The organism is Prosthecobacter sp., assembly GCF_029946185.1.
Taxonomy (GTDB): Bacteria; Verrucomicrobiota; Verrucomicrobiia; order Verrucomicrobiales; family Verrucomicrobiaceae; genus Prosthecobacter.
Window position 1 is genome coordinate 1 of sequence record NZ_JAQSEA010000046.1, and the last position, 57671, is coordinate 57671.

Sequence of the window (57671 nt, forward strand, 5' to 3'; positions counted from 1 at the left end):
CCTGTTCACGTGCCTTCGTGAGGTAAATCACCGCCTGAGCGTTGTTGCGCAGCTTGAGATGAAGCTGGCCGATGTTCCCATACGCACGCAGCCGTTCGACGCCGAGGGCGGGGGATTGTTCCAGTGCAGGCAGGCCGCGCATGCAGTAGGCCAGCGCATCGCGGAGCTGCTCTTTCTGAAAGCCTGCCTCCATCTCATTGCCCGTAGGGGTCTGCAGCAGTTGCGTGAGAAATTGGTCCACCGCGTTCTGCGAGTTCTGCAGGTTTTGATCCGCCACCGCTTTCGCGCTGTGCTCGTTGTCGCGCTCACCTGTCAGCAGATCGATGCGGCTGCTGAGCACATCATTTTCCATCTTATGCACATCATTGATGGTGGCGATGGTGTTCTGCGCCTTGTTCAGATTTCGCTGTGTTTTAAAGGCGTAAACAAAGCACAGCACGAAAATGGTGAGCAGCGCGATTGCCGTGGTCTGCAGTGAGAGCACCTTCTTCGCCTGCTTCTGCCGCTCGCGGACCGTCTGATCACGTGATTCTTCGAGCAAGTAGTCGCTTTCGAGCACCTCAAACTCACGCACAATCTCGCGCATGTCAGCCCAGCGCGCGGCCGGGTTCAAATCCAAGGCTCGTTCGATGATGTTGCGGCGCCGTTCCTCCCACTTGGATTGAGCCGCCTCTGGCCAGTAGATTTTCGGCTGCGCTTTGACGGCGGCCAGCAGCGCATTGCTGTCCACCTGCACTGCCAGTCCAGACGCTGCCTGCTGCCGGGCGCGTTCGACTTCGCTCTCCCACATTTCCGCACCGCGCGGCAGCACGCCATTGAGCAGGCGATACGCCAGCACACCAAAGCTGTACACATCCCACGACGGACCATAGCCGGCGAACACACCATCCGGGTTTTCCGCCTGCTCCGGGCAGAGATGCACAAAATGATCCGTCAGTTCGAGGTGATGAATCCCCCCCACCCATCCCTGCGCGATGTCGGTAAGACGGATCGAAGATTCCGCGTCGTCCTCCAGCAGGATGTTCGACGGCCGCAGGTTGCCATGCGGGATGCCGTGCTTGTGCAGCCAGGACAGTGCATCGGCCACCTCATAGATATGGCGCCAGGCCTGCTCCGGAGGCAGGCCGTTGCAGGCGGCTTCCAGCGTCGGCGTCTGCCATTGACGACGGCCATGGTGGTCCTTCGTCATCACGCCGACCAGTGGCATTACGCAAAAATAGGGCGTTCTGTCAAAACTGTAGCTCTCCACGGGCAGCACACCGCGATGGTGCGGCATCTGCTGCACTGCGCGGAACGCTGTCGCCAGCGCCTTGCGGTTGATCGCCATCGAACTGAACACCTTCACCGCACAGGCTTTGCCGTTGGTTGACACCGCCCGATACACGGCACCACACCGCCCGCTGCCGACCAGGTCCTGCAATTCATGTCCGGCGATTTCAGGCAGACTCATGCGTGCTTCAGGTTTCTCTAGTGGTGGGTGGTTGACTCGGGATGACGCGGAAACTGGAGTGGGGCGACATCGAGGGGTGTGTACGATGGGGGCGGAATGGGAAATCTCAAATCTCAAAATCACGCTTTGTAAAAATCGCGTGCCACACAAGCCAGCGCAGCCATGCTGAATGCACCCTGCATGAAACCTCCGAAGCCAGACCACCGCCAAGAAATCGAGGCGATCTATGCCGAGCTGGAACGCCGTCCGCTGCCCCGTCAGTGTGAGATGCGCACCGGTTGCTGCCACTTCCGGCTCGCAGGTCACACACCCATGCTCACCCGGGGGGAAGCTTTATATGCAGCCCAAGGGGTGCGTGCCAGCGGACGCAAGGCACTCAAACCCCATCCTGACGGGGCCTGCCCTCTGCTGGGTCGTGATGGCCGCTGCGGCATCTATAAAAACCGCCCTTTTGGCTGCCGTACACACTTCTGTGCCGAAGCCGGTGGCATGTATCCACGGAAGCACGTCGCAGATCTCATCCAGCGTCTTGAAGCTCTCGACGAACGTCTCGGCGGCAGCGGCTCCCGTCCGCTCGAATCCGCAGTCAGTGACGCGCTGTCGGAGATGTGACTCAAGGCGCCGCGCAATCACGCGCCAGCTTCTGGCTGGCCTCGGACAGCCTCGTCAGCGCCACAGTTGCCTCTTTACCGTTGGCTGGCAGCTTCAACACCACGTTCTCGCCTTCCAGGCGCACAAAGCCCGCCTTGATCGTTTTGCCTTCGGTACTGGTCCAGCTCATGATCGGTGGCAGCGACTTTTTGGCAGCAACCGGGGCCAGTTTCGGTGCATCCTTGTCAAAACTAGCTCCTTCGCTGATCCATTCCGTGATCTTTTTGATGTCCGTGTCCGAGAGCTGTTCTTGGGGCGGCATATGGTTCTTGCCGTCATTGACGAGAACTTCGAGGAAATGGCTTTCTGAGGGTTTCCCCGGGCGGATCTGCGCCACATCGTTGTCCTTGATGTCCAGCTTGAAGGTCTCCAAGTCATCGAAGACAAAGCCACCTTTCTTTTTCCCAGTTTTCTCACTGTGGCATTCGTAGCAGTTCCTCTCCAGAATGGGCGCGATGTCCTTCTTGAAATCCGCCGCGAAGACGGATGAGGTAGCAAGGAATGGAACGATCAGGGAAAGGCGAAGCAGGGGCATGGGTGGCGTTTTTTGAGCTCTGATAGAACGTGCCACCCTGCTTTTCCTTAGCCAGCATCTTTTTTCCGTGGCATGAGACCCTATGTCTGATCAACGCACCGTCACCGCCGCCGTCGAACTCCTGCCCTTTCTCTTTGAAAGCTGGCCGGACATGAAGCGCACGCGCCTCAAGCAGTGGCTCAAATTTGGCAGCGTCCGCGTGAATGACCACGCCGTCACCCGCCACGACCACAAGCTCAAGTCCGGCGACAAGATCACCATCAAAGTGGAGCGCGCCCCGCGTGCCGACGTGAAGCCCATACCCGCCGGTCTCAGCATCGTCTATGAAGACGAGGCCATCATCGTGCTGAACAAAGGCTCCGGCTGGCTCACCGTGGCCACGGATTCTGGCAGTGGTCGTACAGCCTACGCCGCACTCACCGACCATGTGCGCGGCACCGATGTCCGCAATCGCGTCTGGATCGTGCATCGTCTGGACCGTGACACCTCCGGCCTCATCGTCTTCGCCAAAACCGAGCCCTTCAAACGCATCCTGCAGCAGAACTGGCATCGCTTCGACAAAACCTACCTCGCCATCACCGAAGGCGTCATCAAGCGGGATTCCGGCACCCTGCGCTGCCATCTCAATGAAGAGTTCTCCCTCCGCGTCCGCAGCGTCCCACCGGATGAAGACACCCGCGAGGCCATCACTCATTTCAAAGTTCTCAAGCGCACCCACCACACCACGCTCGTCGAACTGAAGCTCGAAACCGGCCGCCGCCATCAGATCCGCGTCCACCTCTCCGACATGGGCCACCCCATCATCGGCGACAAACCCTACGGAGCCACCACAGATCCCGCCCGCCGTCTGGGCCTTCACTCCAGCGAGCTCCATTTCTTCCACCCTTCGACCGAAGAGAAAATGGACTTTGTTCTACCTCTGCCGGACGCGCTGGCAAAGCTGGTGTGACCTCCGGCTTCAACTCTTCCTTCGTAGCACGAAGAACGGGCCATTACGTTCCCGGACCATACAACGGGGGATCGGGAAAGCGCAAAAGACGATGAAGAGGGCAACGGTGGGCTTCGTATTTTGAAGATCAAATTCAAGTTCATGCCCCGCTGCTCTCATCATAAAATGGAACACCGTATCGGACCGCCAAGGGGCACTGTGGGCATGCGGTCGCTGCTGGCCTGCCTGATTGGGGCTGGAGTGGCAGCCGGAGCACTATGGGGGCAGGATCACGGCAAGGAACAGAATACGCCGCCTCCTAAAGTTTCCCCCGCCGTCGCAAAGACCTCCGCCCCGGCCACAGTCGCCGCTGCGCGGGCACAGGCAAAGCTGCTGCAGGAGGTTTACACCACGACGCTGGAGGCGATGCACCGGCACTACTTCCGAAGAGATGGCGCGGTGCTTCCCGCCCGTGCATTGGAAGATGTTTTTGCAAGCATGGCCAAGCTCTCCGGCAGCAATGCCAACTGGATTGCCGTCAACACCAAGGCGATGAACATCGACCACGAGCCCACCACTTCCTTTGAGAAAAAAGCCGCCGCCGCACTCGCCGCCGGCAAGGAAGATTACGAAGTGGTCACCGAAAGAATGTACCGGCGGGCCACCGTGATTCCACTCCATTCCAACTGTGTCGGCTGTCATACCAAAATGTTCGACGACCCACCCAAAACTCCACGTTTTGCAGGCCTCGTGATCAGCATCTCACTGTCCATGATGGACAAATCAGCCGCAGCCCTCAAAGTGGCTCCATAAGCCACCATCCGCCGCCGCATGCCTTGCACGGCTTCAGCGTTTTTCCCACTTCTGCTTTTCGACCGTCAGATCAATCTCCCAGCGCCCCGTCGCGGCGTTCTTCCGCATGGAGTGTTCGGTGACATTGGCACCCGTGCCAGTCAGTTGCATGCCTTTGGGATCGTCAGGAAATGACCAGCTATGCGTTTTGTCGTTGAACTTGAGCATTCGGTCAAAGTCACCTTTGGAACCTGCTACATAGGTTGCCTGCCCCATCATTGGGCCGGCTTTGACGAGATCCAGTTCTACCCAATATAGCGCGCGACGTCCGAGCAATTCCATTTCGATGCCCACCTCGACCAATTGGGATGCCGAACGAAAGAAGGCGGAGCCGGTTTGGATCTTCCTCTCTTTAATCGGCGCATTGACTGTGTAAGTCACGCCGCCGTTGCCGTCTGTGGTGAGTGTCCTGCCTGCCTGCGGCGCACGAGAATCCTTCTCACTGCCGATGACCATCCGCACGGCCATTCCCGCGAGGGCGCTGCCGTCTTCGCGCACAAAACGGGCTTTTACCTGAATCGGTTCGGCTGCTGCCTGTTGCGGTGATCCCATAAAACAGAAGAGTAGTCCAGTGAGGAAGGTGAGGCTAAGGCTTCGCATGAACTGGATTGAAGCAGAACTCTGACCGAGAAGATAGAGCAACTTTTCCGGCCTGAACTATGGGCGGCGCCTCATTCCTGCAGCGATCAGATTGCAATGGAGGAAACCCCTTTCGTGGCGCGTATGTCGTCACCCATGAAATGTTCCCTTCTTTGTTTCACGGCACTCCTATCGGTGCCGCTGTTGCCCGCAGCGGAGCTTGTTATCGCAGCAGACAAAACCTGCGATTACCAAATCGTCATACCCGACAAAACGGGGGATCAACTGGCGGACGGCTGGCTGCTGCTGGGAGCACGGCTGACGCAGGCGGCGCTGGCGAAAAATGGCTTTGAAGTGCCGATCTCCAGTGAGAGCACCAAGTCCCAGGACAAGCCGGGTCTGTATCTCGGCGCGACTCAGTTCGCCAAGGCTCAGGGGGTCAGTGTGGATCAGCTCCAGGACTGGACTTACTACCAAAAAGTCGTCGGACGCGACGTGATCATCGCCGGTCATGACCGGCGCGATCCCATGCGCGGTGGCGATGGCCGGGAGATACCCGTGGCATTGTTGGGCACGATCAAAGGCGTCTGCGATTTCCTGCGCGAGCACGCAGGCGTGCGCTTTCTTTTCATCAATCATGAACCAGCCCTCTACCCTTCGGAGAGCACGTCAAAGCGTCCCATCAAGGACGACGGCCCGCTCCAGTTCGACACCCGCAGCATCGCCATTCTGCCAGTGGAAAAGATCACGCTGCCGGCGGATCTCGACCTCAAAAAGACGCCACTGATGGTGGCCAGTTATGACAATCCCCAGGAGTCGCTGTTCAAGATCGCGAACAACTTCTTTCCCCGGCTCGGCTCGCTGCAAGGCGGCGAGGTGCGCTGGTATGATGTGCTGCCGACGGAAAAGTACGGCAAAACGCACCCCGAGTACTTCGCCCTAACCAAAGATGGCAGGCGAGCCTGCGAACTGAAGGTCGGCTTCGATCACTACATGCAGTATTGTCCCACCAACCCAGGCGTGCAGGACCTCATGTTTGCGGAGACGGAAAAGCAGATCGCCGCCGGGCACAAGATCATCCACCTCGCCGGGATGGATGCCTACCGCCTTTGCCAGTGCAACTGCGATGACTGCAACAAGCTCTTTGGCAGGAAGGCCATGTCGTGGGAGGAGACACGCGCCCGCGGTGACAGCGGCAAGCTCTGGCAGGCCTTCTTTCGCATCACGGAGCGTGCGCGTGCACAGCATCCTGACGTGCGCTTTGTTGTGCTCAATTACCAGGACACGCCCGTATCTGCCAAGGTCATCCAGCGCTTCCCGGACAACGTCATCGTCAATGTGCAGTTCGCCTCCCAGCGTGACTTTGACCGGCTGGCAGGCGTGGAGTTTCCCGCTGGCATCTGCGGCTTTGAGGAAACCTTCACCGGCTTCGGTCAGGCCGGGCCCTATATTGCCGAACGCACGCCCGAGCACATGGCGGAGGTGGTAAAGACCATCGCGCGCAACAAGGTCAAATGGTCGCACCGGGACGGCGTGATGGGCTATGTGCGCGGCATCCAGGCTCCCGCCTACTATGTTTATGGCCGCATGATGGATGATCCCACTGCCGACTGGCAAAAGCTGATGGACGAGTTTTGTGTGGCGGCGTTCGGCGAGGTGAAAGTGCCGATGGCGGGTTTCTTCGAAGCCCTGCACGCACAGACCGCAATCTACTCCGACTACTTCGGCGTCTTCATGGCCGCGTGGGATCGCAAGTACTCCCGCTCACGCTACCACGACAGCAAATGGCATGTGATGAGCATCTACACCCCGGAGTTTTGTGCCGATGCGGATACGCTGCTCACCCGCGCGGAAGCTGGCACCCAGGACGCCGACGTCCTTGCGCGGCTGCATCTGATCCGCATCGAATTCGATTACGCGCGCCAGCTCTCGCGCATCTTTTACCTCCAGAACGCATGGACCATGAATCCCACCCAGGTGAACCTTGATCCGCTCATGGATGCGATTGACGCATGGCACGCGAGCCTGGAAAAACTTACCGGTGGCCGCGGACGCACCTCCATAAAAGCGCTCAGCGACTGGCCGCAGATGGTGCCGCTGGGCGGTCATCAATACACTCACGTCGCGCTGGAGCACCAAGGCTACCAGCAGCAGTGGGACAAGACCTGCATCAACTGGGACACAGAGGCCATCCGCGCCGGGGTGTTGTCAGACCCGCATGAACTGAAGGTCGCCAGTGTCGAGGCTGAACCCGTGATCGATGCCAAAGCCTGGGAAACCGCGCCAGAGTCATCCTTCCGCCTGCATGACAGCATGCCCTTCGCCAACCTCGCCACACGGATGAAGCTGCTGCGCGACAAAACCCACCTCTACGTCCGCGTCGAAAGTCTGCACCCGCTCAAGCATCCTGAAGACTTCTACCAGCATGCACCAGACACGGACACCTTCACGCAGGAGTACGTCGAACTCGTCATCGCCCCGCCGGACGCTGGCGGCAAAGTGTATCGGTTTGCGGCCAATCCGGTGGCAGGCTCGCGCTACGATGCCGTGTACACACCTGTCAAAAAGAGCCTCAGCGAAGACAAAGCCTGGAACGGCACCTGGCAGTTTCGCTTCGCCGTCACCGGCAAAAAAGGCCAATACACGCTGCCAGACCGCATGTGGACCGCCTGGTTCAAGATCCCTTTCACCGACCTCGGCACCACCCCGCAGCCCGGCGCAATTTGGGGCTTCAATGCCGGTCGTGGCCGCAATGGCCAGAGCCTCCTCTGGCTCGACGCCCTCTCCGGCGTGGCAACGCGGGAGCTCGGGAAGCTGGAGTTTTAAGTGCTTCCACCCTGTAAACGAGGAGGAAATGGACTTCACTTTGCTTCCTGTCAGATGTTTTAAAGAAGGTTACGTAAGGTTATGGTCTGTCATGGTTTAAAGATTTCACATGGTGATGCTTTGCCCCAGGGGCACCGCATTATTTTGCTGTCGAAAGACGCTGGGTTTGGGTGTATAATTTGAGTCCTTTATCAGGCCGTGTGTCTGTTAAAAAAACATCGTTCATTTGAAAGCTGCCAATCCTCCTGCTGCGCCCCGTTTTACATTTACCTCGTCTCAGGCCGCAGCTTTGCCGCTGCTGGGTCTTTGTCGGTGGATGAGGGCGAATATTACTCGGAGTCTTTGTCTCCTTGCTGTGCTCTGTCTCAATATCAGGGTGCAGGCCGCCAATGATCTTTATTGGGACACCAATGGCACCACTGACGGTTCGGGTGCGGCGACCGGAACATGGGGCAGCAGCCTGTTCTGGAACACCGACCCCGCTGGCGTTAACAACACCTTTCAGAGTGCCACCGACGGCACCAACGACCTGCACTTTTCCGCAGGCACCAATGGCACCACCGGGACCATCACCGTTAGCGGCGCGCAGTCTGCCAACGGCCTCTATTTTGAGGAAGGGGCCGTCACCATCAGCGGCGGCACCTCGATCACACTCAGCGATGGCGCTATCATCAACAATACAGCCCCAACCAGTGGCATACCCACGATTTCCACCGCTCTCATCACCACCGGCACTGTCACTCTTACGGGCACTCGTATTTGGTTGAACAACTCCTCCTTTGCTGGCGGCGGCACCCTAAACATCAACACCACCGGCGCCCCCGCTCTGTTGGAAAACAGTGGTGCCTTGAACGGTCTCGCGACCATCAACCTCTACACCGCCGGCCTCGACATCCGGCAAAACACCGGCGGTAACTCCAATTACAACTACGCCGTCGGAACCACGTTGAATTTTGTCAACTCAAGCGCCCTCACCACCAACTTCGCTGACAAAACGGTCAACTGGCTCGGAAACATCACCATCGCCAGCGCGAAAACCGCCACTTTGGGCGCATTGAACGCCACTAGTACTTTAACCTTCAGCGGGAACATTTCCGGTGATGGTGCCGTGACGATCACTGGTCTTGGCGTCACAGTCTTTTCAGGAACGAACACCTATGCAGGAACCACGACAGTCAATGCGTCAAAGCTCCAGATCACGGGTGGTTCTGCCATCGCTGACACAGGGCTCGTCGCCATGAGCACCGGATCATCCACCAACACACTGGATGTTCAGAGCAGCGAAACCATCGGAGCGCTGAGCGGTGGCACGGCGGCTTTCAGCGTGGTGAATCTTGCCGCCGGGCAGGTGCTCACTTTGTCGAGTGGCACCCAGACCTACAGCGGCACCTTCAGCGGCAGTGGCAAGTTGATCGTGGCTGGAGCACAACAAATCCTGGCCACTGCATTCACGCTTGCCGACGTCAGCGTCAGCAGTGGCACTTTGACCCTTGCCGCAGTCAGCACCATCACCAACGGCCTCACTCTCACTGGTGGCACACTGCAAGGTAGCGTGGCCCGTGGCAGCACGCTCACCCTAACGAATGCGATCATAGTCTCCGCCGGTACGCACTCCTTCCTTTCTGCGCAGAGCAATGGCGGCACTTCCGGTACGGCCACCATCAATTTTGGTGGTTCTCTCACGATCAATGCAGGCGGCATCCTGAAGCTGGGCACGCCCGGTGCCAACGCCGCCTACGGCACTGCCAACGGCGCTCTCAGCTTTGGTGCAGCCGCCACCTCAGGCACCAAATTTCAGCTCAACGGCAACAGCTTCACCCTCACCGGATTGAGCACGGACGCCGCCACGCCCGGCACCGCCACTGTGGAAAACGGTTCCACCACCGCCGCGACTCTCACGGTTGCGCTCGCAGCCAGCACCGCCAATACCTATGCAGGCACCTTGCGCAATGGCGGTACGGGCACGCTGGCTCTCACCCTCAATGGCGCAGCAGACTCGGTGCTCACCTTGTCGGGAGTCAACACTTTCACCGGATCCACCACCCTCACATCAGGCAGTCTCGTTCTGGCCAGCAGCCTCGCTTTGCAGGGCAGCACCGTCACCACCGGTGGCACCGGCATCGTCTTCGATTCCTCCGTCGCCAGCCACAGCTTCACCTTCGGCGGTCTCAGCGGCTCCACCGACCTCGCGCTCACCGACAACGCCTCCAATGCCGTGACGCTCACCATCGGCAACAACGGCTCTTCACAAACCTATTCCGGTGTCCTGAGTGGAGCCGGTGCTCTAACCAAGGTGGGCGCAGGAACTCAAACATTCATCACCGCCCAGACTTACACGGGCGCGACGACGGTAAACGGTGGAACACTGAAACTCTACTTTGACACCGGGACACCGACGAGCAACATCATTGCCCCCGGCTCTGAGCTCATTCTCGGCGGCGGCACGTTTTTGCAGCAGCAGAACACGGTGGGACCAAACACCCAAACCCTGAACGGTGTGACCGTCCGCGCGGGATCTTCAGTGGTGAATCAACTCCGCGTGGGGGGCGGTTCCATGCTGCTGACCCTGGGGACAGTCATTCGTGAAACGGGTGGCACCGTCGCTTTCAGCGCCAACGGCGGCGGCGCATCCGGTATCGCCGCCACCGGCACCAATACCACCTCCGGCATCATCGGTGGGTATGCCACTTACCTGACCACCAATGGCGGTGCCAGCCACAGCAACACCACCGACTGGGCCACCTACAGCGGCGGCAAGATCGTCTCCCTCTCCGCTGGCTCTTACAGCAACACCGCCGCCACCACCGCGTCCACCAATCTCGACCTCACCTCCAGCGTCATCCTGAATTCCAATGTCACCGTCGGCAGCATCCGCTTCAACAGCGCCATCACCACCCCCACGCTCACCCTCAACGGCTCTCACATCATTGGCAGCGGCGGCATTCTCGTCACCCCCGCCCTCGCCGGCAACGCCACCCTCATCACCGGTGGCACCCTCACCTCCGGCAACGGCCAGGACATCGTCATCATCCAGAACAACACCACCACGGGCGGTGCCCTCACCGTGGCAGCCACCCTCACCGGTGCAGTCGGCCTCACCAAAAGTGGCGGCGGTCAGTTGATCCTCACCGGCACCAATGACTACACCGGTGCCACCTATCTCAATGGCGGCGTTACCAGCATCAGCAGCAACGCCAACCTGGGGGCCGTCACCACCGGAGCTGCCGTAAACCTCAATGGCGGCACACTCTCCGCCACTGCCTCGGTGACGCTCGACAACGGCGGCATCGCCCAGCGTAACATCACAGTCGGCAGCAACGGTGGCACCTTGGATGTCGCCACCGGCCAGACCTTGACAGTCAGCGGCTCAGTCAGCGGAGATGGTGCCTTGAGCAAGACCGGCGCAGGCACCCTGGTGCTCAGCGGCACCAGTACGGGAACAGGCGTCACCACCGTCACAGCGGGCAATCTTCAAGTGGGTGCCGCCAGCAGCGGCCAGACCGGCACAGGCCAGGTCGTTCTCAATGGCGCAGATTCGGTGCTTTCCGGCACAGGCCAGGTTCAAGGCACCACCACCGTCACTCAGGGAACCGTCCGTCCGGGCGACAATGGCGGCACAGACGTTGGTACCTTGACCACCGCCGATCTCATCTTCACCCCGGTCGCCGCCACCACGGTGATCGAGCTCCAGATCACGGGTTCCAGCCCAGGGTCCACCCTCGCCTCTGACAAAATCCTCATTGGCGGCGCACTCACCTTGAACGGAAGCAGCAACATCGTCGTGAAGGGTGACACCTACATCCCCACCCTCGGCGACACCTTCGTGCTGCTAGACTGGAACACAGTGCTCGACACCGGCACGACTTCCATTTTCAGCACCGGCACCGACAACCGCACCGGGGCTAACATCGGCAACGAGGGAAATCTAGATCTGCCCGACCTCAGCACCTATGGCTTCACCTGGCAAATCCTCGACTTCAGCGGCAGTGGTTCGTTGACCCTGGTCGTCGTTCCTGAACCCGCCCGCGTCTTGCTCCTGCTGCTGGGAATCCTGCCGCTCTATTTGCGCCGTCGGCGGGCTTAAACGGCTGCATTTTCGCCACTCCTCCCGGGTATTGTCCTTGATGTGACGATTCCGCAGGTGAAAAACTGCTTGCCGTCGCAGGGGATGCCGGTAACATCGCGCCCCTTTTGCCGGGCCATTTTGGTCAGGCCAAAGGGTTCAACCCGAAGCCCGTTCGACCGGATCAGCCCTTGTGGCTGAGCGTTTTGCCCCCCCAAAACGTGCGGAAGACAGGCTCCTTCTACCAAATACATGTCAACACAGATCCTCGCCGAACTCGTCGAAGCCGGTGTCCATTTCGGACATCAAACCAAGCGCTGGAACCCCAAGATGAAGAATTTCATCATGGGAACCAAAAACCAGATTCACATTCTCAACATCGAGAAAACCGTCGAGCAGATCGACACCGCTGCTGAATTCCTGGCCGACCTCGCCCGTCGTGGCAAAAAAATCCTTTTCGTCGGCTGCAAACGCCAGGCGCAAGAAGCTGTGAAGCAGGCCTCCGAAGCTTGCGGCCAGTTCTACGTCAACCATCGCTGGCTGGGCGGCACGCTCACCAACATGGAGACGATCAAAAAGAGCATCGCCCGTCTCAACTACCTCGAAGAAATCGAGAGCAAGCCTGAGTTCAAGCTCATGTCCAAGAAGGAACTCGCCAGCCTTAACCGCGAGCGCATCAAACTGGAGCGCAACCTGCGCGGCATCCGTCACATGGGCAAGATCCCTGACGCTGTCGTGATCGTTGACTCCGCCCGCGAGCACATCGCCGTGCATGAGTCCCGCCGTCTGAAGATCCCGATCGTCGCCCTCGTGGACACGAACGCCGACCCGAACATCATCGACTACCCGATCGCCGCCAACGACGACGCCATCCGCTCCATCCGCATCATCCTGCAGAAGCTGATCGACCCCGTCATCACCGCCACCGCCGAAGCCAAGCAGTAACCCATTTCACCCCCACCACCGACACATGGCTGAAATCTCCGCTAAACTCGTCATGACCCTGCGTGAAAAGACCAACGCAGGCATGATGGAATGCAAAAAAGCCCTCACGGAAGCCGCCGGCGACCTTGAGAAAGCTGAAGTCATCCTCCGCAAAAGCGGCACCATCAAGGCCGAGAAGAAGGCCGACCGCCAGACGAAGGAAGGCATCATCGCCTCCTACATCCACATGGCAGGCCGCATCGGCGTGCTCATCGAAGTGAACTGCGAGACCGACTTCGTCGCTCGCAATGAAAACTTCCAGGCCCTCGTGAGGGACATCTCCCTTCACATCGCCGCCTCGAACCCTCGCTATCTCCAGCGCGAAGAAGTCCCAGCGGACCTCGTCGCCAAGGAGCGTGAGATCGGTGCCGAACTGGTCAAAGGCAAGCCCGCGAACATCGTGGACAAAATCGTGGACGGCAAAATGGAGAAATTCTATGCCGACAACTGCCTGCTCGAACAAGCTTTCATCAAAGATCCCGATCTCACCATCGCGAATCTGATCAAAGGCAAGATCACCGAGCTCGGCGAAAACCTCATCGTGCGCCGTTTCGTGCGTTACGCCGTGGGTGAAGATCTCTAATCTTCGCTGCCAACTCAACACTCCCCGAAAGGCGGTCGGCAACGACCGCCTTTTTTCTTGCCCAAGCGACAGGGCAGGGGAGAGACTCACATCTCAGTATTTTCACCAAAGGTCGCCAGATATTTAGCTTTGCTAAAGTACTCAACCTATGTCAAATTTCCGTAATTGGCATATTTGCTATGCTGGAATCCCTTCATTAGCACTCTTTGCCTGCGTCATGTGCGCACCCCAATCTCATCAATCCGTGATGGTGCCTGAGTGATGGGCACCACGGGCGGCAGCTTGCCGCCAGGTGGAGATTTCTCATCTTCTCTGAAGTTTCGGTTTCCTCTCCGACCAGAATCCTCCATTCTGCGCGCCCGCTTTTTGACCTCTTTTGCCGTGAGCCAAACCCACCCCACTGACGACCTTCGTGTCGCTGAAATCCTTCCTCTCATCCAGCCCGCTCTGCTCATGCATGAGTTTCGTCTGGGCGAGCAGGAATCCGCATTCATCGAAGACTCCCGCAAACGCGCCGAAGCCATCCTCAATTTGAAGGATGACCGCCTGCTCGTCGTCGTTGGACCCTGCTCGATCCACGACACCAAGTCCGCACTCGAATACGCCCAGCTCATCATTCAGGCGCGCGAGAAATACAGCGCCGATCTGGAGATCGTGATGCGTGTCTATTTTGAAAAGCCGCGCACCACTGTTGGCTGGAAGGGCTTCATCAACGATCCACATCTCGACGGCTCCTTCGACATCAACGGCGGCCTTCGTGGCGCGCGGGATCTCCTGATCAAGCTCACCAAGCGTGGCGTCCCTGCCGGTACTGAATTTCTCGACGTGATCACCCCGCAATACATCGCCGATGTGGTCGCATGGGGTGCCATCGGCGCACGCACCACGGAAAGCCAGGTTCACCGTCAGCTTGCCTCCGGCTTGTCCATGCCTGTGGGTTTCAAAAACGGCACAGACGGCGGCATTCAAGTCGCGCTCGATGCCATCGAAGCCGCCAAAGGCCAGCATTGCTTCCTCTCCGTCACCAAGGACGGCGTCGCCGCCATCGTGAACACCAAGGGCAACCACGCCTGCCACGTCATCCTGCGCGGTGGCAAAGCCGGCACGAATTTCGATGCCGCCTCCATCAAGACCGTCGCGGACCAGCTCACCGCACGCGGCCTGCCCGCCAGTGTCATGGTTGATTGCAGCCACGGCAACAGCCTCAAGGACTATCGCAAGCAGCCCCTCGTCTCCACCTCTCTCTCGGAACAGATCGCCGCAGGCAGCCAAGCCATCACGGGTGTGATGATTGAAAGCCATCTCGTCGAAGGCCGCCAGGACACCAAGCCGGGCCAGCCCATCACCTACGGCCAGAGCATCACAGACGCCTGCGTCTCCTGGGACACCACCACCGCCATGCTCGACGAACTCGCCGCCGCCGTCCGCGCACGCCGCAGCAAATGACCTTCACCCGCGACCATCTCCAGCGCTTCGCGCAAGGCCGCATCCTCGTCGTGGGGGATGTCATGCTCGATCATTTCATCTGGGGCCATGTTCGCCGCATTTCGCCGGAGGCTCCAGTGCCCATCGTCGAAGTCACCCGCGAGGAATTCTATCCCGGTGGCGCTGCCAATGTTGCCCGCAACATCTCGCCTTTCTCGCCGCACACCCATCTCATGGGCCGCGTTGGCAAAGACATGGCTGCAGACAAGCTCCGCTCCCTGTTGATCGAAGACAAAGTCGACCCCTCCCCACTGTTGGTGCATGAAACTCTGCCCACCATCTCGAAGGCCCGCGTCTCCGCACGCCAGCAGCAGATCGTCCGTGTGGATCGCGAGAAACTCCTGTCGCTGACCGATGCCGAACTCATTGTGGTCGAACAGCGCCTGCGTGATCTGGCTCCCAATCTCGACGCCATCATCCTGGAAGACTACGGCAAGGGTTTCATGACCGAGCATCTCATGCAGCTGGTCGCCAAGATCGCCGCCGAACATCAGCTCATCGTCACCGTCGATCCTTCTCCGCGCAATCCATTGCCTTGGGCCGGCGTTTCGCTGGTGAAGCCAAACCGCCTCGAAGCCTTTGCCGCTGCCGGTCTCGAAGATCATCTCCTGTCCGAAGCCCCGCTCGAAAATCAAGAAATCCTCGAAGTGGGCCGTGTGCTGCTCGCCAAATGGAACGTCGCCAGTGTTCTCGTCACCCTTGGGGAGCAGGGCATGATGTTGTTTGAGCGCGGCAAGCCTCCACATCACATCCCCACCCGTGCGCGTGAAGTGTTTGATGTCTCCGGCGCTGGCGACACAGCCATCGCCCTGCTCACACTCGCCCTCGCCAGCGGTCACAGCCTGCGCGAAGCCGCTGAAATCTCAAATCACGCCAGCGGCATCGTCGTTGGCAAGCTCGGTACCGCCACATTGACGCCAGAGGAACTTCTGGCAGCTTTCACATCCAAATGAGCACCGACTTCGCTTCTCTTTTCAAAACACATCTCAGCGAGCATCAGGATGCCATCACCAAACTGACCGCGATGAGTGATCAAATCGCTCCGCTGGCCGCCGCCTGGCTCACCGCGTTGAAGGACGGCAGGAAAATCATCTTCTTCGGCAACGGTGGCAGCGCTGCAGACGCGCAGCATCTCGCCGCCGAACTCGTCGTGCGTTACCGCATCAACCGTCCCGCCCTCGCTGGCTTCGCCTTGACCACCGACACCTCGATCCTCACTGCTCACAGCAACGATTTCGGGTACGATACCGTCTTCTCCCGCCAGATCGAGGCGCTCGCTCAGCCGGGTGATGTGGTTCTCGGGATTTCCACCTCAGGCACGAGTAAAAACGTTCTCCTCGGCCTTCAGGCTGCAAACAAGCGCGGTTGTGTCACCATCGCATTCACCGGCGAAAAAGGTGCGGATTGCGCTGCTGAAGCCAAGCTGAGCTTCAAAGCACCCTCCGCCATCACCGCACGCGTTCAGGAGTGCCACCTCCTCATCGGGCATCTCCTCTGCGATATTGCAGAGCAAAACTTCGCGGCGGCTTAAATCTCGCATTTTGCGTCCTTCATGGCCGCTGGCAGTCACATCCTCAAAACGTTCTCGCTGGCGACGTCGCTGCGCGTGGCACGCCTTGCGCTAAGCTTCGCGCTCACCTGTGCGCTTGCGCGGTATCTCGGTGGCAGCGGCTTCGGCCAGATCGCCGTTGCCATGGCAGTTGTGTCCATTCTGTTGAGTATCGGCGAACTCGGCTTTGCCCGCTACACCGTGCGCGAACTCATGAAGCACGGCGCAGATCAGCCCGCCGTGCTCGGCACCACGATCACTGCGCGGCTCATTGTCTCCGCCTCTCTCTTCGCCGGTTTGATCGCATGGATCGGCTGGCGCAAGCCAGAGGGCATGCTGCTGCTCATCGTTTATGGCACTCAGTTGCTCACCAATCCTGCCACCGAAGTCCTCGCATGGCTGGAGGCTCACGGACGTGTCTCGCAGTCCGCCATCGCCCAGTTCACCGGCTTCATCGTCAGCGCCGCCTGCATTGCGGCGGGCATTTGGTGTCGGGCACCGCTGTGGTTTTTTGCCCTGACCTATGCCCTGGAAGGCTGGGTCTTCATCTCGCTCAGCGCACTCGTTTTCCACCGTTGCGGCGGCAGCGTCAGATGGAGTGGCTTTCAATTCTCACGCGCGTTCGCGCTTGTCAGCCGTTCCTGGCCTGAACTTGCCTCCCAGGCGGCGTTAATCCTGCTGTACCGCCTCGATACCATGATGATCGAATGGCTGCGGGGCGCTGAGGAAGCAGGCATCTACGGCGCTGCCGTTCGCGTTTCTGAAATGGCCTATTTCATGCCGGGCATACTTGCCTCCCTCTTCCTGCCGCGGCTCTTGCAGGACCGCCAGCATGCATCTGCGCGCTTTGAAAAAACCGTGGTCGATTACTTTTCAGCCTCCGTCGTGCTCGCCTGTGCCGTGGCCGCCGGACTGCTGCTGGTCTCGCCTTGGATGTCGTTTGCCTTCGGCGATGAATTCACCCGCAGTTCTGAAATGCTGCGTGTGCATGCCTGGGCCTTTATCCCGTATGCCATCGGCATCGCCCGCACGCAGATTCTGACGGTGGAAGACAAACTGGCCGCAAACCTCCCTTCTGTCATCGTTGCCGTCGCGGTGAACGCCTCACTGAACATGCTCTGGATTCCTGCGTATGGCGGTGTAGGCGCTGCATGGGCCACTCTGGTTTCCTACACGCTGGCCTGGGTGGTGTGGACCTATCTCTCACCTTGGCTGCGTATGAACGTCTCCGGTCTCATGACTCGTGCGTTCATGGGCCTGCCGCGTTTCACGCTGCTGCGCATGCGGTCGTTGCTGCACTCCTGATTTTTTAATGCAAGGCAGAGCTTTCATCATCTTTCTCGGCGGCATAGGAGCTATCTATGTCATGCTGTCCGTGCTGCTCGGTAGCGGCAATACCATCGGTGCCCTGGCGCAGTTTCTCTCCATCGGCTCGTTCATCCTCGCGGTTCTCCAGCCGCGCTTGGCTCTGTATCTCATGGTGCTCTATGCCGGATATAGCGACCTGCTGAAGCGCATGATGATCTTCGACGGCCATGTCACCATGAACGACATTCTATGGGTGCGCGCCCTTTGCCCGCTGACGCTGGCTGGCATCTGCATCGGCACCTTGGTCCGTTCACTTCACGACGGCAGTTTTCATCAAAGACGCAAACTGGTTTCACTTCTCATCTGCTTCCTCGGTTTCATCGTTTCCGGTGTTTCCGCTTTACGCAGCGGCGGTGGCTTCAATGCGGCTGTTACTCAGCTCGCGGATGGTGCGGCCTACATGTTCCTGCTGTTTGTGGTTCCCTGCATTTTTCGCACTCCGGCCCAAATCGTCGCCTTCCTCAAATACTGCCTCATCGTTTTCATCCCCGTTGCTCTCTACGGCATCAAGCAGCAGATCTTCGGCCTCAGCGAGTTCGAAATCGAATACCTGCAGTCCGGTCTCACCGTGCTCTCCAAGCATCTTGATGACGTCCGTCCCCGTCCGTTCTCCACCTTGGTGGACAGCTCCCCCTTTGGCACGACCTGCGCCGTATGCGCCTGCCTTGCGCTCATGGTGCGCCGCTATCATCGCGACACCGGCACACGGGCCTGGGGTGGAATGAGTTTCGTGCTTTTCGCGCTCTTCGTGCTCGCATGCATCGCCAGCATGGCTCGCATTGCCAACATCAACTGGATTCTGCCCATCCTGCTGCTGCCCGTGCTGCGCAGCGCACGTGGCACCGCGACGCTCTACGCCACCGTTTCCGCCATGTTTGTCACCGCCTGCATTTTTGCTCAGGAACTGATCAATGCCGTCACCAAGCTCACGCTCTGGGCGCTCGAAAATTTTGGCGGCACCGCCATCGGCGTGCAGTTTTCACGCTTCTGGACCATCTGCGACCGTCTCGACGGCATGCATGACATTGCACACAATCCGCTCATGTGGACCATGTTCGGTTACGGTACCAAAGGCGCAGCCGATATGCATGAAGCACACATGGTCGCTAGTCATGATCTCATCTCCAATCTGCTGCTTGAAATAGGCTGGCTGCCGCTCGGCACCCTGCTCATCATTGCGGCGTTGGCCTTGCATTCGTTTCACCGTAGCGTGCTCAGTCTGCGCGGCACTCCTGTCTTCAGCATCTGCCTGTGGATGGTTGGCATCGAGTTCGGTCTCCTCGTTCACAATGTTTTCGCAGGCAGTGTCACCTCCACCTTTCCGGTGAATTTCTTCTGCTGGTTCATCGCCGGCGCGCTCAATGCCTGCATCATTCACCAGGAAGGCCTTCGGGTGAAAAAGCCGCAGCCCGAGCAGTCGTCACCACCCATGCAGAGTCCTTCCTTCGCCCATGCCGGCACCACTCCGTTCAATCGAAATCTCCCCTATGGCTGATTCGTCACAACTGGTCGTCTTGGCCGCTCATGGACTGTACGATTACAGCGGCAGGCCTCGTCGCTTCTTGGATGCGGTGCCGCTGCCTGCCCAGGGCAGGGCCCTGATCGGCGCATGGTTTCAGAATGATGAGCAGCTCGAATGCGACTATCACCGCAAACAGTGCGGTGTTCTCCGTCGCCTGAGCACTGCTTTCCGTCTTGTCTGGCAAAACTACGCAACCCTTCGCCGGGCACGCATGATCTATTGCCTCAGTGGTATGCACTACACGGTCCTGCTTCTGCTCTCCCGCTGGGGTCTGTTTCGCACCGAAGGAAAAATCATTCGTCGTGTCGTTTACCACGACACTGCGCTTCAGAGACTCGCTTCAAAACTTCGAAAGGCCTCGCCCGCCTTTCAGGTCGAGTGCATCACGTTCGAGCAGTTCGCCACCACATCGCACCGCTTGGGAGCTCATCGGGTGGTTTTACGTCCGTGGAAAATCGACACCGTCTGGTTTCAGCCTGAAGACGATGCGCCAAAAACTCGCGCCCTTCTGCCAGGTAACATCAGTCGTGATGAATCCATGGTGGCTCCTCTGCTGCATAGCGGTCTTTCCATCACACGCATTGCTCGTATCGACTCACTGCAGGCACGCTTTGCCGCAGAAATTGCAAATCCGCGTTTCGAACTCGTTCTGAACGCCTCCCATCGTGAGTACCTGGAGCATTTGCATGCGGCTCCCATGGTGCTGCTCCCCATCGTCGCCTGTGACAATCCTGCCGGACTCACCGCCGCGATGGAGGCCATCTCCGCCGGTGTGCCGGTCCTCGCCAATCACAGCATGGGCCTCACCGAGCTGTTTTCAGAGTGCCGCTATCCTGTGCCGATGCTTAACAATCTCGATCCTGATGCCTGGGCGCGAGCTTATCATCAAATTGAAGGTCAGCGCGACTCCCCCGACTTTCTGGCCGCCCTCGAAAATTCACGCCAGCTTCTCCTCAAACGTCACAGCATCCTCCCTGCGGGCGAAGACTGGGTGCAAATTTTTGCCGAGGCATGTGCTGCTGATTCGGTCGTCTGTGAAGCCGCCTTTGGCGCAGCCTCATCCCCCGCATGAGACCCCGCCTGCTGCTCATCGGCCACACCTATGCCGCGCTCGAAAATCGCAAGAAGCTCCAGGCACTCGCGGCACATTTCGAGCTCGTCTGCGTCACCTCCACCACCGAGCAGCACTTGGTCCTTGGCCGCCCCTCGTCCGAGTTCGACAACGACTCTGACGCCCCCACACGCAGCTATCAGCTCATCCGCCTGCCGCGCTCGGGTCAGACCAGCACCACCTTTCACTACATCGGCCTCACCGCTGTCATGCGGTCGTGCAGCTTTGATGTAGTGCTCGTCGAAAATGAACCTTGGGCGCGTGTCTGCTGGCAGGCGCGGGTTTTGAAAGCTCTTTTCCAAGCTCATGCTCTGTTCGGTGAGTTCACCTGGGAAAACATCGAGCGCCCCGGATGGAAGGGGGCCTTGCTTGCTCCCATTTATCGGGCCATGACCGCCACCACTGATTTCATCATCGCTGGCAATCAAGCCGCGGCACAGCTCGTGCAGCGCTGCGGTGCTCACGCAGGCAATGTGCTCGTAGCCCCCCAGCTCGGTGTCGATCTCGACAATCATCTGCCTGCTTCATCGGCCGAACGTACAATGCTGCGTCAGGCCTGCGGATTACCTGCAGACGCTTTCATCGTTGGCTACTGCGGCCGATTGACCGAAGAAAAAGGCCTCCACGAACTGCTTCAGGCCTGCGAGGCCTTGCAGAACGTTCACCTTGCCATTCTCGGTTCTGGCAGACTCGACTCCTGGCTCAAGGAACAGCAGGATACCCGCCCCTGGCTGCATCTGCTGCCAACACGTCCGCATTTCGAAATCCCCTCTTTCCTGCGCTGCCTTAATGTCTTCGTGCTTGCCAGCAAACCGGTGCGCACGATGCAACTCTGCTGGGAGGAACAGTTCGGCCATGTCCTCATCGAAGCCATGGCCTGCGGCGTTGCCACTCTCGGCTCCAGCAGCGGAGCCATCCCCGAAGTCATCGGCCATGAAAAAGCCGTTTTTCCCCACGGCGATGCCACGGCTCTTGCCTCGTGCATTCGTGACGTGATGAATAATTCCACCATCGTTCAGAGCCAGCTCGACCGCACTCGCAGGCTCTACACCCATGACGCCGTCGCTAAACAGTGGGCCGCGTTCATCCATCATCACCTTGCAGCGCCCGCTCATGTTTCAGAAGCTCACCAACGCCCTTGAAGGCCTGCGTGCCATCACCCAGTTCGACCGGGTGTTTTTCACACTCTGCCAACGAATGCTGGGCCGACGGCTTGGCTGGACGATCTATGCGAAGGGGCGTCTGAAGTTTTTGGTCGATCATCTCGCAGGTGATCAAAACGGCACCCGTGACTGCATTGCGGGTCCGATGTATCGGGAACTGTTCAAGGAAATGCAGATGCCTCAGCAGTTGCGACTTCTGGACCTCGGAGCCAATGGCGGCGGCTTCCCTCTGCTTTGTCTCGACCTCGGCTTCGCCCTTTCAGAACTCACCTGCGTGGAGGTGAATCCATTCACTCATTCCCGTCTCTCTCTCAACATCAGGCACAATGTCGGGCTTCGGGCGAAGGTCTTGAACGTCGCCGTTGGCGGTCATTCGCGTCAGCTCACACTTTCATTCCCTCCGGGCGGCACCGACTTTTCCATTTATGGCGCGAAGGATGGAGCTGCCAATGAGGAGGCGATCATCGAGGTCCTCACATTTGATGAAGTCATGTCTCGCGGTTTCAGTGATGGGGTCGTGGACCTTTGCAAAATGGACGTCGAAGGGGCTGAGTACGAAGTCTTCCTGGGTGACACTGCCGACAGCCTGCGTCGTGTTCATTATCTGATCATCGAAATCCATGCGGCAGAGCCGACGAAGCAGGACGCCCTTCTCAGAAAGCTCATGAGTCAGGGCTTTGAACGCATCAAGACCTCTTCCACCTGCGATGACGTTCATCTGTTCGTCAATCGTCAGTGGGTGGATTAAGCAGCAGCTAGCCTCGTTTCAATCCTCCGATGCACCTCGTCCACGCTCCAGCGGTCCATGCAGGCCATCGGCTGCTGCATGTTCTGGCAGGCATTCACGGGATGAGTCAGCAGATCACACGGCTGGCAGGCCAGTTTGGGATCACGGAGAATGTCAAAACCGCCCGTATGCCAGGGCGGATCCCAATTGGGAGTCGAAGGACCGTTGAAGATCGTTCCTGGAACGCCGAGCGCCGAGGCGATGTTCATCGGACCCGAGTTGTTGCCGATGAAGTGCTTCGCACCCGCCATCACGCGCACCAGTTCATCCAGACTCCCGGGTTTAACTCTTCGCACTTCTGGTTTCAGCATGTCCTCGCCGGGTTCGTCCTGCTCAAACCACGTCACCGCATGCTGGGCAGACAGCCGGTTCGCCAGCTCGATGCAGCGCTCCAACGGCCAGCGCTTGTAGGCACGGCTTGCACCCGCATGCATCACCACCGCTTCATGTGCTTCGCGGCCAAAGGCGCTCAAGTCCGGGGGCGGCATTTTTTCTGGCAAAGCGTCCAGCTCCAAACGTCTTGCCAGCGCTTGGGCAATGCGCCAGTTGTAGATCGCCACATGTTCCTCACCTTTTGCAGGCAGACGAACGTTCAGGAGCGCATTCAGCTTCACTCGGTCGGACTGTGGCCCGACGCTGACTCGGGCGCCGCTGCTCCTTGCGAGCAGATGCGCCACACTTCCCTGATCACAACCAAGCAGGCATGCGTCCGGCTTGATCGCTCGAATATCCCGCCAATAACGCCACAGCCGCGCGGGATGTCGCCACGCGCGATTGAATTCCGCTGTCTCATAAGTGATGACGTTCACTCCAGGACAGCAAACTTCATACAGCCTCGCCGCCGTCGGACTCGTCAGCACCACAATGCGCCATTCCGGATGCGCCGCCACAAGCGACTGCACGACAGGCAGGTACACGACGTTGTCGCCGAGTTGGTTCACTTTGGAAATGAGCAGCGTCTTGAGCATCGAATGTTTTGACAGGCTTGTCCTTGAATCTTATCCCAGTGACTCAGCCTTACTGCTTTTAATGCGATCCCATGGCCATCATAGCATCTGCGGCGCTTCCAGCATCGCATTGCTGACATTTGCATTCAACGAAATTCAAGGGGGGCGGGATCAGTTAAACAATTTGTTAGGTATGCTGGGTCGCACTGATACTTTTCGCCGTTGTTTTTTCAGGCACTTATCATGAGTCGTTTGCGCACATCTTCATGGCTCGTGCTGGCGCTTCTGGTCGCCAGTGGCTTGCTGTTGATTGCCATTCAGCCCTACGCCGCCGGTTACGGCCACTTCCGCCGCACGATCCTCGCTGAACTGCTCATGCAGTGGAAGGACCCCACCTGGCAGCACGGCGCGTTGCTGCCGTTCATTGTCGGCTTTCTGCTCTGGACGCGGCGCAGGGAGGTCGCGCGGCTTCCTGTCTCTTCGAATCACTGGGGATTCCTGCTCATCGTCTTCGCTTTGTTCCTCTATTTCGCCGGGTTCCGCGCCAACAACTTCTACTGCGGCTACTTGGGCGTCATGACCTTGGTTGCAGGTGCATCGCTGTGGCTTGAAGGCTCACAGCGCAGTCGCACCCGGCTGTTTGCCTGGCTGATGCTCGGCTTCATGTGGCCGCTGCCGTTTCTGGAGGAAAGCATCGGCTACCAGATGCGGCTTCTCATGGTGAAGACGACAGGCTTTGTCCTCAATACCGTGGGCGTCGATTCCCTCGTCTCCGGCACCGCGCTGCAATCCATGCCAAACACCGACTTGGGTCGCAAGGCGGGCGACTTGTTCAGCGTGGGCATCGCCGCACCCTGCTCCGGCATGCGTTCACTGTTTGCGCTCCTTGTCGTCGGTGCCTTGTTCAGCTATTTCCGCCAGCGTGTGCTATGGCGCAGGCTCGCCCTGTTCAGTGCCATCCTGCCCATCGCCATTGTGGCAAACATGGTGCGCATCCTGGTCTTGATCTTCTCCGCCATGGTCTTCGGTCAGCATTGGGCCATTGGCGATGCTGATAAGGAAGTGTCCGTCTTCCACGAATTCACCGGCATTGGCGTCTTCCTCGTCGCCCTGCTTCTGCTGCAGTTCGCCTCATGGCTGCTGAATCACTTCTGTGGCGGCCTGGGTTTCAAGCGCTCTCGCACAGTCTCACGTCAGGTGGTTGCCCCTGTATCATGATCTTCCGTTCGTTCACTCTCCTGGCGCTTTGCTGCATGACGCTGCTGCTCTGCCAGTTTTCGCCTGCGATGAAAGGCGGCGATGAAGCAGGTGTGCTGGCCGAATTGCCCATGGTCGCAGGTGATTTCGTCGGTGAAAGCGAAGCACCGAGCGAAATGGAAATCTCGTTGCTTCCCAGTGACACGATCATCGTTAAACGCGCATATCGTACACCTGGACGATCCATTGGAAATCGCGATCTCGCCCAGGCGTCCCTCGTTATTGCGGGCAATGACAGTCGCAGCATCCACCGACCTGAGGTCTGCCTCGATGGCCAGGGGTGGACTCTCACCGACTCCCGCGTGCGCGAGGTCAAGCTTTTCACCGGCGAAGTCTTGCAGGTGCGCGATCTCGCCATCGTGCGCGAAGTGCTCCTCAGCAACGGCACAAAGATGCCGCTGCGCGCACACTATATCTATTGGTTCGTTGGGGCGGATGTCACCACTCCGAGCAATCTGGAACGTCAGCTTCTGAGCTTTAGCGACAACATTTTGCGCAACGTCAACCACCGCTGGGCCTATCCCTCCGTCATGGCCTGGGTCACAGAAGGCCTGCCACCGGAGAAAACTGGCCAGCGCATGCGCAGTGATGAAGAAACGGTCACGATGCTGCTCAATCTCGTGCGCACTCTGGCACCGAAGTTTCAGAAAAACCTCATGTCACATTCATGAAGCAGACGCTCATCCATCACATCTGGCGGCTGATTTTCAAAACCTTCCGTAAAAAGCGGTTCGCACAGTTTGTGGACCGCATTCAGCCGCAGCCTCATGAGCGCATTCTCGATATCGGCGGTTATCCGGCCACTTGGGCAGGGCATGAGCAGATCGCGGCGGAAATTCATATCGTTAACGTCCACGAAATCACTCAGCCTATCGATCCGGGGCATTTTCGTTTTCTGGTCGCGGATGGTTGCGCCCTGCCATTTGCAGATCGCTCCTTCGACATCGTTTTTTCCAACAGCGTGATTGAGCATGTGGGTGATTTTGAACGTCAAAGAACCTTCGCCGCAGAGGTGATCCGCACCGGCAGGCGCTTGTGGGTGCAGACACCTGCGCAGGAGTTTTGGATCGAGCCGCATTTCATGACCCCCTTCATCCACTGGCTGCCAAAATCCTGGCAGCACCGTCTCACTCGCAACTTCAGCGTCTGGGGCTGGCTCACCCGTCCAGATGCACAGCAGGTCGCCGCATTCATCAGCGACATCCGCCTCCTCACCCATGCGGAAATGGTGCAGCTATTTCCTGGCTGCGAAATTCTTCGCGAGAAGGTCTGCTTCGGCCTCTTCACCAAAAGCTACATCGCTGTAAAAATCGTATGATCGACCGCCTGCTGCATCATCTTATACCATTGGCCCGGGTCGCCGTCGCCTATTCAGGAGGTGTGGACAGCACGCTCGTGCTGAAGGCATCCTTGGATGCGCTCGGCACTGAGAATGTCATCGCCCTCCTCGCCGTCTCTCCCAGCCTGCCACAAAGCGAAAAGGACGAAGCCATTACTCTCGCTCAGCAGCTTGGCGCACGCCTCGAACTGCTGCCAACCGAGGAGGTGAACGATCCTGCCTATCAGGCGAACGCACCCAACCGCTGCTATTTCTGCAAAGACCACGTCTATCGTGCGCTGCGACAGTTTGCAGAGCAGAATGGCATCGTGCATGTGCTCGATGGTATGAATGCCGAGGATACGCTGGATGTGCGGCCCGGTCGCGCGGCTGCACGCGAATTAAAAATCCTTAGCCCGTTGCACGATCTCGGCTTCAGCAAACAAGACGTGCGACACTTAGCCAAGGCCCTCGGCCTGCCAAACTGGGACAAGCCCGCCGCCGCCTGCCTCGCCTCCCGCGTGCCGTATGGCACCAGCGTGACGCCCAAACTGCTCTCTCAAATCGAGCGCGCCGAGGCCGCGCTGTTTGACCTCGGCTTCCGCGAACTGCGCGTGCGCCATCATGGCGATGTCGCCCGTCTCGAAGTCCCCGAGGCCGATATGCTGCCCGCCTTGCAGCAGCGTGAAGCCATCACCACCGCGCTGCGTGCCACTGGGTACATCTACATCACTCTTGATCTCGCCGGGCTGCGCACTGGCAGCATGAACGAAGTGCTCAAAGCCCGCTCAGCATGAACGAGTCAAATCTGCGTGCTCTGCTCGCTCAAGTCAGCACTGGCACACTACCTCCTGACCAGGCGCTGGAACGTCTCCGCACCCTGCCTTTTGCCAAAGCCGGCCAGGTGCTGGCAGACACGCATCGCATGATCCGCCAGGGCTTTCCCGAAGCCGTGTACGCCGAAGGAAAAACGCCCGCCCAGACCACGGACGCCCTCACCACCCTTGTCGCAGCCCATGGTTGTGCGCTCGCCACTCGCGTGCATCCCGAAGTCGCCGCCCTGCTACAGCTACGTTTTCCCACCGGCAGCTATGACAATGCTTCGCGCTTGTATCGCATCGGACAGATGACTGGCTCGTTCCCATTGGCACCGGTCGCAGTGGTATGTGCCGGCACCTCTGACCTGCCGGTTGCCGAAGAAGCCGCGCAGACTCTGGAATTTTGTGGTGCAAGAGTGAATCGCATCACTGATGTCGGTGTGGCCGGTCTCCATCGTCTTCTTGCACGCCTTGATGAGTTGCGTGCAGCGAGCATCGTTATCGCTATCGCCGGCATGGAAGGCGCACTGCCCAGTGTCCTCGGCGGACTCGTCGCTGCTCCGGTGATCGCAGTTCCAACAAGCGTCGGCTATGGCGCAAATCTGCATGGCATCTCCGCTCTGCTCAGCATGCTCAACTCCTGCGCCGCTGGCCTTACCGTGGTGAACATCGACAATGGTTTTGGTGCCGCCATGGCTGCGTTGCGAATTCTCAATCACCGTGAAACTCAAGCACCGCTTGAAGCGCGAATGTTCTCAGAACACCCATGACAAGCGACCAAACATCACCCGCGCGAACCGCTCACCCAGGTGTCTGGGGCAGGGCCTGGACTGGCTTTTGCCGTCGTTGGCCCTTCATTCGCGGCCGCGACCGCTTCATGCGGATTTCTTCTTCCAATCTGCCCATACGGCAAATGCTCCTGAGCCGCTCAGAATGGGTCACAACTCGGGAAGGCGTCGAGATGAAAATCGGCTCGGAGTTTGATTACACTTCCTTCATGCTCCGCTTGTTCGGAAACCTCGAGCCGACGACAGGCAGGTTCATTCTCAACAATATGAAGGATGGCGAGACCTTCCTCGACATCGGAGCCAATGTTGGCTACTTCGCTTTGCTCGTCGCATCCGAACTGCGGCAGGCTCATGTGGTTGCTTTCGAGCCAAATCCTCCCATCGAACTCTGCCTCAGCGAATCCGTGCAGCGAAACGGATTGGGCGACCGCATGAAGGTCGTGCGCAAGGCCGTGTCAAATGTGGCCGGGGCAGTGTCATTCGCAGTTGAGGCGATCAACTCGGGTCACTCACGCATTGCCACCGGGGCATCGACTTCGGACGTCATTCAGGTGGATGCCGTCATCTTTGACGATTGGGTGAAGGTAAACCCTCTCTCCAGCCGCGTTGCTTGCATCAAGATGGATGTCGAAGGTGCGGAAGTGCTCGCTTTGAAGGGAATGTCTGAATTGCTTGCAAAGCATCGTCCGGCGCTTTGCATCGAAGGATACGACAACCAATTGGCGGAGTTTGGTTCAAGCCTTGCCGAGCTCCGCAAGCTGCTCCTCGATGCGGGTTATCACGAAGTCGCACCTTTTGATGGCAATCTGTACCTCAAGCACCGGGAGCCGCCTGCAATTTAGGAATGGGAGTGGATTACTTTCCAGTGTGCCTTCTCGCCAAATAAAATGTCGCTCGAAGACACTCTATATCCGCTGCTCAAACTCTACGAAGCAGCACCGCAGCCGGTGAAGTCACTGGCAGGACGGCTGTATAGGGCGATGCCATCGTCCCTCCGCTACGGCCCGGCCTACACGCGATTTCAAAACGAAGCGCGCGATGTGGAGACGTGGGATGCGGCGACCATCCGGCGCTATCAGATCGCGGCGCTCCGAGATTCGTTGACCGCAGCAGCGAAGACTCCCTTTTATGCGGAGCGATTTGCAGCTCATGGAGTCAATCCATCAAAGTTTGAAGCCCTCGAACAACTATCCGCCTACCCGCTGCTGACAAAGCAGGATTTAGTTTTGCATCGCGAGCAGATGGTCAATCCAGAGTTCGGCGCCAAGCAGCGCCTCTACATCACCACAGGCGGGTCGAGCGGCGTCCCCGTCGGTTTTTATCTGCACAAAGGCATCAGTCGTCCAAAGGAGCAGGCCTATCTGGAGGCTCAGTGGTCACGGCGCGGCTATCGCGTTGGAGATCGCGTGGCCGTGATTCGCGGTGGCGTTACATCAAGCAAAGCCGGTGGTGACATCAGCTACTTCGACGCCACCCGTAACTGGCTCATCCTTTCCTCCTACCATCTCACGCTGGAACGCCTGCCCGAGTACGTCTCTGCGTTGAACCGCTTCCGTCCTCAACACCTGCATGCCTATCCCAGCGCGGCACTCATGCTGGCACGCGGACTTGAGCAAACCGGCCTCAATCTCGACTTCAAGCTCACCTCGCTGCTCTGCGGTTCAGAAAAACTCACCGCAGAGTCACAGCAATACCTGGAGCACTTTTTCGAAGCACGCGTGTTTCACTGGTATGGCCACAGCGAGCGCGTGGTCCTCGCCGCTCAGGGCCGCACCTCCAACCACCTCCAATTCTGGCCCACCTATGGTTTCACCGAATTCGGTGAACCAGACACAGACGGAAACCACGAAATCATCGGCACTTCCTTTCACAATCACGTCATGCCCCTCATCAGGTATCGCACCGGAGACTACGCGAAAGTCACGAATGGTGAGGCATCTGAAATCGTCGGCCGCGATTACGAATACCTCGTCAGCGCCACAGGTCGCCGCATCTCGCTCACCGCCATCAACATGCACGACCGCATCTTCGACAACCTGCTCGCCGTGCAGTTTTTCCAAGAGCACGAAGGCATCGTAGAATGCCGCTTTCAACCCGGTCAGCAATGGCAAAGCAGCCGTGATGATGCGATGCGCTCAGGTCTGTTAAAAAAACTAGGCGATGACTTCACACTCACTCTACGGCAGGTGCCGGAAGTGGAGAAAACCAGCGCGGGCAAGCACAAGTGGCTGGTGAGCAGGCTGAAACAGTGATTTGAATTCCCATCGATGAAACAACTCGCCCAATACCAAGACGGACGCCTCGAATTGCAGGACGTCCCTGCACCCGTGCCGCCGCCTGGAGGCATCCTGGTGCAGACAACGTGTTCGGTGATCTCGCCGGGCACGGAACGCATGAAGGTGGAGCAGGCACGGATGTCATTGCTTCAAAAAGCAAAAGCGCGGCCGGATCAGGTCAAAAAAGTGATCGACACGGCGAAGACACTAGGCTGGAAAGCAGCCCTGCAAAAGGTGCGCAACCGACTCGAATCACCCACTCCTCTAGGCTATTCAGCCGCAGGCGTGGTGGTCGCGGTGGATGAGTTGAACTCGCGTTTTCGCATAGGAGACCGCGTCGCCTGCGGCGGCGCAGAGTGTGCCTTTCATGCGGAAATAATCGCAGTGCCAGATCTGCTCGCCTCACCCATTCCCGCAGGCGTGGAAGACTGGCAGGCCGCCTATACCACGCTCACTTCGATCTCAATGGAAGCCGTGCGCCAAAGCGGTGCGCGGCTTGGCGAGCGCGTTCTAGTGCTGGGGCAGGGGCTTGTCGGCCTGCTGGCAACGAGCTTGCTCAAAGCTTCCGGTGCACGGGTGATGGGCGTGGATTTCGTCTCAGACCGTTTGCAAACCTCCCTCGCCATGGGTGCAGAGCGCGTCGTGAATCCCACGCAATCAAAGCTCGAAGACGAGGTGCGCGCATGGACAGGCGGCCACGGCGTGGACGCAGTGCTGCTCTGTGTCGGCGGCAAAGGCCGCGATGCTGCGGACACCGCCATCTCATGCCTGCGTGATCGCGGCGTGATGGTGATCGTAGGTATCTACGATGCAGAGTTATCATGGAAGACGGCCTACATGAAAGACATTCAGGTTCGCTACTCGCGCAGCTACGGCCCAGGTCGCTACGATCCCCAGTACGAATGGGGTGGCCAGGACTACCCCATCGGCCACGTGCGCTGGACCGAGAACCGCAACTTTGAGGCCTCCTTGGAACTGATGCGCACCGGGCAGCTTGATTTAAATCCGGTAACAACACGCCGGGTTGGCTTTGGCGATGTCCTGGAAGTTTACGACCAACTCGAGAGCGAGCTAGGCGTCCTGATCGAGTATTGTAGTCCCGGCTTCACCCGGTCTGGAAACGGGAAACGCGAAACAGCACCCGAGTTCCCAGACCTCCTAAAAGCTCAACTGCAAAACCGCATTCACACACTCGACGTCATCGGTGCTGGCAATTTCGCACGCACAATGTTGCTGCCGCATGTGAAGGGAAAGCTCACCCTCGAAACCATTGTGAATGCGACCGGCCTCTCAGCGCGTCACGTGAAAGAGAAGTTTGGTTTCGCGAACGCAGAGACAGACTCCGCGAAGGTGTTTGATCATAAAGCCGCCGCCGTGATGATCGGCACGCGACATCATCTGCACGCACCGCTCGTATTGAAGGCGCTTCAAGCCGACAAACAGGTGTTCGTGGAAAAGCCACTTTGTTTGACCCCTGAGGAACTAGGGCAGATCGACTCAGCCATGCTCGAATCAAAGGGCAGCGTGATGGTCGGATTCAACCGCCGCTTTGCTCCTGCGACAGCAGCGATGATGGAAGTGCTGAAAGCCGTCTCTGGACCGAAGACACTGGCCTTTCAGGTGAATGCAGGCGTGCTCGCGCCAGATCACTGGTATGCGAATGTCGCCGAAAGTGGCGGACGTGTGCTGGGAGAGGCCTGTCACTTCTTCGATTTCGCCTGCCATGTTCTCGGCAAGCCGGTGAAGGTCTCAGCTCAGACGGTTGGCCGTCCCAATGTGCCTGACTCAGTCACAGCGCAGATCGAGTTTGCGGACGGCTCATCAGCACAGGTGATTTACTCAGCCGAAGGCGACTCTGCCTTTCCAAAGGAAACATTTCGCGTGTTCGCCAGCGGATTGGTATGCGAATGCGAGAACTTCATGAAGCTGTCGATTTTCAAACAGCGCAAAGTAACCGTGAAAAAATTCGCATCTAAGGGCCATGCAGAAGAAATGGCAGCATGGCTGGCCTTCTTGAAGGACGGAGCGGTACATCCGCTGCCCTATGAACAGGCACGGCAGAGCATGCATCTGACGTTTGCAGTGCTGGAGTCGATTCGAGAAGGGCGAAGCATCGAACTCTGATGGGACTGGGTTGGTACATGCAGCGGCTGCGCGCCATGAGTGTCGGCGAGATCACCCGTCGCGTGGCTGAGCGCCTTGGACGGCGAAACGAGATCGCGAATCTCCGGCGAATCTCCCGCAGGACATGGGATGGCACCTTCACGGAGGTCCCCAAGCTGCCCCGGCGCGATCAAGTGCCGCCCGAGTTGTGCAGACAACTCGCTGCGGATGCTGAAAGGCTGATGCGCGGTGAGTGGGATCTTTTCGGCTGGAAGTGTGTCGAAGTAGGGGCACCACCATGCTGGCACCGCGATGCGACCTTGGGTGTCGTGATTGATCCAGACATCCCCTCGCGAAAGCTGGATCATCGTCATCTGCAGCACGACGCAGATGCACGAACCATCTGGGAGATCAATCGCTGGAGTGAAATGACACGCATGGCGATGCACAGTGCGCTGAACGACGAAGTGCATGCCATCCGCGTTTCGCAGCTCTGGCTGGAGGACTGGTGTGATCGCAACCCACCAGGACATGGCATCAACTGGACCAGTCCGCTGGAAGCAGGTTTGCGACTGATGAACTTCTGCTGGTTCGATGCGCTGGTGCGCGGCTGCAACGATCCCGAACTCGCCCGCAGGCAGGATGAACTGACCGCCCGCATCGTTCCCCCGCATGCATGGTGGATCTGGCAGCGCAGATCGTTCGGCTCCTCGGCGAACAATCATCTCATCGGTGAACTGAGCGCACTGCTGATGGCGATCTCCCGCTGGCCGGCGCTGGCGCGCATGATCCATCCCACACAGCACTTGGTGAAACTTTTGGAGCGTGAGATTCTGCAGCAGTTCGCCCCCGATGGCGGCAACAAGGAGCAGGCGCTTCACTATCACCTCTTCGCCTGGGAAATGTGTTGGCATGCAGGCACAGCTGTCGGTGGCTTCAAAGCAGAAGTAAGCGAGCTGCTCACCAAAGCCGCACAGTACTGCGTGGATGTGGTTGAAACTCCGGAGTGCTGGGACTTTGGCGATTCCGATGATGCGCAGGTGCTGCCGCTGCCGCTGAAACGCACGAACGCCGCTGCAGAATTTCGCGGCTGGCTGCTGAACCGGGCAGACGGCGCTGCATTACGCTTCTGGCTGGGTGAGCCCCCCCAAGGAATAAAAGAGGCAACGCGCAGCAAGTGGCTGACGCATGAGCAAAGCGGGCTGGCGATCTGGCGCGACGCACGCTGGACTGCTAGAGCGGATGCCTCCCCACTCGGGCTGGGAAGCATGGCCGCGCATGGTCATCTCGATGCACTGCATGTGTCGCTGTGGTTTGAGCAGCACGCGCTCATCATTGATCCAGGAACAGGCGCTTATTATGGCAACCCGGAACTACGGGCGCGACTCGCGTCATGGGAGGCTCACAATGGACCCGTGCCGGTCACAGGCCGTTCCACACCCCAGCGCATGGGAGCGTTTTTGTGGGCGAAGCATCATGGCAAACCAGATCTCGAAATCAGCGATGACATCTGCGTGATGAGCCTTGCCTGTGAAGGGCGGCGCAGGCAGCGTGCCGTGCATGCCACGCAGGACCAGGTGGAAATTTGCGACGATGTCGGCCTTGCTACATCTCACGTCGTGACGTGGCAGCTGGCGCCGGGCTGGCGTGTCGAGCAGGAGCACAAAAACAGTTTCGTCTGCCATCACCCCGAATCTATTCCAGTGCATGCGACATTGAATGGCGAGGCCATCGAACAATGGGAGCTCGTTGAGCGCGAGGCTTCGCCCCACTTCCGTGAACGGGTGACCACGCAAGCTGTGAAGATCATATTTCGTGGCACGCTGACCACGATCTGGCGCAAGTCAGGCTGACGGGCCTCACCATTTCGCAGCGAGTACAAGGCGCAGGAGATTCTCCTGCGCCTTTTTATTTACTCACGGCCTCAATTCCACCGCCTTGTAGCAACGATGTTGCAGCAAGGACGGCAGCAACCCTTTGACTTCAGGGCGCATTAGATAGGAATGCGTGTACCAATAAATCGGAAGCATGGGAACCTCGTTGAGCAGAAGGGTTTCGGCTTCGCTGAGGAGCTGCAGACGTTTGCCGCTATCAGCTTCCAGAAAGCTTTGACGGATGAGTTCGTCATAGCGTTTGCTGCCCCAGCCCGTGTTGTTGTTGCCGTCCCCGGTTTGCCAAATGGCCAGGAAAGTGGAGGGATCGAGATAGTCACCCACCCAGCCGAAGCGCGCGATTTGATAATCAAACTTGCGCTGAGATTCGAGATACACACCCCAGTCCTGGTTCAACACGCCAGCCGGAATGTGGAGATGCTCCTTCCACATGGCCTGCACGGCCTGGGCGAGCGAACGATGGGACTCGCTCGTGTTGATGAGGATGTCGAACGGCGGAAACCCTTTTCCATCTGGGAAGCCAGCCTCGGCCAGCAGCCGCCTCGCCTCGGCGGGATCGAAGCGCATGATGTTCGGTACTTTGTAGTCAGCGTTGCAACCCGGCGGGGTCAGCCCGGTGGCGGGCTGCTGACCAGCGCGGAGAATATTCCGCGTGATGCTCTCGCGATCAATGGCCAGGGCAAGAGCACGCCGCACCAGCGGATTGTCGAAAGGCTTTTTCTTGGTGTTGCAGCGGTACATGTAAACGCTGAGCAGGGGATCGTTGTGATAATAGGGCGATTTGCTTTCGCTGTAGGCAGGGATTTTCGACAGCGGCATCGTCAGCGTTACATGCAGCTGGCCGTCGTTGAAGGCGAGCTCCTCCGTCGTGTCGCTTGAGATGGGCAGGAAGATGATCCCGTTGAGCTTGACCGTGGTCGCGTCCCAGTACTGCGGGTTCCGTTCGACTTCGAGCGCCTGATTGACCTGCCAGCTCTTCAGTTTGAAGGGGCCGTTGCACACCATGTTTGCAGGCCGCGTCCAGCGTGTGTTGCGGTCGGTCATCTTGCCAAATTTTTCGATGGCCTGCTTCGGCAGCGGGAACCACGCATAATGCTTGAGCATGCTCGGCAGATAGGGCGCAGGGCCTTTCAGCGTGATCTGCAGCGTCAGCGGATCGAGTGCCTTCACGCCGACTTGGGAAAAATCCTTGATTTTACCAGTGTGGAATTCCTCCGCGTTGAGCATGGGGTAAAGCATGCTCGCGTAATCCGCACCGAGCTGCGCCGTCAAGATGCGCTGGTAAGAGTAAACAAAATCTGCGGCAGTTAGCGGCGTGCCATCGCTCCATCTGCCCTGTGGCTGGAGTTTGAAGGTCCAGACGGTGAAGTGGTCGGAGGTCCATGTGGCGGCGGCGCCGGGCGCATCACCATCAGGATTGTCAGGTGCTGGGGCGATGAGACCCTCGAAGAGCGCATGGAAGATCAGATGCTCCGGCTGACCGCTGGCAAGATGCGGATCGAGCGTGGCAGGTTCGCTGCCGTTGCCAGCCAGAAGAATGCCGGCGCGATTGGCCTCCTCGACCCGCGTAGGCCGGTGCGTACGGACGTGATGAAACCACGCGATGCCGCTGAGGCAGGCGGCGAGAAAGAGGATACGAAAAATCCAGCGCATGCGCAAACATGACACGAAGCACGTCATTCATGCAACGAAGGCATCAACAAAACGGCCCCGCCGTGCACTGGCGGGGCCGCGTGGGCAGCTATCAATCAGGTTCCCGCGCTACTACCTGCGGAAACCACGATGATGACTGGAGCCATGATGGTAGCCATGGCCGGTATTGCAGCCGGAGTTGTAGCCACCAAAACCAAAGTTGATGCTAGGCCGCACAATGATGGGGCGCTGCACTCCACCGTAGCCGTAGCCACCCTGCGGGCCTTGTGTCACCCACCGGCCGATCGGACGCCCATAGCCGTCGTAACCGACAATCTGGTAAACGGAAACGATGGGAGCGCCATAGGCGGTGTAGCCGACGATGCGTGTCTCGCCCTGGCATTCAGCCTTGGCACTGGTGGGAGCTGCAAAACCAAGAACTGCGGCTGCAGCAATGACTGAGAAGAGTGTTTTCATTGGAGTGGGAGGAATGGGTGTCCGCACTCTCTGACGAGTTTTCGTCACGCGTATTCAGCCCGCATGAAAATATTTTTCATTTACTGCTGTGACATCGACTTGGGATCGAACGCATCGCGCAGACCATCCCCCAGCAGATTGAGCGCGAGCAGCGTGGTGGAAAAAAAGATGCCGGGGTAAATCAGCAGCCAGGGATAACTCTCCACCGATCTGGCCCCTTCCTGGATCAGCACACCCCAGCTCGCATCCGGCGGTTGAATGCCGAGGCCGAGGAAGCTCAGCGCCGCCTCCAGCAGCATCACGCCCGGCACCGTGAGGCTGGCATAAATGATGACCGGCCCCATCACATTCGGCAGCAGGTGTTTCCACACGATGTGCCAGAAGCCCGCACCGCAGGCCCGCGCCGCAATGATAAACTCCAGATTCTTCAGCGCCAGCACCTGCCCGCGTACAACTCGCGCCATCGTGAGCCATTCCACCGCACCAATGGCCACAAAGATAAGCCAGAATTCACGCCCCACGATGGCCATGAGCAGGATGACGAAGTTGATGAAGGGAAAAGCATACAGGATGTCCACGATGCGCATCATCGCCGCATCCATGCGTCCGCCAGCGAGGCCAGCGGTCATGCCGTAAAGCACACCAATGATGGACGCGACCGCCGTGGCGAGCAATCCGACTTCCAGGGACACACGCCCCCCGTGCAGAATGCGCGTTAGCATGTCACGTCCCAGCGGGTCCGTGCCCAGCCAGTGCGCAGTGCTTGGATTCGCGGCCTTGAGTTCAAGATTCTGCTGCGACTGATCGTAAGGCGACAACTCTGGGCCAGCGCCGCATAGCAGCACGAGTACGACTAGAAACCACAACGCCCACGCGTTCATGCGCTGCCGCATGAGCCGCTGCCACGCAGCACGCATCGGAGAAAGACTGGGCCCTGTGGTACTGCTCATGCCTGGAGTCGGATGCGTGGGTTGAGAGCAGCCTGCAGGATGTCCACCAGCAGATTGAAGCTGACGATGAGAGCGGCGTAGAACACGGAGATGGCAATCGTCAGCTGGTGATCACCGTTCGTGGCTGCGGAGATGAAAAACTGGCCGAGGCCGGGCAGTTGAAACACAGTTTCAACGATGAAGGAACCCGTGAGCAGCCCCGCCGCCGCAGGCCCGAGAAAATTGAGCACCGGCAGGCAGGCAAGCTTCATCGCGTGGAGAAAGACCACCGAACTTTCACTCGCTCCTTTCGCACGTGCGGTGCGGATGAACTCCTGCGCAAGCGTCTCACGTAGGCTGCCGCGTGTGAGCCGCGCAATGTAGGCACTGTAGATAATGCCCAGCGTGAGCGCAGGCAGCACCCAGTCCGATGCATCAAACCAGCCCGAGGCATTGAACCATCGCAGCTTCAGGCCAAACAGCAGCGCAATGAGCGGCCCAAGTACCATGCTAGGGGTGCAAATGCCAAGCGTGGCCGCTACCGTGCTCGTGCGATCTTCGAGCGTGTTGGGCCGCAGCGCCGCGTAGGCTCCCAGCGGCACGCCGACGGCCAGCGCAATCAGCAACGCCGCACCACCCACTGCTGCCGATATCGGAAATCCCGAGGCGATGATCTCATCCACGCCACGCCCCTTGTAGTGGTACGACTCCGGCAGGTCCAGCGTGGCGTAATGCTTGAACTGCAGCCCTAGCTGCACGATCCATGGTTTGTTCAGTCCGTAATACTCATCCTGCGCCTTCCGGGCTTCCTCGGTGATGAAGCGCTCATTCCGCACCGCACCGCCAGGTACCATTTTCGACAGCGTAAACGTGATGGTGATCACCGCGAAGATCACGATGATACCCTGCACGATGCGGCTGACGATGAAGCGTATCATTTCGATTTCTCGTAAAGATCGCTGATGTCTGCGGCGGCGAGTTCGATCAGATACGTCGAGATCTTGGCGCTGAGCGCCTCAAAGTACCGCTGGCCTTTCTCGGCCGTGCTATGCTGCGGATCTCCCGAACCCGTATCATTCGTCGCCTTGCTCCAAGCTCGTTGCGCCCAAGCCCATTTTTCGTTGATCGCCTTCAGCTTCCACCGGTTGTCAGTACCAGGACCCCATTCGTCTTTCGGCAGCACCAGATCGGGATGGAAGTGCATCATCAGGCTGGTCTCGCGTTCGTCAGCGTGATCACCCACGATGTTGAAGATGTCTTCTCCCTTCACCGCATTGAACCAGGAAACGGTGGAGAGAAACATCTTCGGGTGCCTCGCCTGCAGTTCCCGCAGCATCTGCCGGAAATCATTGCCACCATGGCCGTTGAAGATGACGAATTTCATCACACCCACGCCTTCCAGACTGCTGATGACATCGTCGAGCACCATCATCTGCGTGGTCGGATTCATGTTGATGCAGAATGGCACATCAAGCTGTCCCGTCTGCACCCCGAAAGGTATGTTCGGCAAGATGGCCACCTTGGCTCCCGCCTCCCACGCGATGCGCCCTGCCTCGGCTGCGATGGCATCATTCTGCAGCGAATCAGTCGCATAGGGCAGATGCCAGTTGTGCGCCTCCGTGGCTCCCCATGGCAGTACCGCCGCCTCGTAGCGCGTGGCTTTGACGTGTTTCCAGTTTGTTTCAGCAATGATCCAAGGTCTCGGGCTCATGGTCGCATGTAAAAGAGGCAAACGCTGGATGCAACGTCCGACAAACTCGGCCACAAGGCTGGTGAATTCCACGAAGCCGGCCGAACGCAAACGTCTGGTCAGTGCACGTGACTGCGTACTCGCGTTGTTTCCGTGGACCCGAAAAGCCGCAGGACCAAAGACAAGATCCCCCGGTACGATGACCGTGTGAACGTATTACTGATGCAGCGCATCGGAAAAACCACGCGTATCATCACCGGCTGTCACGATGGCAAGTTCCGCTTCAACGAAATCGGAAAGCCGGAGCCGGTCTTGCAATTTGTGGCGTCGCCGGGATGGTAGTACGCCATGTTTGAATCACGCACCGCTCCTCTTGCTCCGCGTTGGGTTTTTGCCCGGCGGGTGATCAAGTATGCCTCCATAGCGTTGATCGTCGTCAGTGTGGCGCTCGGCATCGGCATTTTCGGCTATCATTACATCGCCAAATTCAGTTGGATCGACAGCCTGCTGAACGCCTCGATGATCCTGGGCGGCATGGGACCCATGGGAGACCTGCCTTCAGATGCCGCCAAGATCTTCGCTTCATTCTACGCCCTCTTCAGTGGCTTGGTGTTCATTTCCATCATGGGCATTGTGCTCGCGCCGGCGGCGCATCGCGCATTGCATCATTTCCATCTGGATGAGGAGGATCAAAAATCATGAGCAAACAAAAAGTCGTCATCGTCGGAGCCAGCAACAATCCCGCGCGCTACAGCCATCGCGCTTTGCTCCTTATACAGAAGCACGGGCATGAAGTCGTTCCCGTGCATCCAAAGTTGGCGGAAATTGAGGGCATTTCCGTGGTGGCAGATCTGGACTTGATCTCAGATCCGGTGGATACTGTGACAATGTATGTCGGTCCCGCGATCTCTGCAGGATTGCAGGACAAGCTCATCGCACTCAAGCCGCGCAGGGTCATCTTCAATCCGGGCGCGGAAAATGCCTCTCTGGCAGATGCTTTGCAAAAAGCTGGAATTGGTTGCGAGGAAGCCTGCACCTTGGTGCTGCTAAACACCGGTCAGTTTTGAACACAACTCACTGCATGGGTGTCTTTAAAAGTAACCGCCATGCTTGAAATCCAAAAATTTCGATTTTATGAACGCAGCCGCCTGCGGGCGAAGGGTGTGACCGATGTCGAGATCGAAAAGGTGCAGCACCTGACCTTCAAGCCCGCCTTCGTCGAGGGCAAACGTCAGCAAAGAGATTCGAAAGACGGCAGCTACATGCCTCCTGAGCAGTTTGCCTTCCGTCGGGAACACTGAAGCAGCGGCCTTGCCCGTCCGCCACGACCTGCTAGCATCGCGGTACCTACCGCATGCCCGCGAACCGCTTTTACACTTCCTTCGACTTCGAAACGCTCGCTTCACGCTCAGCGTATGCCGGTGAATACCGCAGCCCCTTCCAGATCGACCGGGATCGCATCATCCACAGCAGCGCCTTTCGCCGCCTCCAAAACAAGACCCAGGTCTTCTTGTCCGGCGAGTACGATTTCTACCGCACTCGCCTCACGCACAGCATTGAAGTGGCACAGATCGGCCGCAGCATCTGCGGCTGGCTCACGCAGCAGAGCCAGTCCTTGGATGATGATTGCTTCATCGACTCCGATCTCGTCGAAAGCGCCTGCCTCAGCCACGATCTCGGCCACCCTCCCTTCGGCCATGCTGGCGAGCGCACCCTGCACCACCTGATGGCACCCTACGGCGGCTTCGAGGGCAATGCCCAGACCCTCCGCATCCTCACGCAGACACTCTTCAGCGAAGGCCGCAGCGGCATGGATCCCACCCGCGCTTTGCTGGACGGCGTACTGAAATACAAAACGCTGCAAGCTGAGACCCCACAGGCAAAACATCACTACCTCTACAACGAACAGGAACGCTGGCTCGATTTCACCCTCGGCTGTCAGGCCTTCCCTCTGGAACTCACCCCTGGTCCGGTGCGCAACAGCTTCCGCAGCATCGAGTGCCAGATCATGGACTGGGCGGACGACACCGCCTACTCCCTCAATGACATTGCAGACGGCATCCACGCCGGATTCATCAACGTGCAGCGCCTGGAACGCTGGGCGGAAGAGCAGGGTGACCTCTCCGAAGCCGACCTCGCTGATGTGGCCTTCCTCTGCAAAGCCGTGCGTGAAAACCGCGTCGAAGGCCGCCTGAACCGCCTCATTGGCGAATGCATCCGCGCCACGAAACTGGTGCCCGCCGCAAACTTCCTCAGCCAGAGCACACGCAGACATCAGCATGCCTTGGAAATCAATCCCGTGCAGCGCAGGCGCGCAGATCTCCACAAAAAGATCGCCCTCGAACTCGTCTTCCTCAGCCCGCAGCTCCAGCAGCTCGACCACAAGGCCGACTTCATCCTCACCCGCGTCTTCGGCGTGCTTCAGGAACGCTACATCGACACCGTGCAGCCCAGAGGCCTGCACCTGATGCCTGCTTCAATCGAAAAGGAAATCCAAGCCGCCGCCGATGCATCCGCCCGTGCCCGTCTCGTCTGCGACTGGATCGCCAACATGACCGACCACTTCGCCTTCCGGACCTACCGCCGCCTCTTCGACGCCGACTTCGGCTCGATCACGGATTTCGTGTGAGCGAGGTCACCGATAGACTTCACGACGGTGTCCCATCGCTATAAGATAAATCTCATTTCGCCCAAGATCGAACTCGTAGATGATGCGATAATCGCCCACGCGTAGTTTGAACTCTTCACGTCCTTGCAGCCTGATGTGAGGATAGGTCTCCAGCCTGCCACCCAATTCGCGAATCCTGGACTCGATGCGTTGCCTGATTGTTGCCGACAAGGAGAGATAAACCTGATCAAACTCCTTGGTATAGACCTCAGTGGCTTGATGCATCTTAACTCAAGAGTTGTCGGAGCGAAGGACCCGCACACGTCCCTCTTCGAGATCACTTTTCCCACGTTCAATGGCAGCCAGAAAATCGGGAGAGATCATCTCTTGGTCGTCGAGATAATCCGCCAGCCAGTCCTGCAACTCCAGCGCTGCGTTGCGCGGGAGTTGTTTTATGTCATTCTCGATGGCCTCTAGGACTGGCATGGCTGAATTTAACGTCAAATCCAGTGGTAGTAAATCACAAAGCCGCAATCCGCCGGCACACTTCCTCCACATTCGCACGGCTGTTGAACGCACTGATGCGGAAGTAGCCCTCGCCAGCACTGCCGAAGCCGCTGCCAGGAGTGATCACCACATTTGCCTCATTGAGCATCTTGTCGAACATCTGCCAGCTCGTCACGCCGCTCGGGCAGCCGACCCAGACATAGGGCGCATTGACTCCTCCAAAAACGGTCAGTCCTGCTTTTTTACAAGCATCGACCAGCAGCGCCGCATTGCCCATGTAGTGCTCAATGAGTGCCTTCACCTGCGCCTTGCCTTCGGCCGAGTAGATCGCCTCCGCACCGCGCTGGACAATGTAGCAGGCACCATTGAATTTCGTGCTGTGGCGGCGGCTCCAGAGCGCATGAATCGCCTGTTTGCCTCCGGCTTTCGTTTTGCCCATAAGGCCCTTTGGAATGATCACGATACCGCAGCGCACACCGGTGAAACCGCCGTTCTTGGAGAAGCTGCGGAACTCGATGGCGCAATCACGCGCTCCCTCGATTTCATAGATCGAGCGCGGCAGCTCAGGATCACGGATGAAAGCCTCGTAGGCGGCGTCATAGAGGATCGTGGTTCCGTTGGCCAAGGCGTATTTCACCCACGCTTCAAGCTGCGCACGGGTGGCCACAGCACCCGTCGGATTGTTCGGGTAGCACAGGTAGGCCAGATCCACCTGCTCGTTCGGGATCTCAGGCACAAAGCCGTTGGCAGGCGTGCACTTGAGGTAGTGCAGGCCCGCATAGGCACCGCTTTCGTCAGCCTCGCCCGTATTGCCCGCCATGACGTTGGTATCGACGTACACAGGATACACCGGATCAGTGATCGCGATCTTGTTCCCCGCACCGAAGATGTCGAGGATGTTCCCGGTGTCGCATTTGCTGCCGTCGGAGATGAAAATTTCATCGGCTTCCACCTGGATGCCACGGGCCTTGAAATCGTTTTCGGCGATGGCGTTGCGCAGGAAATCGTAGCCCTGCTCCGGGCCGTAGCCACGGAAGGTCGCGCGGTCACCCTGTTCATCCACGGCCTTGTGCATCGCCGTGCGCACGGCCTCTGGCAGCGCCTCGGTCACATCGCCGATACCGCAGCGGATCAGCCGTTTGGCCGCTTCGGCGTTGGCCTCGGTGAACACCTTCACACGACGGGCGATTTCAGGGAAGAGGTAACCGGCTTTGAGCTTGTTGTAGTTTTCGTTGATGTAGGCCATGGCTGGGAAAAGGGCAGGTAGTCTGGCGAGTCGTGGCAGGGATGCAAGGACGTCGAATCCCAACCTACCATGAAGAAAAGGCACTGTCATCCAGCCGTGGATGCAGGGTGCAAGGCAAGAACCAGCCCTTTAGTGCCGTCCTCACTGCATGCAACGTCCGTTGATCGCATGCCTGGCTCTGTGCCTCCCTCTCACCGGCAGGTCCGCTGAGGAACTGCAGTTCCCCTCCACACCGCCCACCGAGCCGCAAAACGCCGCGAAGACCTTCCACGTCCTCGATGGCTTCGAGATGCAGCTCATCGCCGCCGAGCCCCTCGTCACCGATCCCGTCGCCATCACCTACGACGAAGACGGCCGCGCCTACGTGTGCGAGATGAACGACTACCCCTACACGGACAAAGAGCGCCACAAGCACGCCCAGGAAAACCCCACCGACCAGTCCATCGGCAAAGTCCGCCTCCTCACCGACACCAATGGCGACGGCGTCTTCGACAAGTCCACCGTCTTCGCCGAAGGCCTCTCCTGGCCCACCGGCGCCGCTTGCTGGAAAGGCGGCATCTTCGTCACCGCCACCCCCGATGTGTGGTACCTCAAGGACACGAATGGCGATGGCGTGGCCGACGTGCGGCAAAAAATCTTCACCGGCTTCAAAAAGCTCAACGTCCAGGCCGTGATGAACAATCCCATCTGGGGCCTCGACCACCGCATCTACATCGCCGGCGGCAGCAACGGCGGCGAAATCCAGCGCGCCCCCGGCAGCGAGTCCGTCATGCCACTTCCCGACGATTTCAAACCACTGCCCATCAAGCGCAACGACTTCAGCTTCGATCCCAGCACCGGCGATGTCCGCCTCGAAAGCGGCGGCGCACGCTTCGGCAATACCTTCGACGACTGGGGCAATCGCTTCCTCTGCAACATTCGCAATCCCTGCCAGCACGTCGTCCTGCCCTACCGCTACCTCGCGCGCAATCCCTACCTCGTTATCCCCAGCGCCCTCAACGACTGCGCCGAAGCCGGCGACCAGCTCCCAGTCTATCGCACCAGTCCTGCCGAACCCTGGCGGGAGTTCCGCGCCAAACGCTGGGTGCAGGAAGGCAGCACACTGCCCAGGAGCGAACTCGTCGGCGCAGGCGTCGTCACCTCCTCCGCAGGCATCACCGTCTATCGTGGCGATACCTACCCACCCGAGTACCGCGACTTCGTCTTCGTCGCCGATGTCGCCGGCAATCTCTTCTACCGCATGAAGCTCGTTCCCGACGGCGTCACCTTCAAAGCCGTGCAGGTCGATGGAACGAAAAACTTCTGCACCAGCGACGACCTCTGGTGTCGTCCCGTCAATTTCGTCAACGCCCCCGACGGCTGCCTCCACGTCTGCGACATGTACCGCGAAGTAATCGAGCACCCCTGGAGCATCCCCGACGACATTCACACCGCCGTCGATCTCCTCCGCGGTCGCGAAAAAGGCCGCCTCTACCGTCTGGTTCCCCGCATTGTAGTACCGCCTTCAGGCGGCTCCGGAAACGCCCCCGCAAAACCCTTCAAACCCCGCCCCACCCCCAAGCTCAGCCTCGCCCCCACCCCCGACCTCGTCGCCCTCCTCGACCACCCCAACGCCTGGCACCGCGAAACCGCCCAGCGCCTCCTCTTCGAGCGCCAGGACAAGGCAGCAATGGAGCCGCTGAGGGTGATGGTGAAGGCGGGGAAGACCGCGCAGGGACGAATCGCTGCATTGGGGGCGGTCCAGGCAATTGCGATAAAAACGGACTGGCTGCTTCATCCGGATGGACAAGAGATGCTTCACCAAACTCTGCAAAATTCTCGTCGGGAGATACTTCGGATGGCTCTGCATGACCCCGACCCACGAGTGCGGGCGCAAAGCATCGAAGCTTATGCCAGCATCGAAGGTTTGTCTTCAGTGCAAGAGATTAAGAGCCTGCGCAACGATCCTTCAAAAGGGGTGCGCTTTAGCACAGCGTTTGCACTCGGTGGTTTAAGGCATGGCTATTGGCAGGGGACTCCGGAAACGGGTGTGACGGATATTGCTATTCTCGACGCAGGCGACCCATGGCTTGAGGCAGCGCTCCTAAGTTCGGGTTTCAATGAAATCGAATTATTTGACGGTCTTCTCCAGCATGGAATGCTGGAGCCACGTCAGGTCCAGCTTCTTTCTTCGGTAGGGTGGATGATAGGGCGCAAGCACGGGAAGTGGCCTGCTCCTTCAGATTGTTTTTGCGATGTGGCTGCTCACAAGGGCCTTCCAGATGATCAGAAACGTCAGATCATGCTGGCGATCGCAGAAGGCATGCGCGCGGCGGGCAGAACAGCAACCGAGTTGCTGACAGCACATGAACCAACTCATATTCAAATCGCTCGGGAATATGTAGCACGCTGGCAGGCTGAGTCGCATCAGGTTTTCGAACAAGCCGCATCGAATATGCCGGACAAGACCAAAGCTCTGCGCATGCTGTCCTTGTTTGAGCCATTGAAGCAGGTGGAACCTATGGTGCTGAAATGTTTGGCACCCACCCAGTCCGCCGGACTTCAGTTGGCTGCTCTGGAAGCCCTCGGCTCTTCTCCCGACCCCGCCGTCGCCGACATCCTCCTCACCGCCTGGCCGACACTCACCCCCGCACTCCGCGAAAAAGCCACCACCCTCCTCCTCTCCCGCACCGACCGCATCGCCAAGCTCCTCGACGCCGTCGAAGCCAAAAAAATCCTCCCCTCGCAGCTCAGCGTCGCCGCCAAGGCCACGCTCGGCCGCCAAAAAACACCCGCCCTCGCCGAGCGCATCACCAAACTCATCGGCGACGGCTCATCCTCCAATCGCAAAGCCGTCATCGACAAGTACGCACCCGTCATGACTCTGGCCGGCGATCCCACCTCCGGCGCAAAAATCTACGAAACCCTCTGCATGGTCTGCCACCGTCATCTTGATCGCGGCAACGACGTCGGCCCCAACCTCGGCACCATCAAAGCCTGGACCGCAGAGCAAATCCTCACCAACGTCCTCGACCCCAACCGCGAAGTCTCTCCCAACTTCGCGCTCTACATCGTCGAAACCAACGACGGCCGCACCCTCTCCGGCCTCATCTCCAGCGAGACCGCCGGCAACCTCACCCTCAGACGCGCAGATGGCGGCACCGACACCGTCCTCCGCAGCGAAATCAAATCCCTCACCAGTCCCGGCATCTCGCTCATGCCCGAAGGCCTCGAAGCCGCCATCACACCCCAGCAAATGGCAGATTTGATCGCCTATTTGAAGCAGTAGTCTTGCTTCCGCATATCTAGCGTTTTGCGAAACTGATTTCCGGAAAGCGAGCGTGAAGATACTCGCATGCCCGGCGCAGGTAGGGCTGGCTGTCCTCAGCCAGCCGCCGTCGAAGCCCATAATTTTCGAGCAAGAAGCAACCTGCTAAACGGAAATGAGTTTTGCGAACTGCAATCGGATCACCCCATCAGCAGCGCATGCGCGGGTCGTAGGATGGGTGTGGCGACAGCCCGCCCGTCCACCAGCGTAAGGCAATGCCCATGATACGCAGCCTCCCAAAATCGGATCGAGGAGCCAGTTTGGCGGCGCCGAAGCAGACGCACCCGGCCATGCATTCCCATACAGCAGGCAAATCAAGCCAGCACTCGCCGCAGCACCTCGCCGTGTACATCCGTCAGCCGGAAATCCCGCCCCGCATAGCGGTAGGTCAGCTCCTCGTGGTTCACACCCAGCAGATGCAGAATCGTGGCATGCAGATCATGCACGCTGGTGGGGTTCTGCTCCGCAGCAAAGCCCAGCTCATCCGTGCTGCCATACACCGTGCCTCCCTTGATGCCCCCACCCGCCATCCAGACGCTGAAGCCATAGTGATTGTGATCGCGCCCCAGCTTGGACTTGCCCCCGCTTAGCTCCACCGTGGGCGTACGGCCAAACTCGCCACCCCAAATGACCAGCGTGTCCTCCAGCATGCCGCGCTGTTTCAGGTCATGCAGCAGTGCCGCGATGGGCTGGTCGATCTCCCCCGCGAGCCTGCGGTGATTGGTCTCAATATTATCATGATTGTCCCATGGCTGCCCCGCGCCATGCCAGAGCTGTACCATGCGCACACCACGCTCCAGCAGCCGACGGGCAATAAGAGTCTGCCGCCCATGTACACCCTCGCCATACAACTCACGGATGTGCTGCGGCTCCTGCGTCACATCAAACGCATCCGCCGCCTCCATCTGCATCCGAAACGCCAGCTCAAAGCTTTGAATGCGTGCCTCCAGTCGTGGATCACTCCGCTCCTGCCTGTGTGCCTCATTGATGCGGCGCATCAGCTCCAGTTGGCGCAGTTGCACCCGCGCGTCCGCATGCGGACTGCGGATGTTTTCGATCAAACGATCCACCTCCTTGTGCTTCGAGTCCACATACGTCCCCTGAAACGCCCCCGGTAAAAACGCCGACTGCCAGTTCTCCGCGCCCTTGATCGGCATGCCGCCCGGACACATCGCGATGAACCCCGGCAAATTCTCATTCGCACTGCCCAGCCCATACGTCAGCCACGAGCCCAGGCTCGGCCTCGGCTGCACCGAGTCGCCGCAATTCATGAGCATCAGCGACGGCTCATGGTTCGGCACCTGCGCCTGCATGGATCGGATCACCGCAATGTCATCGATGTGCTCCGCCGTTTTCGCAAACAGCTCACTCACCTCAATGCCACTCTGCCCATAACGCTGAAACTTAAACGGCGAAGGAAACGCCGCCCCAGTCTTCCGCTCCGTCAGCCGGTGGCTCGGCACCGGTTTGCCCTCATACCGCGCCAGCGCCGGTTTCGGATCAAACGTATCCACATGCGACGGCCCGCCATTGAGAAAAAAATGGATCACCCGCTTCGCCTTAGGCGCAAAGTGCGGCCTCCCCGTGTTACTGGCAGCCGCATGCAGATCCGCCAGCCCCAGCATGCCCATCCCCATGCCAGAGCGGCGCAAAAAATCACGGCGGTTAAGAATGGGTGTCATAGGTAATCAGTCCACAAACATAAACTCGTTGGCCAGCATCAACACCTGCACAAGTTGCTCCCAGTTGTTGAGCTGCGAGCGCGGCTGCGCAGAAAAATCCTTTTCGGCCTCCCAAGTCTGTGCAGGAACGTCATCACCAGCCGCACCCACGTTGCCGGTCTGATGAATCCGCATCGTCCACAAAAACTGGTCGCTGTTAAGCACCTCGCCGATGTCCACCACGAAGTCGAGCGTCTCGCCCGCTTTGAACGCCAGCGTATCAAAGTTCAAATCGGCACTGCCCTGGTGCAGTCTCCCCGCATGCAGTCGCCCCTGCTGGCTATGGCTGATGAAGGAGCGGATGCCATCGCCCGGAGCAGGCTCATGCAGCAAAGTGGACTTCACCGCATAAGTCCCGTCCGCAGGCGCGATCCATCGCCGCACCACCGCATGCTTGCGGTCATTCCCCGGATGCCCGCCCGTCGCCGTCAGCTGCGCCCAGCCCAGCTTCGCATCCGGCCATGCCTCATCCCCCTGCCACGCACTGCCGGTGAAATGCGGCAGCGGTTTGAAGTCCTTCACCCTGCCCCTGCTCTCATCCCACTCTCCCACGCCATACTGCCACGACTTCGAGTGATCCACCTCCGCGATAACCCGTGGCTCATCCACCTGCACAAACCGCAGCGCCTGCTCCATTTCATCCGCAGTTGGCACCCGCTGAAACAGATGCCCATAAATGCGCCTCACACGCCCGGCTGCATCGGCCGCTTTGACATCTGCACGCCCCAGCAGCGCCTTCGCCTGCTGCACGACAAACGGATGGTTCATGCCAAACAAAGCCTGCTGCGGCACAGTAGTCTCCGTCCGCTGCGGGATGGAAAGATCTGGATTGGCAAAATCAAAGGTGCGCATCACCGCAGGTAGGTTCTCACGGTCCACCATCGTGTAGAGCGTCCGCCGTTGATTGCCCACCGCAAACAAGGGCAGGGGAGCACCACCCACCTCTAGGTTCAGCCGTCCTGCAGCCAACAGCCACGCATCACGCGCCTCCTCAAAGCTGAGTCGATGCGGGCTCATGCGCCACAGCAGCCGGTTGTCCGGATCAGCATGCGCCGGATCCACCACCCCGCCGCCACTGCTCTGCTGATAAGTCTCCGACATCATGATCAGCCGGTGCATCGCCTTGACGCTCCACCCCGATTCAATGAAACGCCGCGCAAGCCAGTCCAGCAATTCCGGGTGGCTCGGCGCTGTGCCTTGCTTGCCGAAATCACTCGGCGTACTCACCAGCCCGCGTCCAAAGTGGTGCTGCCAGATCCGGTTCACCATCACCCTCGCCGTCAGCGGATTGCGCGGATCAATGATCGCCTTGGCAAGCTCCAGCCTCCCACTCCCCTGCGTGAAAGGCTGCTGCGCGCCGAACAAGCTCAGAAACTGCCGCGGCACCGCATCGCCCTTCGTCAGCGGATTCCCCCGGATGAAAACACGCGGCGTCGCCGCACGCTCACGATCCACCAAAACGGTCGCATGGGGTGATGCGGCGCTGTTTTGAATGATGAAGCGGTCCACCTCGCTCTGCGCCTTCCACAGCTCGGTGATGACCCCCGAGGGGAAATACATCTCATTGTTCGTGATGTGCTCGTCAGGCACGTAAGCCGGTGAATCCGGCCTCTTAAGCACTTCTTCAGTTAGCTCAATCCCCGGATGAGCCTCCACCCACGCTTTCCAGCGATGCACGATGAAAGGATTGAGATCCTTCACATCGATAATCTGGTCGAAGCCCTGCTCAGGATACTTCTCCAACTCCGACAGCGCCTTCTGATAGTCTGCGGCCCGTGCCCGCGTCCTCCCCATCTGCTCCTCACGCCGCTTCGTCATGAGATCATGATTCTTTGTCACCAGCACCGCCAGTTTCGGATCTTCCCCCGTCGCACACGGCACCACCGCCTCCGCGCAGCTCTGAAACACACCATACAGCGCATAGTAGTCACGCGTTGGAATGGGATCAAACTTGTGGTCATGGCAGCGCGCGCACGCCACCGTGAGCCCCAGCGTTCCACGCGTCACCACATCAATTCGGTCATCAATGATGTCGTGGGTGACACCAAGAAAACGCCGCCCCAGCGTGAGAAACCCCATCGCCGCCAGATCAGCCGAGCCCGCTGGCACCACCTGGTCCGCAGCCATCTGCAGCAGCAGAAAGCGGTCATACGGCATGTCCTCGCAAAGTGCCCGCACCACCCAGTCCCGATACCCCGTGGCATGCACCCAGCGCTTTTCCTCACGCGCATACACATAGCCCTTGGTATCCGAATACCGCGCCACATCCAGCCAGTGACGCGCCCAGTGCTCCCCGTACTGCGGCGAAGCCAGCAGCCTGTCCACGAGTTGCGAAAACGACCCGTCATGCTCTCCAGCAGGCGGCAGCCCCGTGAGATCAAAACTGGCACGCCGGACCAAGGTTCGCACATCCGCCCGTGGCGAAGGCTTCAGCCCCTGTTCCACCAGCTTGCGCCGCACGAATTCGTCAATGCTTCCAGCCGTCCCGGGTCGCAGCGGCTGATACGCCCAGTGCTCCGCCGCGAACACGCTGGCAGACACGAGGAAGACACCAAGCTGGACAAGAACACGAAGCATGAAGCTCTTACTACGTCCGCAGACAGCACAGTCCTTCCATTCCGATGACTCGGCTCAATCCTGCACCCGAATTTGCACGCGGCCACGCCTGCGTCGCGAGACCAACGCAGCGCATCCAAGCAAGATCAGCACCACACGCCCCGGTTCCGGCACCACGACAATAATGCCGCTGGTCGTGAACTGGCTCACATCCCATGCAAGGCCCCCGCTCAGCGTGGGCAGGTTAAACTGGCTGGCATCATCCCCAGAACCATCGCGATAGTTGGTTCCGACATCAAATCCGGTGAAGTCCGTGATCACCAGGCCGGACCAGTCGAGGAGATTGTAGATCTGGCCATACTCGGCGCTGAAGCCACTGGTGCGAACCTCCAAAGTTCCGGAGACAGTCAGATTGTAGCCCGACGCATCACCGGCGTTGTTGAACGAAAGCAGATCGTGGCTGCCGCTTCCAAGTCCTTCAGAGCGGCTGATGTCATTGACATACGTGATGTAGCCAGCGCTTCCGACCACGTTGCCACCAAAGGTCGGATCAACACTTCCGGTGTTATTGGCCGTGCCAATGTCCAGAATGACCTGCCCACCCATGCTCTGAGTGCCGCCACCGGTGACAGGAGTGAAATTGAGAGTGCCAAAAGAACTCGCAGCCGTGCTGTCTCCCGCATGCACCGTGGAGCCGCTTTCAGCCGTAAAGTTCGGGCCCTGAATGATCCCCGTGCCAAAGAGAGTGCCACCACTCTGCACAGTGACGTCTCCTGTGCCGGTCTGGCCTGCGCCACCACTCCCGACCTGCAATTGCCCGGCATTCACCGTCGTCGCACCGGTGTAGGTGTTGTCACCCGTGAGCACCCACGTGCCGGGCGTGTCGATCTTGGTGACACCGCCCGTGCCGGAGATCGTACCGCTGATCGTCCCTGTGCCTGCACCACGCATGTAAAGCGTATGACTGCCGAGATCGAAGTCCCCGGACAATGTGACCCGGTCCGCTGTAGCGGTGGCGGTGGCTGTATTGCCTGCGGAGATCGTGGCATCACCACTGAGAATGAAATGGTTGGCCTGCGTGGTGTTGCTGCTGAAGGTGAAAGCTGTCGGTGTGCCGACGAATCCTGCCACCCAGGTGTTCTGGTTTCCGCCTTGGAGGGTCACATCACCGCTGCCCAGTGCCCCGCTGGCAGTGACCGTAAAAAGATCCCAGGCACCATTGATGCCACTATCCGCAATCCACAGCGTCCCGCCGGAGTAATCGTTGGCCGCATGGGTCAGGGTGAGACCACCCGCTCCACCAATGCCATCGAAGATCAGTTTGCCGGTCCCAGACACTTTTCCATTAAACGTGGTGCCGTAGGTTCCGGCGCGGAAACTCAGGCTCAGGGCATCAATCTGTATCCCCGGTGTGACGCCAAAGACACCCAGATAATTTGTCTCAAACACCGCTTGCGTGGCACCATCAGCCACGAATCGCAGCGTGCCGGTATCACCCAGAGTTTGGCTGTTGGAGGTCCCAGGATTGTTGTCCCAATCAATCCGGTTCAAGGTCAGCGTGCCCCCACCGAGTGTCAGAGTGGGAATCGTGGTGGCAAAAGTCCCGCTCAAGCTTCGAATCGTCTCGTTAAATCCCCCGAGATTCCAGGTGCCCCCGTTGAGCTGTACAATCGCATCATCGGCAATCTGATCTGCCGCCGCGAGCTTCAAGGTGCCGCCGGTGTTGACCACGATGTCATTGGTCCCGGCTACACCATCCCCGGCGATGGCATTGCCACCGGTCACGTTGTGCAGTTCCATGATGCCTGTGCTGACGGTGGTCAGGCCGGTGTAGGTATTGGCCGCTGCCAGACTCACGGTGCCAGCCCCGCTTTTGGTCAAACCACCGGTCCCGCTGATGACATTGGCAACAGTGAGCGTAACAGTGGCGTCCGCACCGAGACTGCCGCCGTTGCTCCCCAGCATGATGCCACGGTTCGTGTCATTGATGGTGAAGCTCGCGGCCGCCGTGAGGGTGGCCCCCGTTCCGTTCAGAGTGATCTGCCCTGCGGTGAAGACCCCAGGCGCGGTGCCGAGATTCGACTCATCGCTTATGCGGAGCATTCCCCCCGTGATGACTGTCGCGCCCGTGTAAGTGTTGGCTGCGGTGAGTGTCGTGATTCCCGTGCCTGCCTGTGTCAGTCCTCCATTGCCCGAGATCACGCTGTTGATCGTGACATTGCCCGATCCGTTGACCGCAATCCCATTGGCCGTCGTGAGGATCTGTCCTGCCGCTGAACTCACCGTGTAATCCGTTCCGATGGTGTTGGTGAAAGTGACGGCACCCACGCTGATGTTCGATTGCAGAATCGGCGTGAAGCTTGCGGCACCGTCCGCAAAGATCACATCGTCCCCATTTTGAAAGACGCTGTCTTTGGCGTTCGACCAGTTCGCGGTGATTCCGACGTCCCAGTAGTTGGGGTGGGTGCTGTCTCCACCCACCCACGTGTTGGTGAGATAACCCAGATCGACCATGATCGCGTCGATCCCGTTGTCGATGAAACCTCCCGCTCCGTGTGCGCTGACGGTGCTGGTTCCCAGAGAAAACCGGTTCACATCACCCATGAATCCACCGCTTCCATAAGTGAGTACTTTGATCGCTCCCGTGCCGATGCCAGTGATGTTGATGGTGAAGCCGCCCACATCAAGGGCGCTCACATCCAGGCTGCCCGTCAAAGTGGAACCCAGGGCCGTCGCAGTATCAGCGTTGATGTCGAGGGTGTGGGTGCTGCCCAGGAAAACAAGGTTCCCTGTGGTGCTGCCTTCTCCGCCGAGTTCGGCTCCCGCCTGCACCGTGATGCTGGAAAGATTGGTGCCACCGATGAAAAGGCTGCCCCCGCTGACGGTGGTGGTGCCGATGTACGTGTTGTTGCCTGCGAGCATGAGGGTGCCACTGCCCACTTTGATGACGTTGTTGTTGAAGGCACCTTGCAGCACGCCGTAAAAAGTGGTGCTCTGGTTGTTGGCACCCACGCTGAGATTGGAAACCGCGAGATCGAAATCGGCGCTGCCTTTCAGCCCGCCAATGCTGTACGTGGTGCCTTCGCCCAAGGTGAGGTTGGCGCTCTGGGTGCCGGCGCTGCCGGTGTCCAGCGTGCTGTTTTGCAGTGCGTTCGCATGGGCAAGCACGATCATGCCGCCTTCGATTCGCGTGTCACCCGAGTAGGTGCTCGCCACAGTGAGGTTGAGCGTACCCGCGCCTACTTTCACCAGACCGCCCGTGCCGGTCAGTACACCGGTGAAGACGGTGGTCTCATTGTTGGCCCCGACACTCAGAGTGTTCGCCCCCAAGGCCACCGTGTCATTGCCTGCGAGCCCGCCAAGATTGTATGTGTTCGCCCCCCCAAGCGTGAAGGTGACGTTGCCTGCGGTGGCCGTGGTCAGCGTACTGTTTTGCAAGGCATTCACATTCCCTAGCGCCAGCGTGCCGAGATTGGCCAGCGTCGCGCCTGAGTAGGTGTTCGCGGCCGTGAGGGCCAGCGTACCTGCTCCAGATTGGGTAAGGATTCCCGTGCCCGCAATGACATTGGCCACCGTCAACGTAGTGGAGCCATTCACCGAAAGAGTGCCACCCGCCGCAGCAAGCGTGATGCCGCGATTAACGTCATCAATGCTGAAGCTGGCGGTGGTGTTCAGCGTTCCACCCCCAAGAATGAGCTGGTCAGCGGTGAAGCTCAGCGGACCATTCCCAAGATTTTGCTCGTTCGAAATTCGCAGCGTCCCGCCACCCACGGCGGTGCGTCCGGTGTACGTGTTCGTGCCTGCTAGGACGATGATGCCTGCACCCGAAGTGGTGACGCTGACAACTCCTCCACCATTGTCAGTGATCGTGGAATTCACCGTCAGCAGGTTGCTCGCATGATTGTTCGTCAGGTAAAGCGTGCCCGCTGTCGCAGCCGCTCCCCCAGCCGTAAGGACGCCATCATCAGCACTCGCACCGAGGGTCAGTGCACCTGCATTGCTGGCCACCATGATGCCGCCTTCCGCACCAAGGCGCAAAACATCGCCAGTGCCCGGATCATACGTGGCCGTACCGCCAGCAGCGTTTTGCAGCAGGGTATTGATGTCCGTGGTTCCTGCCGCAGTCGGGCTGATGCTTCCGCTCGCACCTGCCTCAATGATGCGCACATTGGCCCCGGCATTGGAGGCAATCGTTCCTCCCAGTCTGGATACATCCGTGTAGGTAGTCAGAGCCACGATGTTGCCACCGGCCGCATTCGTACTGTTGACCGCCCATGCATTCCCCACCCGCGCCCAGCCTCCCAGAATGCCATTGGTGTTGGTCGTGTCCGTCGTGATGCCATTGGTGGCGCTCTGCACGCCCGTTGGCAGCGTAAAATTCACCGTCGCTCCAGCATTGAGCGTGATGGCCCCGAGATTAAGCACCGTCCCATCCGACGCGTTGGAAGGAAGTGTGACCGTGACACCCGAAGCTCCGGCATTAAGATTTAAACCGGAGAAGCTTTGGGAGGTGATGAGGTTGTTCGCCGTGACGGAGATGGTGGCACCGGAGCCTGCCACGGTCGGCGCGGCGCTGATGATAAACACAGTAGCACTCTGTACGCTGACCACATAGGCACCCGCAGCAAAGTTGGCATTGGAAACTAGCTGCCCTGGTGCCAGGCCGGCCGTGGAGGCCACGGTGATACTATCAGTGTTGATCGCCCAGCTGCCGTTCGTGAGTGTGGTGGCGGTGCCATTGCTTCTGCCAGTCAGTTGAAAAATGCCGCCTCCCAGCGTCAGGGGGGCGGCACTGGTGAGGTAGTCGCTCACAGTTCCTGCCCCGCTCTGACCTGTGGCGGCGCGGGCAAAGTTCAAATTCACCGTGCCCCCGTTGACCGTGAGGCCTCCTGTGGTGGTGCTGAGCCCCGTCAGAGTGAAGGTGCCCGTGCCGACCTTGGTCACTGAAACTGCTCCGGTGAACCTGCCGTCAAAGGTGGTGTTGGTATTGTTGAGCCCGGTGGTCAGCGTGGCGGTCGTGGCACTGGTGATGACGCGGTCATAGCCAGGACGCACCGAGTAGACGGTGGTGGAGATGGCGGCCACCGCCTGGTCAAAACCATTGAGGTCCAAGGTGGCCAGGCTGGCGCTGTAGCTCGTGCTGAAGTTGACGGCGGCGCTGCTGGAAAAGACATTGGCCAGGCCGGCCTTCAAAGTGCCTGCGTAGAGACTGGTCGTCCCGTAGGTGCTGCCCACCACGCCGAGCACGATAGTTTTGCCGGCATTATCCATGTACACGGTGCCGCTACCGCCCAGCGCGAGTGGCTTGCCGGTGATGTTCATGGTCGTCGCCGCCTGCACCACAAAAGAGGTGCCGCCATTGCCATTGGTGGTGGAGATGCCTCCCGTCAAATTCAGGGTCCCGTTGCTTTGCCAGCGCACGCTGTTGCTCAGACGAATGGCACCCGTAAGTGTGTTCGTACCGATGTTTTCCATCATGAGGTAGCCGGAAATTCCGTTGGTGAGGTCATCCAGCCAGATCGACTCCGCCGTGGTGATGCTGCCCGCCAGCGACAAGCTGCCGCTTATGCCAACACGCGTGCCGCCCGCAGTGGAGCCGAGCGCGTTGTTGTTCGCCACGGACAGCTTGCCCCGGGAGATGGAGGTCACCCCGGTGTAGGTGTTGCTGCCTGAAAGGGTGAGGAGGCCGAGCCCGCCCTTCGTCACGGTGGAGCCCGTCACGCTGTCGCTGATGATGCCGGACACCGTGATGGCGCGGAGGGCACTGCTGTCCCCGTTGAAGAACACCAGCTCATGGCTGGCACCGATGGTGACATTGCCGCTCACGATGAGCGCGCCAGCACCTGCGGTCAGGATGCCATTGGCCGCGAAATTGCCGGCGATGGTACCGGCCGCACCGGTGTAGCGCAGCGTGTTGAAGGTCGCTCCCTCACCTACGGTGCCGACGGCGGCCACATCGTAATTAACCAGTCCGGTGGTGTCCGAGACGGCTGCCGCTGTGGCTGCTGCTGTGCCGTCGGCATAAAGGACGAGGTTGTTGCTGCCGTCGATCATGGCATACCGTGCGGAGGTGCCGCTGCCAATGGTGGCCCACGGGCCGATGATGCCAGTGGCGTCGTTGAAGATGTTCGTGGTGTTCACCACACCGGCGCCCTGCACGTTGAGTGTGGCCCCCGCACCACGGGTCACAGCCCCGGTGTTCAACGTCAGCGTCCGACCAGCGGCAATATTCCAATACTGGGCAACGGCGGTCCTCAGCGTCAGCCCGGACTGAATGGTGAGATCTTGCGTGGCAGCGCTCATGTCGATGCTGATGCCTGCCTGCCCGGCGCTGAGAGTCAGGGTGTTTCCCGCGCCAATCGTGACTAGGCCTCCCGGGTCCGCGATTCGGATGCCCTGCCAGGTCACATTTCCCCCGAGAACTGTGCTGTTTGCCCCGGTGACGACATTGGTCCAGACTGCCATATTTCCAAAGTCGGGCACGCCAGGGCTCCAGCTCCCGGCGTTGTTCAGATTGGTCGTATTATTTGCCTTGATCCGGTCCGCCGCCTGCGCGGACGTGCTGATGAGCAGCACACTCAAGGTGCATGCGAGAGCGAGGCAGGTTTTTGAAAAAGAAGGCATGGGCATGATGGCTGAGCCCTTCAGGTCAGCGGTGGGTTTCAGACCGGAAGGGCAACCCGTTCAGTCGTCGCTTTTTGGCCGTTTTACAGAGACAACACATAAAGATTTGGCTAACTGGAAATCGACACGGGCAGCGTACAGGATTAGGTCATCGTATGTTTACTGGACTCGTTGAAACCACCGGCAAAGTCATCTCCTTGGAACCTCGCGGCGAAAGCGCGCGTCTCAGCCTGCATGTCGGAGAACTCGCTGCAGAACTGGCGTATGGCGAGAGCGTCGCGGTAAACGGCTGCTGCCTCACCGTCACCACCAAGGACGCCGCCGCACAAACCGCGTGCTTCGATCTCCTCATGCAAACCTTGAAGGTCACAAGCCTCGGCGATCTGCAAACCGGGTCGCTCGTCAATCTCGAACGCGCCATGGCCATCGGCGCACGCTTTGGCGGCCACTTCGTCCAAGGTCATGTGGATGCCACCGTGAAGGTCCTCGACTGGAGCGCGCACGGCCAGGACCACCGCCTCGAAGTCGAACTCCCACCC

46 protein-coding genes (1 of these 46 running past the window's edge) are annotated in these 57671 nt (G+C 59.1%); 31 read left to right on the top strand and 15 right to left on the bottom strand.

The window, feature by feature from the left end; translation table 11 throughout:
- Positions 1-1450, bottom strand: a 1450-nt coding sequence (locus PSV43_RS02595) for a protein kinase (RefSeq protein WP_300193473.1), incomplete at its 3' end; no start/stop codon positions are given.
- 180 nt (positions 1451-1630) lie between these two features.
- Between PSV43_RS02595 and PSV43_RS02600 the strand changes: the two genes are divergently transcribed.
- A complete protein-coding gene (locus PSV43_RS02600; RefSeq protein WP_300193475.1) occupies positions 1631-2062 on the top strand; it encodes a YkgJ family cysteine cluster protein in 432 nt (143 codons plus the stop codon).
- 1 nt (position 2063) lies between these two features.
- Here PSV43_RS02600 and PSV43_RS02605 read toward each other — a convergent pair whose 3' ends face one another.
- Positions 2064-2636, bottom strand: coding sequence for a c-type cytochrome domain-containing protein (locus PSV43_RS02605; RefSeq protein ID WP_300193477.1), 573 nt, complete (start codon positions 2634-2636; stop codon positions 2064-2066).
- 82 nt (positions 2637-2718) lie between these two features.
- Between PSV43_RS02605 and PSV43_RS02610 the strand changes: the two genes are divergently transcribed.
- Together PSV43_RS02610 and PSV43_RS02615 are read left to right on the top strand one after the other, a co-directional pair.
- Positions 2719-3585, top strand: coding sequence for an RluA family pseudouridine synthase (locus tag PSV43_RS02610; RefSeq protein WP_300193479.1), 867 nt, complete (start codon positions 2719-2721; stop codon positions 3583-3585).
- Positions 3586-3750: 165 nt separating this feature from the next.
- On the top strand, positions 3751-4377 hold the full coding sequence (locus tag PSV43_RS02615; RefSeq protein WP_300193481.1) for a DUF3365 domain-containing protein: 627 nt from the start codon (positions 3751-3753) through the stop codon (positions 4375-4377).
- Positions 4378-4410: 33 nt separating this feature from the next.
- Here the strand turns inward: PSV43_RS02615 and PSV43_RS02620 are convergent, their stop codons facing one another.
- Positions 4411-5016: a hypothetical protein gene (locus PSV43_RS02620; RefSeq protein WP_300193483.1), complete on the bottom strand. Its 606-nt coding sequence runs from the start codon at positions 5014-5016 to the stop codon at positions 4411-4413.
- A 135-nt stretch (positions 5017-5151) separates the two neighbouring features.
- Between PSV43_RS02620 and PSV43_RS02625 the strand changes: the two genes are divergently transcribed.
- The 12 genes from PSV43_RS02625 to PSV43_RS02680 all read left to right on the top strand — a co-directional run bounded on the left by PSV43_RS02625 (position 5152) and on the right by PSV43_RS02680 (position 22397).
- Positions 5152-7821 carry a DUF4838 domain-containing protein gene (locus PSV43_RS02625; protein WP_300193485.1) on the top strand — a complete coding sequence of 890 codons (2670 nt, stop codon included), beginning with the start codon at positions 5152-5154 and terminating at the stop codon, positions 7819-7821.
- 355 nt (positions 7822-8176) lie between these two features.
- The gene (locus tag PSV43_RS02630; RefSeq protein ID WP_300193487.1) at positions 8177-11905 is read left to right on the top strand and encodes an autotransporter-associated beta strand repeat-containing protein; all 3729 of its coding nucleotides are present in this window, start codon (positions 8177-8179) and stop codon (positions 11903-11905) included.
- Positions 11906-12136: 231 nt separating this feature from the next.
- Entirely contained in the window at positions 12137-12829 is a 693-nt protein-coding gene (gene rpsB, locus PSV43_RS02635) for a 30S ribosomal protein S2 (RefSeq protein ID WP_300193489.1), read from the top strand.
- Positions 12830-12854: 25 nt separating this feature from the next.
- Positions 12855-13451 carry a translation elongation factor Ts gene (gene tsf / locus PSV43_RS02640; protein ID WP_300193491.1) on the top strand — a complete coding sequence of 199 codons (597 nt, stop codon included), beginning with the start codon at positions 12855-12857 and terminating at the stop codon, positions 13449-13451.
- Between the two features lie 381 nt (positions 13452-13832).
- Positions 13833-14897, top strand: a complete 1065-nt coding sequence (locus PSV43_RS02645) for a 3-deoxy-7-phosphoheptulonate synthase (RefSeq protein ID WP_300193492.1) — start codon at positions 13833-13835, stop codon at positions 14895-14897.
- Positions 14894-15889: a PfkB family carbohydrate kinase gene (locus PSV43_RS02650; RefSeq protein WP_300193494.1), complete on the top strand. Its 996-nt coding sequence runs from the start codon at positions 14894-14896 to the stop codon at positions 15887-15889. The genes PSV43_RS02645 and PSV43_RS02650 overlap by 4 nt, the downstream gene beginning before the upstream one ends.
- The gene (locus PSV43_RS02655) at positions 15886-16467 is read left to right on the top strand and encodes a D-sedoheptulose 7-phosphate isomerase (protein ID WP_300193496.1); all 582 of its coding nucleotides are present in this window, start codon (positions 15886-15888) and stop codon (positions 16465-16467) included. The genes PSV43_RS02650 and PSV43_RS02655 overlap by 4 nt, the downstream gene beginning before the upstream one ends.
- A 21-nt stretch (positions 16468-16488) precedes the next feature.
- Positions 16489-17790: a flippase gene (locus tag PSV43_RS02660; protein WP_300193497.1), complete on the top strand. Its 1302-nt coding sequence runs from the start codon at positions 16489-16491 to the stop codon at positions 17788-17790.
- A 61-nt stretch (positions 17791-17851) separates the two neighbouring features.
- A complete protein-coding gene (locus tag PSV43_RS02665; protein ID WP_300193499.1) occupies positions 17852-19348 on the top strand; it encodes a hypothetical protein in 1497 nt (498 codons plus the stop codon).
- The gene (locus tag PSV43_RS02670; RefSeq protein ID WP_300193501.1) at positions 19305-20447 is read left to right on the top strand and encodes a hypothetical protein; all 1143 of its coding nucleotides are present in this window, start codon (positions 19305-19307) and stop codon (positions 20445-20447) included. Before PSV43_RS02665 ends, PSV43_RS02670 begins: the two co-directional genes overlap by 44 nt.
- Complete coding sequence (locus PSV43_RS02675) at positions 20444-21628, top strand: glycosyltransferase (protein WP_300193503.1); 1185 nt, start codon at positions 20444-20446, stop codon at positions 21626-21628. Before PSV43_RS02670 ends, PSV43_RS02675 begins: the two co-directional genes overlap by 4 nt.
- Positions 21585-22397, top strand: a complete 813-nt coding sequence (locus tag PSV43_RS02680) for an FkbM family methyltransferase (RefSeq protein WP_300193505.1) — start codon at positions 21585-21587, stop codon at positions 22395-22397. The genes PSV43_RS02675 and PSV43_RS02680 overlap by 44 nt, the downstream gene beginning before the upstream one ends.
- Here the strand turns inward: PSV43_RS02680 and PSV43_RS02685 are convergent.
- Entirely contained in the window at positions 22394-23404 is a 1011-nt protein-coding gene (locus tag PSV43_RS02685; protein WP_300193507.1) for a glycosyltransferase family 9 protein, read from the bottom strand. The genes PSV43_RS02680 and PSV43_RS02685 overlap by 4 nt on opposite strands.
- Positions 23405-23626: 222 nt before the next feature.
- On the opposite strand from PSV43_RS02685, the gene PSV43_RS02690 reads away from it, so the two are divergent.
- The 9 genes from PSV43_RS02690 (at position 23627) to PSV43_RS02730 (ending at position 33796) form a co-directional block, all read left to right on the top strand.
- The gene (locus tag PSV43_RS02690) at positions 23627-24601 is read left to right on the top strand and encodes an exosortase/archaeosortase family protein (RefSeq protein ID WP_300193509.1); all 975 of its coding nucleotides are present in this window, start codon (positions 23627-23629) and stop codon (positions 24599-24601) included.
- Positions 24598-25311, top strand: a complete 714-nt coding sequence (locus PSV43_RS02695) for an exosortase-associated EpsI family protein (RefSeq protein ID WP_300193511.1) — start codon at positions 24598-24600, stop codon at positions 25309-25311. Before PSV43_RS02690 ends, PSV43_RS02695 begins: the two co-directional genes overlap by 4 nt.
- Positions 25308-25958, top strand: a complete 651-nt coding sequence (locus PSV43_RS02700) for a class I SAM-dependent methyltransferase (protein ID WP_300193513.1) — start codon at positions 25308-25310, stop codon at positions 25956-25958. The genes PSV43_RS02695 and PSV43_RS02700 overlap by 4 nt, the downstream gene beginning before the upstream one ends.
- Positions 25955-26755 carry an ATP-dependent sacrificial sulfur transferase LarE gene (larE, locus tag PSV43_RS02705; RefSeq protein ID WP_300193516.1) on the top strand — a complete coding sequence of 267 codons (801 nt, stop codon included), beginning with the start codon at positions 25955-25957 and terminating at the stop codon, positions 26753-26755. The genes PSV43_RS02700 and larE overlap by 4 nt, the downstream gene beginning before the upstream one ends.
- Complete coding sequence (gene larB, locus PSV43_RS02710) at positions 26752-27546, top strand: nickel pincer cofactor biosynthesis protein LarB (RefSeq protein WP_300193518.1); 795 nt, start codon at positions 26752-26754, stop codon at positions 27544-27546. The genes larE and larB overlap by 4 nt, the downstream gene beginning before the upstream one ends.
- Positions 27547-27773: 227 nt before the next feature.
- A complete protein-coding gene (locus tag PSV43_RS02715; RefSeq protein ID WP_300193520.1) occupies positions 27774-28406 on the top strand; it encodes an FkbM family methyltransferase in 633 nt (210 codons plus the stop codon).
- A gap of 45 nt (positions 28407-28451) precedes the next feature.
- Entirely contained in the window at positions 28452-29816 is a 1365-nt protein-coding gene (locus tag PSV43_RS02720; protein ID WP_300193522.1) for a hypothetical protein, read from the top strand.
- Positions 29817-29831: 15 nt separating this feature from the next.
- Positions 29832-31964 carry a bi-domain-containing oxidoreductase gene (locus PSV43_RS02725; protein WP_300193524.1) on the top strand — a complete coding sequence of 711 codons (2133 nt, stop codon included), beginning with the start codon at positions 29832-29834 and terminating at the stop codon, positions 31962-31964.
- A gap of 17 nt (positions 31965-31981) precedes the next feature.
- A complete protein-coding gene (locus tag PSV43_RS02730) occupies positions 31982-33796 on the top strand; it encodes an alginate lyase family protein (RefSeq protein ID WP_300193526.1) in 1815 nt (604 codons plus the stop codon).
- A gap of 63 nt (positions 33797-33859) precedes the next feature.
- Here the strand turns inward: PSV43_RS02730 and PSV43_RS02735 are convergent, their stop codons facing one another.
- From PSV43_RS02735 to PSV43_RS02755, 5 genes are all read right to left on the bottom strand, one after another.
- Positions 33860-35488: a peptide ABC transporter substrate-binding protein gene (locus tag PSV43_RS02735; protein WP_300193528.1), complete on the bottom strand. Its 1629-nt coding sequence runs from the start codon at positions 35486-35488 to the stop codon at positions 33860-33862.
- Positions 35489-35599: 111 nt separating this feature from the next.
- Positions 35600-35944, bottom strand: a complete 345-nt coding sequence (locus PSV43_RS02740) for a hypothetical protein (protein WP_300193529.1) — start codon at positions 35942-35944, stop codon at positions 35600-35602.
- Between the two features lie 80 nt (positions 35945-36024).
- Positions 36025-36894: an ABC transporter permease gene (locus PSV43_RS02745; protein ID WP_300193531.1), complete on the bottom strand. Its 870-nt coding sequence runs from the start codon at positions 36892-36894 to the stop codon at positions 36025-36027.
- Entirely contained in the window at positions 36891-37811 is a 921-nt protein-coding gene (locus tag PSV43_RS02750; protein ID WP_300193533.1) for an ABC transporter permease, read from the bottom strand. The genes PSV43_RS02745 and PSV43_RS02750 overlap by 4 nt, the downstream gene beginning before the upstream one ends.
- Positions 37808-38584: a creatininase family protein gene (locus tag PSV43_RS02755; RefSeq protein ID WP_300193535.1), complete on the bottom strand. Its 777-nt coding sequence runs from the start codon at positions 38582-38584 to the stop codon at positions 37808-37810. Before PSV43_RS02755 ends, PSV43_RS02750 begins: the two co-directional genes overlap by 4 nt.
- A gap of 132 nt (positions 38585-38716) precedes the next feature.
- On the opposite strand from PSV43_RS02755, the gene PSV43_RS02760 reads away from it, so the two are divergent.
- Genes PSV43_RS02760 through dgt form a run of 5 tightly spaced genes read left to right on the top strand, consistent with a single transcriptional unit; the run spans position 38717 to position 41192 of the window.
- Positions 38717-38905 (top strand): hypothetical protein, encoded by a 189-nt coding sequence (locus PSV43_RS02760; RefSeq protein ID WP_300193537.1) that lies wholly within the window; start codon positions 38717-38719, stop codon positions 38903-38905.
- 6 nt (positions 38906-38911) lie between these two features.
- Positions 38912-39265, top strand: a complete 354-nt coding sequence (locus PSV43_RS02765; RefSeq protein WP_300193539.1) for a hypothetical protein — start codon at positions 38912-38914, stop codon at positions 39263-39265.
- Positions 39262-39630, top strand: coding sequence for a CoA-binding protein (locus tag PSV43_RS02770; protein ID WP_300193540.1), 369 nt, complete (start codon positions 39262-39264; stop codon positions 39628-39630). The genes PSV43_RS02765 and PSV43_RS02770 overlap by 4 nt, the downstream gene beginning before the upstream one ends.
- A gap of 39 nt (positions 39631-39669) precedes the next feature.
- On the top strand, positions 39670-39864 hold the full coding sequence (locus PSV43_RS02775) for a hypothetical protein (RefSeq protein WP_300193543.1): 195 nt from the start codon (positions 39670-39672) through the stop codon (positions 39862-39864).
- 53 nt (positions 39865-39917) lie between these two features.
- The gene (dgt, locus tag PSV43_RS02780; RefSeq protein ID WP_300193545.1) at positions 39918-41192 is read left to right on the top strand and encodes a dGTP triphosphohydrolase; all 1275 of its coding nucleotides are present in this window, start codon (positions 39918-39920) and stop codon (positions 41190-41192) included.
- Between the two features lie 6 nt (positions 41193-41198).
- Here dgt and PSV43_RS02785 read toward each other — a convergent pair whose 3' ends face one another.
- The 3 genes from PSV43_RS02785 to PSV43_RS02795 are packed head-to-tail and all read right to left on the bottom strand — an operon-like array spanning position 41199 to position 42924.
- Positions 41199-41456 carry a type II toxin-antitoxin system RelE/ParE family toxin gene (locus PSV43_RS02785; RefSeq protein WP_300193547.1) on the bottom strand — a complete coding sequence of 86 codons (258 nt, stop codon included), beginning with the start codon at positions 41454-41456 and terminating at the stop codon, positions 41199-41201.
- 6 nt (positions 41457-41462) lie between these two features.
- A complete protein-coding gene (locus PSV43_RS02790; RefSeq protein ID WP_300193549.1) occupies positions 41463-41657 on the bottom strand; it encodes a hypothetical protein in 195 nt (64 codons plus the stop codon).
- Positions 41658-41691: 34 nt separating this feature from the next.
- Complete coding sequence (locus tag PSV43_RS02795) at positions 41692-42924, bottom strand: LL-diaminopimelate aminotransferase (protein WP_300193551.1); 1233 nt, start codon at positions 42922-42924, stop codon at positions 41692-41694.
- A 148-nt stretch (positions 42925-43072) separates the two neighbouring features.
- Between PSV43_RS02795 and PSV43_RS02800 the strand changes: the two genes are divergently transcribed.
- Entirely contained in the window at positions 43073-46192 is a 3120-nt protein-coding gene (locus PSV43_RS02800; RefSeq protein WP_300193553.1) for a PVC-type heme-binding CxxCH protein, read from the top strand.
- A 353-nt stretch (positions 46193-46545) separates the two neighbouring features.
- Here PSV43_RS02800 and PSV43_RS02805 read toward each other — a convergent pair whose 3' ends face one another.
- The 3 genes from PSV43_RS02805 to PSV43_RS02815 are packed head-to-tail and all read right to left on the bottom strand — an operon-like array spanning position 46546 to position 57132.
- Positions 46546-47913, bottom strand: a complete 1368-nt coding sequence (locus PSV43_RS02805; protein WP_300193555.1) for a DUF1501 domain-containing protein — start codon at positions 47911-47913, stop codon at positions 46546-46548.
- Between the two features lie 6 nt (positions 47914-47919).
- Entirely contained in the window at positions 47920-50529 is a 2610-nt protein-coding gene (locus tag PSV43_RS02810; protein ID WP_300193557.1) for a DUF1549 and DUF1553 domain-containing protein, read from the bottom strand.
- Positions 50530-50583: 54 nt separating this feature from the next.
- The gene (locus PSV43_RS02815) at positions 50584-57132 is read right to left on the bottom strand and encodes an autotransporter-associated beta strand repeat-containing protein (RefSeq protein WP_300193559.1); all 6549 of its coding nucleotides are present in this window, start codon (positions 57130-57132) and stop codon (positions 50584-50586) included.
- 155 nt (positions 57133-57287) lie between these two features.
- Between PSV43_RS02815 and PSV43_RS02820 the strand changes: the two genes are divergently transcribed.
- Positions 57288-57671, top strand: partial view of a riboflavin synthase gene (locus PSV43_RS02820; protein WP_300193560.1) — the 5' portion only. It continues 216 nt past the right edge of the window; only the first 384 of its 600 coding nucleotides appear in the window; it begins with the start codon at positions 57288-57290; its stop codon lies beyond the right edge, outside the window.

Bases quoted from the DNA above. Each gene is read 5' to 3' on its own strand.
- PSV43_RS02650 (WP_300193494.1), top strand. From the start codon at position 14,894: ATGACCTTCACCCGCGACCATCTCCAGCGCTTCGCGCAAGGCCGCATC.
- larE (WP_300193516.1), top strand. From the start codon at position 25,955: ATGATCGACCGCCTGCTGCATCATCTTATACCATTGGCCCGGGTCGCC.
- PSV43_RS02720 (WP_300193522.1), top strand. From the start codon at position 28,452: ATGTCGCTCGAAGACACTCTATATCCGCTGCTCAAACTCTACGAAGCA.
- PSV43_RS02665 (WP_300193499.1), top strand. From the start codon at position 17,852: ATGCTGTCCGTGCTGCTCGGTAGCGGCAATACCATCGGTGCCCTGGCG.
- PSV43_RS02805 (WP_300193555.1), bottom strand. From the start codon at position 47,913: ATGACACCCATTCTTAACCGCCGTGATTTTTTGCGCCGCTCTGGCATG.
- PSV43_RS02775 (WP_300193543.1), top strand. From the start codon at position 39,670: ATGCTTGAAATCCAAAAATTTCGATTTTATGAACGCAGCCGCCTGCGG.
- larB (WP_300193518.1), top strand. From the start codon at position 26,752: ATGAACGAGTCAAATCTGCGTGCTCTGCTCGCTCAAGTCAGCACTGGC.
- PSV43_RS02700 (WP_300193513.1), top strand. From the start codon at position 25,308: ATGAAGCAGACGCTCATCCATCACATCTGGCGGCTGATTTTCAAAACC.
- PSV43_RS02675 (WP_300193503.1), top strand. From the start codon at position 20,444: ATGAGACCCCGCCTGCTGCTCATCGGCCACACCTATGCCGCGCTCGAA.
- PSV43_RS02790 (WP_300193549.1), bottom strand. From the start codon at position 41,657: ATGCCAGTCCTAGAGGCCATCGAGAATGACATAAAACAACTCCCGCGC.
- PSV43_RS02660 (WP_300193497.1), top strand. From the start codon at position 16,489: ATGGCCGCTGGCAGTCACATCCTCAAAACGTTCTCGCTGGCGACGTCG.
- PSV43_RS02620 (WP_300193483.1), bottom strand. From the start codon at position 5,016: ATGCGAAGCCTTAGCCTCACCTTCCTCACTGGACTACTCTTCTGTTTT.
- PSV43_RS02725 (WP_300193524.1), top strand. From the start codon at position 29,832: ATGAAACAACTCGCCCAATACCAAGACGGACGCCTCGAATTGCAGGAC.
- PSV43_RS02785 (WP_300193547.1), bottom strand. From the start codon at position 41,456: ATGCATCAAGCCACTGAGGTCTATACCAAGGAGTTTGATCAGGTTTAT.
- PSV43_RS02740 (WP_300193529.1), bottom strand. From the start codon at position 35,944: ATGAAAACACTCTTCTCAGTCATTGCTGCAGCCGCAGTTCTTGGTTTT.
- PSV43_RS02745 (WP_300193531.1), bottom strand. From the start codon at position 36,894: ATGAGCAGTACCACAGGGCCCAGTCTTTCTCCGATGCGTGCTGCGTGG.
- PSV43_RS02655 (WP_300193496.1), top strand. From the start codon at position 15,886: ATGAGCACCGACTTCGCTTCTCTTTTCAAAACACATCTCAGCGAGCAT.
- dgt (WP_300193545.1), top strand. From the start codon at position 39,918: ATGCCCGCGAACCGCTTTTACACTTCCTTCGACTTCGAAACGCTCGCT.
- PSV43_RS02715 (WP_300193520.1), top strand. From the start codon at position 27,774: ATGCTCCGCTTGTTCGGAAACCTCGAGCCGACGACAGGCAGGTTCATT.
- PSV43_RS02810 (WP_300193557.1), bottom strand. From the start codon at position 50,529: ATGCTTCGTGTTCTTGTCCAGCTTGGTGTCTTCCTCGTGTCTGCCAGC.
- PSV43_RS02815 (WP_300193559.1), bottom strand. From the start codon at position 57,132: ATGCCTTCTTTTTCAAAAACCTGCCTCGCTCTCGCATGCACCTTGAGT.
- PSV43_RS02735 (WP_300193528.1), bottom strand. From the start codon at position 35,488: ATGCGCTGGATTTTTCGTATCCTCTTTCTCGCCGCCTGCCTCAGCGGC.
- PSV43_RS02795 (WP_300193551.1), bottom strand. From the start codon at position 42,924: ATGGCCTACATCAACGAAAACTACAACAAGCTCAAAGCCGGTTACCTC.
- PSV43_RS02625 (WP_300193485.1), top strand. From the start codon at position 5,152: ATGAAATGTTCCCTTCTTTGTTTCACGGCACTCCTATCGGTGCCGCTG.
- PSV43_RS02605 (WP_300193477.1), bottom strand. From the start codon at position 2,636: ATGCCCCTGCTTCGCCTTTCCCTGATCGTTCCATTCCTTGCTACCTCA.
- PSV43_RS02690 (WP_300193509.1), top strand. From the start codon at position 23,627: ATGAGTCGTTTGCGCACATCTTCATGGCTCGTGCTGGCGCTTCTGGTC.
- rpsB (WP_300193489.1), top strand. From the start codon at position 12,137: ATGTCAACACAGATCCTCGCCGAACTCGTCGAAGCCGGTGTCCATTTC.
- tsf (WP_300193491.1), top strand. From the start codon at position 12,855: ATGGCTGAAATCTCCGCTAAACTCGTCATGACCCTGCGTGAAAAGACC.
- PSV43_RS02750 (WP_300193533.1), bottom strand. From the start codon at position 37,811: ATGATACGCTTCATCGTCAGCCGCATCGTGCAGGGTATCATCGTGATC.
- PSV43_RS02670 (WP_300193501.1), top strand. From the start codon at position 19,305: ATGCCGGCACCACTCCGTTCAATCGAAATCTCCCCTATGGCTGATTCG.
- PSV43_RS02615 (WP_300193481.1), top strand. From the start codon at position 3,751: ATGGAACACCGTATCGGACCGCCAAGGGGCACTGTGGGCATGCGGTCG.
- PSV43_RS02800 (WP_300193553.1), top strand. From the start codon at position 43,073: ATGCAACGTCCGTTGATCGCATGCCTGGCTCTGTGCCTCCCTCTCACC.
- PSV43_RS02610 (WP_300193479.1), top strand. From the start codon at position 2,719: ATGTCTGATCAACGCACCGTCACCGCCGCCGTCGAACTCCTGCCCTTT.
- PSV43_RS02695 (WP_300193511.1), top strand. From the start codon at position 24,598: ATGATCTTCCGTTCGTTCACTCTCCTGGCGCTTTGCTGCATGACGCTG.
- PSV43_RS02685 (WP_300193507.1), bottom strand. From the start codon at position 23,404: ATGCTCAAGACGCTGCTCATTTCCAAAGTGAACCAACTCGGCGACAAC.
- PSV43_RS02765 (WP_300193539.1), top strand. From the start codon at position 38,912: ATGTTTGAATCACGCACCGCTCCTCTTGCTCCGCGTTGGGTTTTTGCC.
- PSV43_RS02600 (WP_300193475.1), top strand. From the start codon at position 1,631: ATGAAACCTCCGAAGCCAGACCACCGCCAAGAAATCGAGGCGATCTAT.
- PSV43_RS02730 (WP_300193526.1), top strand. From the start codon at position 31,982: ATGCAGCGGCTGCGCGCCATGAGTGTCGGCGAGATCACCCGTCGCGTG.
- PSV43_RS02770 (WP_300193540.1), top strand. From the start codon at position 39,262: ATGAGCAAACAAAAAGTCGTCATCGTCGGAGCCAGCAACAATCCCGCG.
- PSV43_RS02755 (WP_300193535.1), bottom strand. From the start codon at position 38,584: ATGAGCCCGAGACCTTGGATCATTGCTGAAACAAACTGGAAACACGTC.